The 57,293-nt window shown below is 71.8% G+C and carries 52 protein-coding genes (1 of these 52 running past the window's edge); 34 read left to right on the top strand and 18 right to left on the bottom strand.

Translation table 11 applies throughout. The annotated features are described in order from the left end of the window. Window positions 1-492, bottom strand: the beginning of a protein-coding gene (locus LR269_RS00260; RefSeq protein ID WP_231428715.1) for an MFS transporter. Its footprint begins 870 nt before the window's first position; the window shows 492 of its 1,362 coding nt (coding positions 1-492); its start codon is at window positions 490-492; its stop codon lies off the left edge, out of view. Between the two features lie 102 nt (window positions 493-594). Here LR269_RS00260 and LR269_RS00255 point away from each other — a divergent pair, with 102 nt between their 5' ends. The 18 genes from LR269_RS00255 to LR269_RS00170 all read left to right on the top strand — a co-directional run bounded on the left by LR269_RS00255 (window position 595) and on the right by LR269_RS00170 (window position 19,087). Then, the gene (locus LR269_RS00255; protein WP_231428714.1) at window positions 595-996 is read left to right on the top strand and encodes a hypothetical protein; all 402 of its coding nucleotides are present in this window, start codon (window positions 595-597) and stop codon (window positions 994-996) included. A 264-nt stretch (window positions 997-1,260) separates the two neighbouring features. Then, the gene (locus LR269_RS00250; protein WP_231428713.1) at window positions 1,261-1,911 is read left to right on the top strand and encodes a hypothetical protein; all 651 of its coding nucleotides are present in this window, start codon (window positions 1,261-1,263) and stop codon (window positions 1,909-1,911) included. Between the two features lie 125 nt (window positions 1,912-2,036). Beyond that, window positions 2,037-3,938 carry a DEAD/DEAH box helicase gene (locus LR269_RS00245; protein ID WP_231428712.1) on the top strand — a complete coding sequence of 634 codons (1,902 nt, stop codon included), beginning with the start codon at window positions 2,037-2,039 and terminating at the stop codon, window positions 3,936-3,938. Between the two features lie 266 nt (window positions 3,939-4,204). After that, window positions 4,205-4,798 (top strand): FMN reductase, encoded by a 594-nt coding sequence (gene msuE / locus LR269_RS00240; RefSeq protein WP_231428711.1) that lies wholly within the window; start codon window positions 4,205-4,207, stop codon window positions 4,796-4,798. Between the two features lie 53 nt (window positions 4,799-4,851). Then, the gene (locus LR269_RS00235) at window positions 4,852-5,040 is read left to right on the top strand and encodes a hypothetical protein (protein WP_231428710.1); all 189 of its coding nucleotides are present in this window, start codon (window positions 4,852-4,854) and stop codon (window positions 5,038-5,040) included. After that, window positions 5,037-5,495, top strand: a complete 459-nt coding sequence (locus LR269_RS00230) for a hypothetical protein (RefSeq protein WP_231428709.1) — start codon at window positions 5,037-5,039, stop codon at window positions 5,493-5,495. The genes LR269_RS00235 and LR269_RS00230 overlap by 4 nt, the downstream gene beginning before the upstream one ends. A gap of 47 nt (window positions 5,496-5,542) precedes the next feature. Then, on the top strand, window positions 5,543-6,631 hold the full coding sequence (locus LR269_RS00225) for an acyl-CoA desaturase (protein ID WP_231428708.1): 1,089 nt from the start codon (window positions 5,543-5,545) through the stop codon (window positions 6,629-6,631). Window positions 6,632-6,834: 203 nt separating this feature from the next. Then, complete coding sequence (locus tag LR269_RS00220) at window positions 6,835-8,289, top strand: NtaA/DmoA family FMN-dependent monooxygenase (protein WP_231428707.1); 1,455 nt, start codon at window positions 6,835-6,837, stop codon at window positions 8,287-8,289. 69 nt (window positions 8,290-8,358) lie between these two features. Further along, window positions 8,359-9,993, top strand: coding sequence for a TIGR04028 family ABC transporter substrate-binding protein (locus LR269_RS00215; protein ID WP_231428706.1), 1,635 nt, complete (start codon window positions 8,359-8,361; stop codon window positions 9,991-9,993). A gap of 136 nt (window positions 9,994-10,129) precedes the next feature. Beyond that, window positions 10,130-11,068, top strand: coding sequence for an ABC transporter permease (locus tag LR269_RS00210; RefSeq protein WP_231428705.1), 939 nt, complete (start codon window positions 10,130-10,132; stop codon window positions 11,066-11,068). A 218-nt stretch (window positions 11,069-11,286) separates the two neighbouring features. Further along, entirely contained in the window at window positions 11,287-12,054 is a 768-nt protein-coding gene (locus LR269_RS00205; protein ID WP_374201052.1) for an ABC transporter permease, read from the top strand. Next, the gene (locus LR269_RS00200) at window positions 12,051-13,763 is read left to right on the top strand and encodes an ABC transporter ATP-binding protein (protein WP_231428703.1); all 1,713 of its coding nucleotides are present in this window, start codon (window positions 12,051-12,053) and stop codon (window positions 13,761-13,763) included. The genes LR269_RS00205 and LR269_RS00200 overlap by 4 nt, the downstream gene beginning before the upstream one ends. Continuing rightward, complete coding sequence (locus tag LR269_RS00195; protein ID WP_231428702.1) at window positions 13,760-14,773, top strand: putative FMN-dependent luciferase-like monooxygenase; 1,014 nt, start codon at window positions 13,760-13,762, stop codon at window positions 14,771-14,773. Before LR269_RS00200 ends, LR269_RS00195 begins: the two co-directional genes overlap by 4 nt. A gap of 192 nt (window positions 14,774-14,965) precedes the next feature. Next, on the top strand, window positions 14,966-15,565 hold the full coding sequence (locus tag LR269_RS00190) for a CMD domain protein (protein WP_231428701.1): 600 nt from the start codon (window positions 14,966-14,968) through the stop codon (window positions 15,563-15,565). After that, window positions 15,562-16,197, top strand: a complete 636-nt coding sequence (locus LR269_RS00185) for an alkylhydroperoxidase domain protein (protein WP_231428700.1) — start codon at window positions 15,562-15,564, stop codon at window positions 16,195-16,197. The genes LR269_RS00190 and LR269_RS00185 overlap by 4 nt, the downstream gene beginning before the upstream one ends. A 107-nt stretch (window positions 16,198-16,304) precedes the next feature. Next, window positions 16,305-17,672: an aminotransferase class V-fold PLP-dependent enzyme gene (locus LR269_RS00180; protein WP_231428699.1), complete on the top strand. Its 1,368-nt coding sequence runs from the start codon at window positions 16,305-16,307 to the stop codon at window positions 17,670-17,672. Window positions 17,673-17,739: 67 nt separating this feature from the next. Further along, window positions 17,740-18,549 (top strand): hypothetical protein, encoded by an 810-nt coding sequence (locus LR269_RS00175; protein WP_231428698.1) that lies wholly within the window; start codon window positions 17,740-17,742, stop codon window positions 18,547-18,549. A gap of 43 nt (window positions 18,550-18,592) precedes the next feature. After that, window positions 18,593-19,087: an FBP domain-containing protein gene (locus LR269_RS00170; protein WP_231428697.1), complete on the top strand. Its 495-nt coding sequence runs from the start codon at window positions 18,593-18,595 to the stop codon at window positions 19,085-19,087. A 112-nt stretch (window positions 19,088-19,199) separates the two neighbouring features. Here the strand turns inward: LR269_RS00170 and LR269_RS00165 are convergent, their stop codons facing one another. Beyond that, entirely contained in the window at window positions 19,200-19,487 is a 288-nt protein-coding gene (locus tag LR269_RS00165) for a MerR family transcriptional regulator (protein ID WP_231428696.1), read from the bottom strand. A gap of 78 nt (window positions 19,488-19,565) precedes the next feature. Next, the gene (locus LR269_RS00160; protein WP_231428695.1) at window positions 19,566-19,754 is read right to left on the bottom strand and encodes a hypothetical protein; all 189 of its coding nucleotides are present in this window, start codon (window positions 19,752-19,754) and stop codon (window positions 19,566-19,568) included. Between the two features lie 154 nt (window positions 19,755-19,908). Between LR269_RS00160 and LR269_RS00155 the strand changes: the two genes are divergently transcribed. Continuing rightward, on the top strand, window positions 19,909-20,337 hold the full coding sequence (locus LR269_RS00155; protein ID WP_231428694.1) for an Hsp20/alpha crystallin family protein: 429 nt from the start codon (window positions 19,909-19,911) through the stop codon (window positions 20,335-20,337). A gap of 82 nt (window positions 20,338-20,419) precedes the next feature. After that, a complete protein-coding gene (locus LR269_RS00150) occupies window positions 20,420-20,611 on the top strand; it encodes a DUF2795 domain-containing protein (RefSeq protein WP_231428693.1) in 192 nt (63 codons plus the stop codon). 52 nt (window positions 20,612-20,663) lie between these two features. Here the strand turns inward: LR269_RS00150 and LR269_RS00145 are convergent, their stop codons facing one another. The 3 genes from LR269_RS00145 to LR269_RS00135 all read right to left on the bottom strand — a co-directional run bounded on the left by LR269_RS00145 (window position 20,664) and on the right by LR269_RS00135 (window position 22,249). Then, entirely contained in the window at window positions 20,664-21,425 is a 762-nt protein-coding gene (locus LR269_RS00145; protein ID WP_231428692.1) for an SGNH/GDSL hydrolase family protein, read from the bottom strand. A gap of 81 nt (window positions 21,426-21,506) precedes the next feature. Then, window positions 21,507-21,695, bottom strand: coding sequence for a DUF1918 domain-containing protein (locus LR269_RS00140; protein WP_231428691.1), 189 nt, complete (start codon window positions 21,693-21,695; stop codon window positions 21,507-21,509). Between the two features lie 104 nt (window positions 21,696-21,799). Next, complete coding sequence (locus LR269_RS00135) at window positions 21,800-22,249, bottom strand: SgcJ/EcaC family oxidoreductase (RefSeq protein ID WP_231428690.1); 450 nt, start codon at window positions 22,247-22,249, stop codon at window positions 21,800-21,802. A 60-nt stretch (window positions 22,250-22,309) separates the two neighbouring features. Here LR269_RS00135 and LR269_RS00130 point away from each other — a divergent pair, with 60 nt between their 5' ends. Together LR269_RS00130 and LR269_RS00125 are read left to right on the top strand one after the other, a co-directional pair. After that, window positions 22,310-22,993, top strand: a complete 684-nt coding sequence (locus tag LR269_RS00130) for a PadR family transcriptional regulator (protein WP_231428689.1) — start codon at window positions 22,310-22,312, stop codon at window positions 22,991-22,993. A gap of 87 nt (window positions 22,994-23,080) precedes the next feature. Beyond that, window positions 23,081-24,514, top strand: a complete 1,434-nt coding sequence (locus LR269_RS00125; RefSeq protein WP_231428688.1) for a GH1 family beta-glucosidase — start codon at window positions 23,081-23,083, stop codon at window positions 24,512-24,514. 61 nt (window positions 24,515-24,575) lie between these two features. On the opposite strand, the gene LR269_RS00120 is transcribed toward LR269_RS00125, so the two are convergent. The 11 genes from LR269_RS00120 to LR269_RS00070 form a co-directional block, all read right to left on the bottom strand. After that, window positions 24,576-28,916 (bottom strand): alpha-L-fucosidase, encoded by a 4,341-nt coding sequence (locus tag LR269_RS00120; RefSeq protein WP_231428687.1) that lies wholly within the window; start codon window positions 28,914-28,916, stop codon window positions 24,576-24,578. A gap of 290 nt (window positions 28,917-29,206) precedes the next feature. Next, the gene (locus LR269_RS00115; protein ID WP_231428686.1) at window positions 29,207-30,766 is read right to left on the bottom strand and encodes a PucR family transcriptional regulator ligand-binding domain-containing protein; all 1,560 of its coding nucleotides are present in this window, start codon (window positions 30,764-30,766) and stop codon (window positions 29,207-29,209) included. A gap of 232 nt (window positions 30,767-30,998) precedes the next feature. After that, window positions 30,999-32,315 (bottom strand): kynureninase, encoded by a 1,317-nt coding sequence (gene kynU / locus LR269_RS00110; protein WP_231428685.1) that lies wholly within the window; start codon window positions 32,313-32,315, stop codon window positions 30,999-31,001. Between the two features lie 55 nt (window positions 32,316-32,370). Beyond that, window positions 32,371-33,363: an amidohydrolase family protein gene (locus LR269_RS00105; protein ID WP_231428684.1), complete on the bottom strand. Its 993-nt coding sequence runs from the start codon at window positions 33,361-33,363 to the stop codon at window positions 32,371-32,373. A gap of 5 nt (window positions 33,364-33,368) precedes the next feature. Continuing rightward, window positions 33,369-33,893: a 3-hydroxyanthranilate 3,4-dioxygenase gene (locus LR269_RS00100; RefSeq protein WP_231428683.1), complete on the bottom strand. Its 525-nt coding sequence runs from the start codon at window positions 33,891-33,893 to the stop codon at window positions 33,369-33,371. After that, window positions 33,890-34,354, bottom strand: coding sequence for a RidA family protein (locus LR269_RS00095; protein ID WP_231428682.1), 465 nt, complete (start codon window positions 34,352-34,354; stop codon window positions 33,890-33,892). Before LR269_RS00095 ends, LR269_RS00100 begins: the two co-directional genes overlap by 4 nt. Beyond that, window positions 34,351-35,142: a 2-keto-4-pentenoate hydratase gene (locus LR269_RS00090; RefSeq protein ID WP_231428681.1), complete on the bottom strand. Its 792-nt coding sequence runs from the start codon at window positions 35,140-35,142 to the stop codon at window positions 34,351-34,353. Before LR269_RS00090 ends, LR269_RS00095 begins: the two co-directional genes overlap by 4 nt. After that, entirely contained in the window at window positions 35,139-36,206 is a 1,068-nt protein-coding gene (gene dmpG, locus LR269_RS00085) for a 4-hydroxy-2-oxovalerate aldolase (protein WP_231428680.1), read from the bottom strand. The genes LR269_RS00090 and dmpG overlap by 4 nt, the downstream gene beginning before the upstream one ends. Further along, on the bottom strand, window positions 36,203-37,159 hold the full coding sequence (locus tag LR269_RS00080) for an acetaldehyde dehydrogenase (acetylating) (protein WP_231428679.1): 957 nt from the start codon (window positions 37,157-37,159) through the stop codon (window positions 36,203-36,205). The genes dmpG and LR269_RS00080 overlap by 4 nt, the downstream gene beginning before the upstream one ends. After that, on the bottom strand, window positions 37,156-38,043 hold the full coding sequence (locus LR269_RS18925; protein ID WP_308191566.1) for a fumarylacetoacetate hydrolase family protein: 888 nt from the start codon (window positions 38,041-38,043) through the stop codon (window positions 37,156-37,158). The genes LR269_RS00080 and LR269_RS18925 overlap by 4 nt, the downstream gene beginning before the upstream one ends. Beyond that, window positions 38,040-39,548, bottom strand: a complete 1,509-nt coding sequence (locus tag LR269_RS00070) for a 2-hydroxymuconic semialdehyde dehydrogenase (protein ID WP_231428678.1) — start codon at window positions 39,546-39,548, stop codon at window positions 38,040-38,042. The genes LR269_RS18925 and LR269_RS00070 overlap by 4 nt, the downstream gene beginning before the upstream one ends. Before the next feature lie 83 nt (window positions 39,549-39,631). Here LR269_RS00070 and LR269_RS00065 point away from each other — a divergent pair, with 83 nt between their 5' ends. From LR269_RS00065 to LR269_RS00010, 12 genes are all read left to right on the top strand, one after another. Next, on the top strand, window positions 39,632-40,582 hold the full coding sequence (locus LR269_RS00065; RefSeq protein ID WP_231428677.1) for a LysR substrate-binding domain-containing protein: 951 nt from the start codon (window positions 39,632-39,634) through the stop codon (window positions 40,580-40,582). Window positions 40,583-40,722: 140 nt separating this feature from the next. Then, entirely contained in the window at window positions 40,723-42,348 is a 1,626-nt protein-coding gene (locus LR269_RS00060; RefSeq protein WP_231428676.1) for an LVIVD repeat-containing protein, read from the top strand. A 50-nt stretch (window positions 42,349-42,398) separates the two neighbouring features. Next, window positions 42,399-43,937, top strand: coding sequence for a DHA2 family efflux MFS transporter permease subunit (locus LR269_RS00055; RefSeq protein WP_231428675.1), 1,539 nt, complete (start codon window positions 42,399-42,401; stop codon window positions 43,935-43,937). 76 nt (window positions 43,938-44,013) lie between these two features. Beyond that, window positions 44,014-45,156: an ABC transporter ATP-binding protein gene (locus LR269_RS00050; protein ID WP_231428674.1), complete on the top strand. Its 1,143-nt coding sequence runs from the start codon at window positions 44,014-44,016 to the stop codon at window positions 45,154-45,156. Between the two features lie 58 nt (window positions 45,157-45,214). After that, entirely contained in the window at window positions 45,215-46,381 is a 1,167-nt protein-coding gene (locus LR269_RS00045; protein WP_231428673.1) for a hypothetical protein, read from the top strand. Window positions 46,382-46,385: 4 nt separating this feature from the next. Next, window positions 46,386-48,284 (top strand): iron ABC transporter permease, encoded by a 1,899-nt coding sequence (locus LR269_RS00040; RefSeq protein WP_231428672.1) that lies wholly within the window; start codon window positions 46,386-46,388, stop codon window positions 48,282-48,284. A gap of 314 nt (window positions 48,285-48,598) precedes the next feature. Then, window positions 48,599-49,957, top strand: a complete 1,359-nt coding sequence (gabT, locus tag LR269_RS00035) for a 4-aminobutyrate--2-oxoglutarate transaminase (RefSeq protein ID WP_231428671.1) — start codon at window positions 48,599-48,601, stop codon at window positions 49,955-49,957. Then, window positions 49,954-51,255: a Glu/Leu/Phe/Val dehydrogenase gene (locus LR269_RS00030; RefSeq protein WP_231428670.1), complete on the top strand. Its 1,302-nt coding sequence runs from the start codon at window positions 49,954-49,956 to the stop codon at window positions 51,253-51,255. Before gabT ends, LR269_RS00030 begins: the two co-directional genes overlap by 4 nt. Before the next feature lie 47 nt (window positions 51,256-51,302). Beyond that, entirely contained in the window at window positions 51,303-52,772 is a 1,470-nt protein-coding gene (locus tag LR269_RS00025) for an NAD-dependent succinate-semialdehyde dehydrogenase (RefSeq protein WP_231428669.1), read from the top strand. A gap of 189 nt (window positions 52,773-52,961) precedes the next feature. After that, the gene (locus LR269_RS00020; protein ID WP_231428668.1) at window positions 52,962-54,323 is read left to right on the top strand and encodes an NAD(P)/FAD-dependent oxidoreductase; all 1,362 of its coding nucleotides are present in this window, start codon (window positions 52,962-52,964) and stop codon (window positions 54,321-54,323) included. A gap of 69 nt (window positions 54,324-54,392) precedes the next feature. Then, window positions 54,393-55,268 (top strand): universal stress protein, encoded by an 876-nt coding sequence (locus tag LR269_RS00015; protein WP_231428667.1) that lies wholly within the window; start codon window positions 54,393-54,395, stop codon window positions 55,266-55,268. Between the two features lie 127 nt (window positions 55,269-55,395). Then, window positions 55,396-56,916, top strand: a complete 1,521-nt coding sequence (locus tag LR269_RS00010) for an APC family permease (protein WP_231432182.1) — start codon at window positions 55,396-55,398, stop codon at window positions 56,914-56,916. A gap of 85 nt (window positions 56,917-57,001) precedes the next feature. Here LR269_RS00010 and LR269_RS00005 read toward each other — a convergent pair. Next, the coding region (locus LR269_RS00005) for an amidohydrolase family protein (RefSeq protein ID WP_231428666.1) at window positions 57,002-57,293 on the bottom strand (292 nt) is incomplete at its 5' end.

Raw genomic sequence — 57,293 nt, 5'->3', positions numbered from 1 at the left:
GACCCGGCCGCGGTTCGCCGGCACCGTCGAGTCGGTCACCCACGCGGCGAAGGCCGCGTCGTTCGCACCCGAGCCGATGAAGCTCATGATGCAGTCGAGCGCGACGATGGCCACGACGGCGGCGATCACCGCCGGTGCGGCCTCGGCCGCGGCATCCGGTGCGCCGACGAGGCCGAAGGCGGCGGTGACGGCGCCCCAGGCGACGTACCCGGCCGCGATGAGTTCCCGGCGGCGACCGAGCCGGTCGGACCATGCGCCGACCACGAGGGTCGCGACCGTGGCGGCGACGGCGCTCGCCGCCACCATCACGGCGAGCACGGCGGGGTCGGTCGAGATCGTGTCGTAGACGAACACGTTGAGGTACATGTTCTCGATCACCCACGCGAGCTGGCCGACGAGACCCACGAGGATGACGGCGGCCCAGGTGCGGGCGCCGAGCGGATGGGAGGCGCGTGCGGTGCGTGCCGTGGGGGTGTCGGTTCGAGTCGTCATCGTCCTCGGTCGGGTCAGGGTTTCAACGTTGAAACCACGATGCACAGTAGCAGGTGCGCCGCGCCGCTGCCGCCGTCGCGCGCCGGCCGATAGGGTGGCGGCATGACCAGCCCCGAACCAGCTCCCGGTACGCCCGCGCCCGGCTACGGTTCCGCCGGCCACGCGCCCGCTCAGCGCAAGCCGCCGGCCGACTCGCGACGGAGCGAACCCGTCGGCGTCGTGGCGCTCGTGTTCGGCGTCTTCATCGTCGTGCTCGACTTCGTCATGATCTTCGTGACCGCTTCGATCATCCGCTCGGCCGACTTCGCCGCGTACTCGACGGTCTCGCTCGTGTCGGCGGCCGTCATGGTCGTGCTCGCGCTCGCCGCGATCTCGGTGGGCGTCGTCGCCTTCGTGCGGGGCGGCGCCACGCGCGTGTACGGCGCGATCGGCGCGACGATCGGCGCGATGGCGCTCATCCAGCAGTTCGGATCGCTCATCTACGGACTCATCGTCGGCGCCTGAGTCGGGTTGCAAGCCAGCGGCCTCGCCGAGCCTCGCCGAGCCTCGCTCGACCCTGTGCGCCTGCGCACCGCGCGCTTCTGGAGGAACTTCGGGTGCCCGTGCGGCGTGTCGCCGGCATCGGCTCGGCGTGTCGGCCGGTTCTTCCGACATTCGGTTCGGTCATCCACGCCCGCTCGGGATGCGGCGGCGGCGGTCACCGCCTATCCTCGATGGGAACGTCCCCCGTTCGCGGGTCGCGCTCCCGATCCCGCATCGCGGAGCCCGGTGATCGACCCGACGGCGACCGACCCGAGCACCTCCCGAGGCATCGTGACCGACGAGTACCCCCACGACGACGAGCCGCTGCGGCGTCCGCGTGGCCGACGAGCCGCGCCGAAGCCCGCGCGCGGTGCCGTGCTGCTCGCGCCGCTGACGGTGATCGCCGCCTGGTCCGGCGCCCTGCCCGGCCGAGTCCCGCAGCTCGGCCGAGCGGTCACGTGGGCTCGTTCCCGCCTCGCACCCGTCGGTCGTGCGCTCGCCCCGGCCGTGCTCTGGGCGCGCGGGCACCGTCCGGCGGTCGTCATCGCCGGCGCAGGACTCGTCGCCGTGGCCATGCTCGGCGGCGCCGTCGCCGTCATCGGGTCGACCGCCGGGCAGGTCGACGAGGCCGGCCCCGCCGTCGAGTCGCCGCGTCCGACGCCGGGCACGACGACGCCGACGCGCGCGTACCCGCCGATCCTGCCGAGCGCGACCCCGCCCGCCGACGAGATGCCGACGACCGAGCCCGACGATGGTGCCGCCGACGATCCCGGCACCGAGCCGACCGTCGAGCCCGAGCCTGCGCCCGAGACGGCCGAGCCCACGCCCGAACCGACCCCCGAGCCCGAAGACGACCACCCGGGCCGAGGCCAGGGCCCGAAGAAGCCGAAGGGCTGAGGCGGGGTCTCGCTACGCGTCGCGCTGCTCGACCACCCGGCGGGTCTCGATCCGCGCGGCGCCGGCCGTGAGGCATCCCGAGCCCGACTCAGGTATCGCGCAGGGGGCGGGCGGTACCCTGAAGGGTGACTACAGGCGACGCCCCCGTCGAGGCCGCGGCTCCGGAGGAGCCCGCCACGACCACCTTCGCGGACCTCGGGCTCGGCGACGCCGTGCTCCGCGCACTCGACGACGTCGGGTACGAGACGCCCTCGGCGATCCAGGCGGCGACGATTCCGACGCTGCTCGCCGGGCGCGATGTCGTGGGCCTCGCGCAGACCGGCACCGGCAAGACGGCGGCCTTCGCGCTGCCCGTCCTCGACCGGCTCGACGTCGACCAGAAGACGCCGCAGGCGCTCGTGCTCGCGCCGACGCGCGAGCTCGCCCTGCAGGTCTGCGAGGCGTTCGAGAAGTACGCGGCGCACCTGCGCGGCGTGCACATCCTGCCCGTCTACGGCGGCCAGGGCTACGGCGTGCAGCTCTCGGCGCTGCGCCGCGGCGTGCACATCGTCGTCGGCACGCCCGGACGCATCATGGACCATCTCGACAAGGGCACCCTCGACCTCTCGGAGCTCAAGTACCTCGTGCTCGACGAGGCCGACGAGATGCTCAAGATGGGCTTCGCCGAAGACGTCGAGACGATCCTCGCCGACACCCCCGACGACAAGCAGGTCGCGCTGTTCTCGGCGACCATGCCGGCTGCGATCCGCCGCATGTCGAAGCAGTACCTGCACGACCCCGAAGAGATCACCGTCAAGACGAAGACGCAGACGTCGGCGAACATCGCCCAGCGCTACCTGCTCGTCGCGCACGCGCAGAAGATCGACGCGCTCACCCGCATCCTCGAGGTCGAGAACTTCGAGGGCATGATCATCTTCGTCCGCACGAAGAACGCCACCGAGGAGGTCGCCGAGAAGCTGCGTGCCCGCGGCTACTCGGCCGCCGCCATCAACGGCGATGTCGCGCAGGCCCAGCGCGAGCGCACCGTCGACCAGTTGAAGAGCGGAAAGCTCGACATCCTGGTGGCGACGGATGTCGCGGCGCGAGGCCTCGACGTCGAGCGCATCTCGCACGTGGTCAACTACGACATCCCGACCGACCCCGAGCCGTACGTGCACCGCATCGGCCGCACCGGTCGCGCGGGGCGCTCGGGCGACGCGATCAGCTTCGTCACGCCGCGTGAGCGTGGCCTGCTCAACCGCATCGAGAAGACGACGAAGCAGCCGCTGACCCAGATGCAGCTGCCGACCGTGGAGGACATCAACGTCACCCGCCTCGCGCGCTTCGACGACCGCATCACGGCGGCGCTCGGCGAGACCGACCGCATCGCCGGATTCCGCGACATCATCGCGCACTACGTGCGCCACAACGACGTGCCCGAGACCGACGTGGCCGCCGCGCTCGCCGTGGTCGCGCAGGGCGAGTCGCCCCTGCTGCTCGAGCCCGAGCCCGAGCGGCCCGCGCGGTTCGACCGCGATCGGGATCGCGGGTCGCGCGACTCGCGCGGCGACCGCTTCGACCGCGGTGACCGCGGAGGCGACCGGTACGAGCGCGACGGCTCCGACCGTCGTCGCGGCGGCGGCGCGTCGTTGCAGAACTACCGCATCTCGGTCGGACGCCGCCAGCACGTCGAGCCGCGCCAGATCGTCGGCGCGCTCGCGAACGAGGGAGGCCTCCGTCGCGAGGACTTCGGTCGCATCCAGATCCGCGGCGACTTCTCGCTCGTCGAGCTGCCCGCCGACCTGCCCCGGGACGTGTTCGACCGGCTCGCCGGCACGCGGATCTCGGGCGAGCTCATCGACCTGCGCCCCGACCGCGGCGGATCGTCGCGGGGCGGGTCGGGCGGCGGGTACGACGGCGACCGCGGTGGACGCGGCTACGACCGCGACCGGGGATCGCGCGGCGGCTACGACCGCGAGGGCGGGCGTGCGCCCGAGGGCGACGACCGCCCGGCGAGGAAGCCGCGGCACGGTTCGTCGCGCGACTGAGCGACGAGGCATCCGCTCGCGTTCGACAGGATGAGCCGGCACCGCCGTGGCGGCGGGTGCCCGACCGCTCATCCTGTTGACGCGCGCGAACGAAGCGCCCCGCCGCAGCCGGTGACCTCCGAGAGGAACTGAGGAACTCGAGCGTCTCGTCGATCGTCGAGGCGCGGATGACCTCGTGTGACCGGCCGTTCCGCCGGATGACGGCGGGTTCCGTCGTGTGACCCGGTCGGTCGCGGCATCCGGGGCGGCTGCCTAGCGTCGGGAGCATGTCGCACCGTGTCTCACTCGTCGCCGTCTCGGGCAGCCTGCACGCCCCCTCGAAGACCACCGTGCTGGTGCGCGAGATCCTCGAGGAGTTCGCGGTCGCCCTCGCCGCGCAACCCGGGGTCGAGGTCGAGACCGAGCTCATCGAGCTCGGCGCGATCGGGCGCGAGTTCAGCGGCGCGCTGCGGCGCGACGAGCTGAGCCCCGTCGCCGAGGCGGCGATCCGGCGCATCGAGTCGGCGACCCTGCTCATCGTCGCGAGCCCCGTCTACCGGGCGAGCTTCACGGGGCTGTTCAAGCACGTGTTCGACTTCGTCGGGCAGTACGTGCTCATCGACAAGCCCGTGCTGCTCGCCGCGACCGGCGGCAGCGACCGTCATGCGCTCATCATCGAACACCAGTTCCGGCCGTTGTTCGCCTTCTTCCAGGCGCTCACGCTGCCGATCGGGGTGTACGCGAGCGACGTCGACTTCGTCGACTACCGCCTCGAGTCGGCGCAGCTGCGCGACCGCATCTCGCAGGCCGTGCAGCGCGGCGTGCCGGTCGTGCGCGGCACGCTCCCCGACCGGGTGTCGGAGTACGTCGCGACGTGGTGAGGCCTCGCGTCGAACCTGTGTACGTACACATGTTCGAGGCGTAACGTCCGATCATGAACGCAATACGAGGAGCAATCCGCCCGCCCCCGGCCGACGACATGCGAGTCACCGCGCAAGCCGCAGAACACCGCCGGACCGCAGCCTTCTGGTCGCACTTCGAGGCGAACGTCTCGAACCCGAACCGCTGGGTCGACAGCGCGGCCGCCTACTGGCGACCGGCCGCCGAGGTGATCGCATCATGATCACCGCCGACATGGATGTCTCGACGCTCGGGCCGTTCGCGCTCGATCACATCCTGGCGAGCGAACTGCCCGCCACGCTCGGCACCGCCGAGGCCCCCGAACGGTACGTCGTGACCGCCGTCTTCTCGAGGCGTCCCGACCCGCTCGAACTCGAACTGCTCGCCGCGGCGAGCGTCACCGACCAACTGGCTGCAGCCGGCTACAAGGGCATCACGCTCATGACCGCCGACCGCCGGTTGCTCATCGGCAACACGAACCTGCACGAACTCGAGGCCGGGCTCGCGCAGCGCATCGGGGAGATCCTCGCCGACATCGGGACCCAGGTCGCGACGCTCCGCAAGTCTCGCGATCTCGAGCGCGTGAAGCTCGCCGAGGAGGAGTCCGATCGCGCCGCCGCGGTCGTGAAGCTGGCGAACCGCATCAGCTTCGACCCTCACAGCTCGACGTACCGATGACCTGATTCGCGCCGCCCGTCGGGCGGCGCGGGCTGGGAGCAGACCTCATGGACGAGGCATCCGCTACTCAGGTGAAGGCGGCCGCGCCGGTCGCCCGCCCCAATCCCAACAGCGACTTCACCGACCTCGCGAGGCTCGTGAAGTCCGCCGGGCTCATGCGCCGGCGCTACGGCTACTACTGGACGAAGCTCATCGCCGTGCCGATGGCGGTCGCCGCGGCGATCGCCGTCTTCATCTGGATCGGCGACAGCTGGTGGCAGATGTTCACGGCCGCCGTCTTCGCGTTCCTGTTCACCCAGACCGCGTTCCTCGGCCACGACGCCGCCCACCGCCAGATCTTCCGATCGGGCAAGTGGAACGACTGGACGAGCCTCGTGCTCGGCGGCATCGTCGGCATGAGCTACGGCTGGTGGCAGCACAAGCACACGCGGCACCACGCGAACCCGAACCAGCTCGGCGCGGACCCCGACATCGAACTGCCCGTCGTCGCGTTCACGCCCGAGCAGGCGGCCCGCGAGCGCGCGGCGTTCTTCCGCTGGGTCATCGCGCATCAGGGGGTGTTCTTCTTCCCGATCCTGCTGCTCGAGGGGCTCTCGCTGCACGCCTCGAGCGTGCACCGGGTGCTCGCCCGCGAGCACCTCGCGCACCGACCCGTCGAGATCGCGTTCCTCGCCGTGCGCATCATCGGCTACCTCGCGCTCGTCCTGCTCGTGCTCTCGCCCGACAAGGCGGCCGTGTTCCTCGCGATCCAGCTCGGCCTGTTCGGCTTCTACATGGGCATGTCGTTCGCTCCGAACCACAAGGGCATGCCGCTCGTTCCCAAGGGCATGAAGCTCGACTTCCTGCGCCGGCAGGCGCTCATGAGTCGCAACATCCGCGGCAACCGGGTGCTCGACTTCGCGATGGGCGGGCTCAACTACCAGATCGAGCACCACCTCTTCCCGTCGATGCCGCGCCCGCACCTGCGGCGGGCGGCCCCGCTGATCGCCGCCTACCTGCGCGAGCACGACGTCCCGTACACGCAGACGACGCTGTGGCGGTCGTACGCGATCGTCTTCCACTACATCAACCGGGTGGGGCTCGGTGAGCGCGATCCGTTCGAGTGCCCGCTCGTGGCGCAGCGGGCGAGCATCTGAGGCGCGGGCGGCCTGGACGCGCTCGCTGCGCTCGCTGCGCTCGCTGCGCTCGCTGCGCTCGCTGCGCTCGCTGCTCGACCATCCGGGGCCCGTCGTCATGTGACGTTCGGGTGACCTCGTGTGACACCCGGTTCCCCCGTGTGACAGGCGGGCTCGCGGCCCGCTGCCGCCCTCCCTAGCGTCGGAGCCCGGGAGGTCGACACATGACACGACTCATCATCGGCGCAATGGTCCGGGCGATCGGGGCCTACCCGTCGGGCTGGCGGTATCCGGGGGCGCACCGGGATCCGAGGGGGGATGCCGCGGTGCTGCGCCGCGCGGCCGAGGTCGCCGAACGGGCGCGCCTCGACTACCTGTTCTTCGGCGACTGGCTCGCGACGGGGCACGACCTCGAGTTCCGCGACCCCTACCTCGTCGCCCGCATCGACCCGCTCTCGGCGATCACGTACCTCGCGGGCGTCACCGAGCGCATCGGGCTCATCGCGACCGCGAACACGAGCTACTCCGACCCGTACACGCTCGCCCGTGCGACCGCCTCGGTCGACCTGCTGAGCGGAGGCCGCGCCGGGCTCAACCTCGTCACGGGAGCCGAGCCGCGCGCGGCCGGCAACCACGGCCGCGACTTCCACGCGGCGAACGAGACCCGCTACGACCGCGCGGTCGAGTTCGAGCACGTGCTGCGCCGGCTGTGGGACTCGTTCGAGGACGACGCGATCGTCGCGGATGCCGCGGCGGGGGTCTTCATCGATCCGTCGAAGCTGCACGCCACCGACTTCAACGGCCAGCACCTCGACGTCACGGGTCCGCTCAACGTCGCGCGCCCGGTGCAGGGCCACCTGCCGATCGTGCACGCGGGCACCTCGCCGCGCTCGCGCCTGTTCGCCGCGCAGAACGCCGACCTCGCACTCGTCGCCGTCGGCGACCTCGAGCACGCGGTGCAAGTGCGCGAGGAGCTGCGAGCGCTCGCCTTCGAGTCGGGCCGCGACGATCGCACGCTCAAGGTCATCGCACCCGTGCTGCCCATCGTCGGCGAGACGCGAGCGCACGCCCAGGCGATCGCCGACGAGCTGAGCGAGCTCGTGCAGATCGCCGAGGACTGGCCAGACGGCCCGCCGCCCGCGTTCCCCGCGAACCGATCGCTCGCGCAGCTGTCGACCCTGCTCGGCGTCGACGTGTCGGGGCTGTCGCCCGACCGCGCGGTCACGCCGGCGCTCGTGGCCGAGTTCAGCGCGCCCGGTCAGGAGCTCGTCGAGATCGTGGCCGAGCGCACCGGTCGCAGCCCCGCGGGCGAACGCCCGCCGACGCTCAGGCACCTCGTCGTCGCCGCCTCGGTGAACGCCTCGATGATCGTGGGCACGGCCGACGACATCGCCACGGAGTTCGAGGCGTGGGGTGATGCCGGCGCCGTCGACGGCTTCAACGTGCTCTCCGCGATCCAGCCCGCGCAGTTCGACGCGTTCGCCCTCGAGGTCGTGCCGGAGCTGCAGCGGCGGGGCGTCTTCCCGACCGAGTACGAGGGCGAGACCCTGCGCGAGCACCTCGGCCTGGCCCGCCCCGACAACGTCCACGTGACGCGGCATGACGCCCCGTTGCCGCCGGTTTCCCGCGGTGACGGCGGGCGTCGTGGGGCGGTTGAGACGCCGGCGAGGCATCCGTAGCTTCGACGATCACACCCCGCACCACTGGGTGACCTGATCGCACTTCCGAATCGAAGGAACTCCACGCACATGTCCACGAAGCACACGCGACTCATCGCCGCCGGCGCCGCCGCGCTCGCCGCAGTCGGGCTCCTCGCCGGCTGCGCCGGGCAGGGCGCCGCAGGCTCGGCCGGCGCCGCCGGCGAGCCGGTCGAGGGCGGCACGCTCACGTACCTCGAGCACCAGCCGTACACGACGCTCTACCCGCCGCAGGCCGGTTTCTACCCGAACGGCGGGCTCGTCAACAACCTCACCGCCCGCCTCACCTGGCAGGACCCGGAGACGCTCGAGATCCAGCCGTGGGTCGCGACCGACTGGGCCGTCAACGCGGATGCCACGGAGTACACGTTCGACCTTCGCGACGACGTGACCTTCTCCGACGGCACCCCGCTCGACGCGGCCGCGGTGGCCGAGAACTTCGACACGTACGGGCTCGGCGACGAGGAGCTCGGACTCACCGTCTCCGAGGCGATCAACAACTACGCCTCGAGCGAGGTCGTCGACGACGACACCGTGACGTTCCGGTTCTCGGCGCCGGCGCCGGGCTTCCTGCAGGCGACCTCGACGATCAACTCGGGCCTCGTCTCGCCCGACACCCTCGACCGCAAGCTCGAGGACTGGGGCGCCGGCTCGGCGACCGAGATCATCGGCTCGGGTCCGTTCACGATCACCGAGGAGGAGATCGGCACCTCGCTGCACCTCGCGGCGCGTGAGGACTACGACTGGGCCCCGGCCTCGTTCGAGCATCAGGGCCGGGCCTACCTCGACGGCATCGACCTCGTCGTCACGCCCGAGGACAGCGTGCGCATCGGCTCGCTGCTCGCCGGGCAGGCCGACGTCATCCGCTACGTGCAGGCGTTCGACGAGCAGCAGGTCGCCGACGCCGGCTTCGAGATCGTCGCCGCCCCCACCCGGGGCGTCAACAACTCGCTCGGGCTGCGGTTCACCAATCCGCTGCTGAGCGATCTGCGCGTGCGCCAGGCGCTCGTGCACGGCGTCGACGCCCAAGAGGTCGTCGACACGATCTTCACCGCGAACTACCCGGTCGCGACGAGCGAGCTCGCGGCGACGGCCGCCGGGTACACCGACGAGTCGGCGAAGCTCGCCTACGATCCCGAGCAGTCCGAGCAGCTGCTCGACGAGGCCGGCTGGAAGGTCGGCGACGACGGCATCCGCGAGAAGGGCGGCGAGCGGCTCTCGCTCACCGTCTACGAGGCGAAGCCCCAGCCGCTCTCGAAGCAGACGCTCGAGCTCGTGAGCCAGCAGCTCGCGAAGATCGGCGTCGAGCTCAACGTCAAGGCCGCCGACGCGGGCAGCTACGCCGAGGACATCCTCGACCCGCTGAAGACCCCGGTCTACCACTCGATGGTCGGACGCGCCGACAACGACGTGATCAAGAGCCAGTACCACACGCAGAACCGCAACACGCTGCTGTCGGACGACGCGAAGCTCGACGAGCTGCTCGAGTCCGTGGCCTCCGAGCCCGACCCCGCGAAGCGCGACGAGGCCTCGGCCGCCGTGCAGGACTACCTGACCGAGCAGGCCTACGTGATCCCGCTGTTCGAGGAGCCGCAGGTCTACGGCGCTGCGCCGTACGTGCACGGCTTCACGACCGAGGCCGTGGCCCGTCCGCAGTTCTACGACACCTGGGTCGAGAAGCAGTAGCCGCTCGGTCGGTCGAGCAGGTCGAGGAGGGAGCGTCGGCGACCGTTTCGAAACCCGGGCCCGCACGTCGCGGGTTTCGAGACGCCGCTCCGCTCCTCCTCGACCCGCAACCGCAACCCCTCGAAAGGAGAGAACGATGCCCTACCTCGCACGCCGCACCGGACAGGCGCTCATCGTGCTCGCGATCGCGTTCACCGCGACGTTCGTGCTGCTGCAGGCGCTGCCCGGTGACGCGATCCTCATCAAGTTCGAGAGTCCCGAGCTCGGGCTCTCGCCCGAGCAGATCGCCGACATCCGGGCGAGCTACGGCGCCGACGTGCCCGCGTGGCAGCAGTTCCTGCACACGATCTCGGGGTTCGTCGTCGGCGACTTCGGGTACTCGGTGCAGTACGGCACGCCCGTGCACGAGCTCATCGGCACCGCGCTGCCCGAGACGCTCGTGCTCGCGGGCCTCGGGTTCGTCGTCGCGGTGGTCCTCGCGGTCGCGCTCGCGTTCCTCTCGACGCTCGCCCCGTTCGGCTGGCTGCGCCAGGGGCTGCGAGCGTTGCCCGGCGTCTTCGTCTCGGTGCCCGTGTTCTGGCTCGGCATCGTGCTCATCCAGGTCTTCTCGTTCCAGTTGCGGCTCGTGCCGGTGATCGGGGCCGACCCCGTGCAGGGACTCATCCTCCCGGTGCTCACGCTCGCGGTGCCGATCTCGGCGCCGCTCGCGCAGATCCTCGCCCGATCGATCGACGAGGTGCAGCTCTCGCCGTTCGTCGCCGTCGTCCGGGCGAAGGGCGCGAGCCCCGCGCGGGTGCTCTGGCGCGACGTCGCCCGCAACGCGACCCTGCCCGCGATCACGATCGCGGGCGTGCTCATCGGCGAACTCATCGGCGGCGCGGTCGTCACCGAGACCGTGTTCGGCCGCGCCGGCATCGGCCGGCTCACCGAACAGGCGGTCGCCAATCAGGATGTCGCGGTGCTGCAGGCGATCGTCGTGCTGGCCGCCCTCGTGTTCGTCGTCGTCAACCTCGCGGTCGACCTGGTGTACCCGGTGCTCGATCCGCGACTCAAGCGGAAGGCGGTGGCGGCATGAGCGTCGACGTGCGCGAGTCGGTCGAGGCCGGCGGCAGAGGTGGGAGCGTGGCGAGCGCGCCGAGCCCCGTCACGACCGGGCCCCGGTCGGAGGTTCTCGAGGCGCGGCCTCCGTCGCCGGACGCTCCTCGACCGGCGGCAGCGGGGCCTCCTCCGTCGGGCGCTCCCCGAGCGGCCGACGTGCGGCGCCGGCTCCGGGGCATCCGGCCTGGGCTCGTGGTGGCGTGGACCGTGATCGCCGTCGTGATCGCGTGGGCGATCGTGCCATGGCTGTTCACCGGGCAGGACCCGCTCGCGGGCGTGCCCGCCGAGAAGCTGCAGGCGCCGAGCGGCGCCCACCTGTTCGGCACCGACGCCATCGGCCGCGACCTCTTCACGCGGGTCGTGCACGGCGCGGTGCACTCGCTCTCGGGCGCCTTCGTCGCCGTCACCGTCGGCCTCGTCGGCGGCACCCTGCTCGGCGTGCTCGCGGGCTCGCTCGGCGGCGCGGTCGACGCGGTCGTCATGCGTCTCGTCGACGTGCTGCTCGCGATCCCCGGGCTGCTGCTCGCGCTCAGCATCATCATCCTGCTCGGCTTCGGCACCGTGAACGCCGCGATCGCCGTCGGCGTCGGCTCGGTCGCCGCGTTCGCCCGGCTGTCGCGCTCGGAAGTGGTGCGAGTGCGCCAGGCCGACTACGTCGAGGCGGCGTTCGGCTCGGGCGCCCGACTGCACGCGGTGCTCTTCCGCCATGTGCTGCCGAATTCGCTGACCGCCGTCGTCGGCCTCGCAGCGCTGCAGTTCGGCACCGCGATCCTCGCGATCTCGACGCTCGGCTTCCTCGGCTACGGCGCGCCGCCGCCGACGCCCGAGTGGGGCCTGCTCATCGCGGAGGGGCGCAACTACGTCGCGACCTCGTGGTGGCTCACCGTGCTGCCCGGCCTCGTCGTCGTCGCGGTCGTGCTCAGCGCCAACCGCATCAGCCACGCCCTCGGGAGGACCCGATGACCGCCACCGCCCCGCTGCTCTCGATCGAGCACCTCGACGTCGGCTACCGCACCCGCGACGGCGTGCGACCCGTCGTGCACGACGTGTCGTTGGACGTGCAGCCGGGCGAGGTCGTCGCCCTCGTCGGCGAATCGGGCTCGGGCAAGACGACGACCTCGAGCGCCGTGCTCGGCCTGCTGCCCGAGGGAGGCCGCGCCCTCGGCGGTGCGATCCGGCTGTCGGGTACCGACATCGCAGGCTGGAGCGACCGCCGCCTCGAGTCGGTGCGCGGCGCGCGCATCGGCTACATCCCGCAGGACCCGGTTTCGTCGCTCAACCCCGTGCGGCCGATCGGCGTGCAGCTCGCAGAGACGTTCCGCATCCACGGGCGGGGCGACCGTCGTAGCATCCGCGGGCGCGTGCTCGAGCTGCTCGAACGCGTCGGCCTCGACGACCCGGCGCTGCGGGCGAAGCAGTACCCGCACGAGCTGTCGGGCGGCATGCGGCAGCGGGTGCTCATCGCCAACGCGGTCGCGCTCTCGCCCGAGCTCGTGATCGCCGACGAGCCGACGAGCGCGCTCGACGTGACCGTGCAGCGGCGCATCCTCGACCTCATCGACGAGCTGCGCCGCGAGCACGGCACGGCGGTGCTGCTCGTGACGCACGACCTCGGCGTCGCCGCCGAGCGCGCCGAACGCATCGTGGTCATGCAGCACGGTCGCATCGTCGAGCAGGGCGCGACCGAAGCCGTGCTCGATGCGCCCGGCGAGTCGTACACGCGCCGGCTGCTCGCCGACGCGCCGGGGCTCGCCGAGCACGCGTTCCGGCACCCGAGGCCGCCGCTCTTCCTCCGCGACCCGGGCGTCGCCGCCGCCGAGAACCCGTTCGTCCTCGAGGCATCCGGTCTCGTGAAGGAGTTCTCGCTCGGGCGCCGGCGGCCGGCGTTCCGCGCCGTCGACGACGTGTCGTTCCAGGTGCTGCGCGGCACGACGCACGCGATCGTGGGGGAGTCCGGCTCGGGCAAGACCACGACGGCCCGCATCATCGCCCGGTTCGCGGCGCCCGACGCGGGCGCGGTGTCGCTCGGCGGCGCCGACGCGACGGCGCTCGCCGGGTCCGCGAAGCGGGAGTTCCGCCGCCGAGTGCAACTCGTCTACCAGAACCCGTTCGCGTCGCTCGACCCGCGCCAGACGGTCGCCGAGATCATCTCGGAGCCGCTGCGCAACTTCGGCGTCGGCGATCGCGCCACCCGCGCCGCGACCGCGCGCCGGCTCATCGACCGCGTCGCCCTTCCGGCCGACGTCGCCGGACGTCGCCCGGCCGAGCTGTCGGGCGGGCAACGGCAGCGCGTCGCGATCGCCCGTGCGCTCGCGCCCGAGCCCGAACTCGTCATCCTCGACGAGGCCGTCTCGGCGCTCGACGTCACCGTGCAGGCCCGCATCCTGGAGCTGCTCGAGCAGCTGCAGGACGAGCTCGGGCTCAGCTACCTCTTCATCTCGCACGACCTCGCGGTCGTCGCCCGCATCAGCCACTCGGTGTCGGTGATGCGCCGCGGGCGCATCGTCGAGCAGGGCGCCACCGAGCAGGTCTTCCGAGCGCCGCAGCACGCCTACACCCGGGAGCTGCTCGACGCGGTGCCCCGACGCGCGGCGGTCGCTGCCGTCGCGACGCCCGCTCCATCCGCTCCCGCCGTCCCTCCCGCCGTCCCGACCGGAAAGGCCCTCGCATGACCCGCATCGGATTCTTCACCAGGCTCCTCGACGACGCCGGCGCGGCCGAGCGCTACCGCATCGCGACCGAGCAGGTCGTCGCCGCGGAGCGGCACGGCTTCGACTCGGCATGGGTGGCGCAGCACCACTTCCACGCCGCGGAGGGCGGGCTGCCGTCGCCGTTCGTCTTCCTCGCCCACGTCGCGGCGCAGACCTCGCGCATCCGGCTCGGCACGGGGGTCGTGACGCTGCCGCTCGAAGACCCCGTGCGGGTCGCCGAAGACGCGGTCGTGCTCGACCTCCTGTCGGGCGGCCGCGCCGAGCTGGGGCTCGGGTCGGGTTCGACGCCCGCGTCGTTCCTCGCCTTCGGCGAGCGCTCGGAGGATCGCGGCCGGGTCTTCGGCGAGAAGATCGATGCGCTCGTCGCGGCCCTCGCCGGCGGCGCGCTCGGCGACGACGCGAACCGTCTGCAACCGCCGGGTCGCGACCTGCTCGGCCGGGTCTGGCAGGCCACGTTCTCGGCGTTCGGCGGCACCCGAGCCGGGCGCGCGGGGCACGGCCTCATGCTCTCCCGCACCCAGCCCCGGTCTGCGGATGCCCCGGGTGCGAGCCTCTCGCAGGTGCAGCAGCCCGTGATCGACGCGTACCTCGAGGCGCTGCCGCACGGGGTGCCGCCGCGCATCCTCGCGTCGCGCACGCTCTTCGTCGCCGACTCGCGCGACGAGGCGAGGCGCCACGCCGAGATCGGCTTGCGTCGCGCCGCCGTGGGCTTCACCCGCATGGGCCAGCCGCCCCTCGGCGACACCCTCGACGACCTCATCGCCGCGTACGACACCCACGTCGGCACGGTCGACGAGGTGATCGAGTCGCTCTCGCGCGACACGGTCGCCGCGCAGGCGACCGAGGTCGCGTTCCAGGTGCACTCGGTCGACCCACCGCACGAGCTCGTGCTGCGCTCGATCGAGCTCATCGCCCGCGAGGTCGCGCCCGCGCTCGGCTGGGGCGCACGCTCGCACGCCCTCGCCGGTTGAACGCACCCACTCGCGCGGGCGAGGAACGGGCCGGCCGGCCGTTCGCCATTCGGCCCCGCGCCTCACTCGGGAGAGGGCGACCACATGACCGAACCCGCTGAGGAGCGGGATCCTTCCGTCGGCAGCGAACGACCAGGTCGGCAACGACCGACCAAGACCGGCAACGAACGACTACGACAGAAAGGCACCGACATGACCGACCTCATCGACCGGCTCGCGGGGGTGACGCCCGGCAGCGCCGTCGACGCGCTGCGCCGGCACCGCCCCGCGACCCGCGACAACGCCCAGGCGAGCTACGACGCCCTCTTCACCGCGATCGACGAGACGCACGCGAGTCTCGCCGAACGCGCCGCGGTCGCCCAGTTCGTCTCGATCCTGCACGACGACGAGGTCGCGGCCGCGCACTACGCCGCACTCGCCCGCGACGCGGGCGGCGACGCCCTCGTCGACGCGACGACCGACCTCGCCGCCTCGGTGCGCACGACCGGTCCGTACGGCGCGTACCCGGCAGGCCCGCTCACCGCCGAGGACCGCGACGGCCTGCGCCTCGGGGTCGCGGCCGACGACCCCGCCCGCACGGTGCTCGGCACCCGGCTCACCGCGGCGCTCGAGCACGCGCACCTGCTCGTGTTCCGCCCGCGGGAGTCGTCGCCCGGGGCGCTCGGCGCGCTCGCCGCGGCCGGCTGGTCGACCGACGGCATCGTCACCCTCTCCCAGCTCGTGTCGTTCCTCGCGTTCCAGTTGCGCGTCGCGGCCGGGCTCCGCCTGCTCGACACGGAGGACGCAGCATGACCGACCAGACCATCACCGACCAGGCCGTCGACGACGCGGTCGTCGCCCACCCCGAGGCATCCACCCCTGATCGCTTCACCCAGGACGAGCTCGGCTGGACGCCGTGGCTCGAACCGGCCGACGAGGCGGGTCTCACCGAACGCCAGTACGAGGGGCTCGTCGACCGCGCCCGTGCGAAGAGCGACTACTTCAGGCTGCTCGCGCGCGACCCCGACATCCTGAGGGCGCGCACCCTCACCGACAAGGACATCTTCTACAACGCGAAGGACGGCCTGCCGCGCGCCGAGCGCGAGCTCGCCGCCGCCGCGACGAGCCGGTTCAACGGCTGCATCTTCTGCGCCTCGGTGCACGCGCGCTTCGCGACGCACCATTCCAAGCGCCACGACGACGTGCAGCGGCTGCTCGACGAGGGCACGGGCGGCGAGCAGGATGCCGCATGGCGGGCCGTCATCGACGCCGCGGTCGCGCTCGCGGCCACGCCGCCGCGGCTCGAGCGGCGCCATCTCGACGCGCTCCGCGAGGTCGGCCTCGATGAGCAGGCCGTCTCCGACGTCATCCATTCCGCGGCGTTCTTCAACTGGGCGAATCGGCTCATGCTCTCGCTCGGCGAGCCCACCCCGCCCGCGGCCTGAGCCGATTGTGTCCGAATGTTGCGCGGCGTGACGGTGCGCGACGGCAAGGGTTGAGGCGGTCACGGGCGGCTCGTAGCCTCGACCCACCACGCACCGAGGAGACTTCCGTGATCGCCACCGAACAGGCCGCCGTCCGCCCCGCGCGCACGTCGGAGGCGGCGAGCATGACGGCCGGTGCGGTGCCCTCGCTCCCCGACGGATCCGCACCGCTCGCCCCGCTCGCCGACGCCGGGCTCGAGGTGCCGGTGCTCGGCGGCCGCACCGTCTGCCACGTCAACCTCGATGTGGCCGCTTCGGCGCCGGCGTTCACCGTCGTCGCCGAGCAGGTCGCCCGGGTGCTGCCGTACTACGCGAGCGTGCACCGCGGCACCGGGTACCCGTCGCAGCAGACCACGGCGCTCGTCGAGGGCGCCCGTGCGACCGTCGCCCGCCATGTCGGCGCCCGCGATGACGACCTCGTCGTGTTCACCCGCAACACGACCGACGCGCTCAACCTGCTCGCGGCCGCGGTGCCGGGCGACACCGTCGTGCTCGACCTCGAGCACCACGCGAACCTGCTGCCCTGGCGCGACGGCGCCCGCCGCGTCGTCGTCGCACGGCCGACGATCGCCGAGACCATCGATGCGCTCGACGCCGAGCTCGCCCGATGTCCCGCGGCGCTCCTCACCGTCACGGGCGCGTCCAACGTCACCGGCGAGGTGCTGCCGATCGACCGGCTCGCGCGGATCGCCCACGCGCACGGCGCCCGCATCGCCGTCGACGCCGCGCAACTGCTGCCGCACCGTCGGGTCTCGCTCGAGGCATCGGGCATCGACTACCTCGCCTTCTCGGGTCACAAGGCCTACGCGCCGTTCGGGGCCGGTGCGCTCGTGGGCCGCGCCGATTGGCTCGACGCGGCGCCCGCCCACCTCGCCGGCGGCGGCGCCGTCGAGCACGTTCGCCTCGACCGCGTCGAATGGAAGCACGGCGCCGCCCGCCACGAGGCCGGCACGCCGAACGTCGTCGGCATCGTCGCGATCGCCCGCGCGCTCACCGAGTTCGAGCACCTCGGCGAACCCGCCCGCGAAGCGCACGAGCGGGCGCTGACCGAGCGGCTGCACGCGGGGCTCGCGTCGCAGCGCGGCATCCGGGTCGTGCGCGGGTTCAGCGACGCGGATGACCGCCTCGGCATCGCGACGATCGAGCTCGAGCAGGGTTCGGTCGGGTTGCTGGCCGCCGCGCTCGGGGCCGAGCACGGCATCTCGGTGCGCGCCGGCCGGTTCTGCGCCCACCCCTTCTTCGACCGAGTCGGCAGCCGCTCGAACGGCTTGCGCGCGAGCCTCGGCGCGGGCTCCACGACCGACGACGTCGACCGCTTCCTCGCCGCCCTCGCGAAGCTCGTCGCCGACGGACCGGCGCACGCGTACGACCGCGGTCCCGAGGGCTGGCACCCGCTCGTCGACGACCGCCCCCGGGCCGCGTTCGACTTCGCCTGAGACGCCCGCCGAACGGGGGCTGGCCGCGACGATCGCCGCGGACTAGCGTCGGGAGCGGAGGCTCCCAGTGACGGGCGACGATGCTGAACTCGAGGCGCGTGCCGACGCGCTGCGGCGCGTCGTCTACGGAACCCCCGACGGTTACGAGACGGATGCCGCGATCGAGCTCGAACGCGTCGAGGCCGAACTCGCCCGGCGGTCGGAGCAGCGCCGGGCCGCGGCATCCCGCACGGCGGCACCCGCCCCTGATGCCGGATCCGGGGAATCCGGCGATGCGCCGGGCGCGGATGCCCCCGTCGCCGCGCGGCGCGACGAATCTCCGAACCCGCCAGCGGCGGCGGCGTTGCGTCCTCGCCGGTGGCCCGGCGTGCTCGCGATCGCAGGAGTGCTCGGCGTGTTCGCGGCGGTCGGAGCCGTCGCGCTCGACGCGGCGCTCGCGCCGCCGCGCGGACTCGCGGTGTTCGATCGGCCGCAGCAGCCGGAGGACGAGAGCCTCGTCGTGGCCCTCGGCGCCCAGGCCGACACCGTGCGCAAGCTCGACGAGCTGTTCGGCCGCGGGTTCTGGGTGTACCTCAACGGCGCCGACCAGGTCTGCCTCTCGGTGATTCCGATCGGCGGCACGAACCTCGTCGAGCGCGGCGAGTGCGCCTCGCGCGAGCGGTTCGCCGAGCACGGCATCGTCGTGCAGTACGCGGCGACCGAGCTCGGCGCCCGCCGACCGCGCGGATCGGGTGAGCGCGACGTGATCGTCGTCTCCTGGCTGCCCGACGCCGAGGGCGTCGAGTGGGAGCTCGTGATGATCGACCCGCCCGGGAACGATCGGATGACCTACGGTGAGTGGTCGTCGGGTCGCGAGGATGAGGCGTTCGTCGACTGAATGCGCCGTTCGTAGACTGGGGGAGTCGCACGAGGGGAGACCGATGCAGCCACTGGTCGAGTCCGACGTCAAGTCCGCGCTCGGCAACGCCAGCCAGGCGGAGATCGCCCAGCTGTCGCTGCCGGTCAAGTTCTTCGTCACCGAGTGGGCGCACCTCGACGCGTTCGCCTGGCGCGACCCGCGCATCGCCGAGCGGGGCTACCTCGTCACCGAGCTCGACGGTTCGCCCGCCGGCGTCGTGCTGCGCGCGTCGGAACGCACCGGCTCCCGGCACCGCGCCGCCGTGTGCAACCTCTGCCACACCCACCAGCCCGGCGACCAGGTCGCGCTGTTCTCCGCCCGGCGCGCGGGCGAGGCGGGCGAACGCGGCGACAGCATCGGCACGTACATCTGCAGCGACCTCGCCTGCCAGGAGACGGTGCGGCTCGGCCGGCCCGCCGCGCCGTCGGAGGTACTGCCGAGCGCCCACGAGCTCGAGCGCATCGAGGGGCTCGCGCGACGCACCCGCGCGTTCGTGGCCGACGTGCTCGGGGCGTAGGCGCGGCTTCTGAAGCAGCATCCGCACCGGGCATTGTCATCGGCACGACCGACGGATGCCCCCGATCGAGCGCGGCGTCGCCGTCGCCTCGTCACGCTGATGGGCGGGATCGTCAGCGCCGGGGGCGTCGCCCGAGCCGACGGCGCAACTCGTCGTTCTCCTGCTCGAGGGCGAGGACGCGACCGATGCCCGCGAGGTTGATGCCGTCGCCCTGGAGCCGCACGACCTGGCGCACGAGCGCGAGGTCGTCTTCGCTGTACCGGCGGGTGCCGCCCTCGGTGCGGGCGGGTGTCAGCAGCCCCTTCTCCTCGTAGAGGCGGAGGGTGGCCGGCTGCAACTCGACGAGTTGAGCCGCCACCGCGATGCTGTACAGCGGCATGCCGCCCGCCCGATCGTTCATCTTCGGAAGTCTGCTCGGGGACTTGAAACAAGTCAAGCAGTTGGTGTATTAAATCTATTGCAAACACTGTAGGTAATCTCAATCAGCGATGACGGGTAACCCATCGGTCGGCCCGTCGAGGTCGGGGGTGGCCGGGTTGATGCAGATGTCGGCGACGTCGACGGCCGGGTTCGTCGAGCTGGTGCTCGCCGACCAGGCGTGGGTCGACGTCGAGTTCGAGGCGATCGTCGCGCGACTGCGCACGTCGTCGACGACGACGGCGCTCACGGCCGGCCGATCGCCCGCTCGTGCCGCTCGCGGCCGGGCGCTGACCTCGACGCAGCCGCCGACACGCCCGGCGCACGTCGGCGGGAGGGCTCGCGATCCCCCGCGCGACGGGCGCGCAGACGAGAGATCCCACCATCGACGAAAGGAGTTCACCGTGGCCATGTCATTCGATCCCTTCAGCCAACTCGACCGGATCGCGCAGACGATCTTCGACACCAGTCGCCAGCCGAGGATGATGCCGGTCGACCTCTTCCGAGAGGGCGACCGCTACCTCCTCAATGCCGACCTCCCGGGCATCGATCCCGGGTCGATCGACATCGACGTCGATGGGCACCTGCTGACGATCCGCGCCCAGCGGTCGGCTGCCGCGGGTGAGAACAGCAGGTGGATGCTGCAGGAGCGCCCGTTCGGCAGCTACATGCGGCAGTTCACGATCGGCGACGACGTCGATCCCGACGGCATCAGCGCCAGCTACGACAACGGCGTGCTCAGCGTTCTTATCCCGATCGCCGAGCGTGCCAAGCCGCGCAAGGTCGCGATCGAGTCGGCCGGTGAGGTCGGGCGCAAGTCGGTGACCGCCTGATCCCCACGGCGACGCGGGCGCCCGGCCGATGCCGCAGCGCCCGCGTCGCCTCCCACGAAGAACCTGAGCGACGAGAGAGGTGATGAGCGTGCTGGTGCACGAGGTGCGAGTGCAGTCCCATCTGGACGGGCTGCAGTTCCCGGTGACGACCTCGGTGCTGGTCGACCACATCAGGAGGTCGGGCGCCCCCGACCACGTGGTCGAAGTGCTCGAGCGGACCGGTGAGCGGATCTTCGAGGATCGCCTCGCGGTCTCGGAGGCGCTGGAGCCCTGAGCCGCGCGCCGCCGAACGCGACGCCCACTCGGCCGCCGGCGCCCGCCCGCACTCAGCCCGGCTCGACCGCCTCGAGCGTCGCGCGTTTCGCGACCCGGCCGTCGCCCGACGAGCGGCCGGTGAGCCGGCGCCCGATCCAGGGCAGCACGAACTCGCGGTAGTACGCGGCGGTGTTGCGGCTTCGCGGCCCGGGCGGGGCGGCTGCGACCTCTTCGACGCCCCACTCGGGCGGCACGGGCACGTCGAGCGCGGTGAGCACGTTCGAGGCGACGCGCGCGTGACCGAGGGCGTTGAGGTGCAGCTTGTCGGGCGACCAGTAGCGGATGTCGCGGAGCCCGCGGTCGTTGAAGTTGTCGACGAAGGTCACGCCCTCGAGCGTGCCGAGGTCGACGAGCGCGGCCGTGAGCCGGGCGCCGCGGGCGTCGAAGACCTTGCCCATCGGCAGGTGCTCGGTCGGGTTCGCCCCGCTCAGCATGAGCACGTGGATGCCGGCGTCGCGAATGCGGTGGATCGCGTCGCGGAAGCGAGTCGCCGTCACCTGCTCGTCCATGCGGGGGCGCAGCATGTCGTTGCCGCCGCCGTTGAAGCTCAGGAGCTCGGGCTTCAGCGCGATCGCGGCGCCGAGCTGCTCGTCGATGATGGGGCCGAGCTTGCGCCCGCGGATCGCGAGGTTCGCGTAGCCGATCGGCTCGCGCGCGTGCTGTGCGAGGCCGAGCGCCACGAAGTCGGCCCAGCCGCGCACGCTGCCGTCGGGCAACTCGTCGCCGACGCCCTCCGTGAAGCTGTCGCCGATCGCCGCATAGGAGTGGTACATGCCTTCCACGCTAGCGCGGCGCGAGCGCGAGCCATCCCGTCGGCCGAACCGTGACCGGCGCTGGAATGCCGCGGCACAGGTTCACTCGGCGGCGGGTTCGAGCTCGCAGTCGGCGCCCGGGTAGAGCAGCGTCTCGTGTCCGTCGTCGAAGCGCACGAGGTACGGCGGACCGCCGTCCTCGCCGCGGACCTCGAGGATCTCGCCGTGCCGGCCGGGCTGGCCGACCTGCTTTCCGTGGATGAAGAGGCGTTCGCCCACCGTGGCCTGCATTGCAACCCCCTCCGACGGTTACAGCGTACGCCGGGGGTGGGGGCGCGGAGAAGTGGTGCGTCGCGCGGGCGCGGCCGGGCCGGTGCCGATCGCGGACCTCCCGCTCAGCGATCGCGCGGCGCCGCGAGCCGGTTCATCGTGATGAAGAGCCGGTTCTTCCTGGTGTTCTGGAACGCGGCGCACCGCCAGGCGTCGGCCTCGCGCACCATGACGAAGGTCTGCATCTTGTCGAGGCGGATTCGTGCGCGCTTGCCGATGCCGCCCTCGGTCACCGCGATCGCGACGTCGGGGCCGACGAGGCGCAGGTCCAGCACGCGCATGGCCATGCGCGAACCCCGCTGCCACTGCTCGAAGACGGGGACGTGGTCGCGTCGGATGGCTTCGCGGCCGAGGCTCGCCAGGCCGGCGAAGATCACGTAGCTCGCGTCGTCGGTGAACTCGGCGGCGTACGCGCTCGCGTCGCCCGAGTCCCATGCGGAGCGGATGCGCTCGAGTGCGTCGAGCACGGCGGTGCGGTCGGCGTCGGAGTCGATGGGTGTCTGCGTCTCGTTCATGCCGACAGCATCGCATGCATTCTGCATTAGTGCAACATGCACTAATGCAGAATGCGCTGAATGGATTACGCTGGGGCGGTGACGAGCCGCGACCGACTGCAGCGATCAGACCGCGACCTTCCCGCCCTCGCGGTGCTCGCGCTCCTGAGCCAGGGGCCCCGGCACACGTACGACATGCACCGGTTCATCGTCGACACGCGCAAGGACTTCATCGGCGGACTGCCCCGCAGCCTCTATCACGCGGTCGCGAAGCTCGAGGCAGCCGGACTCGTCGTCGAGGCGGGCACCGAGCAGCCCACCGGGCGTCCGGAGCGCGTCCGGTACGCCATCACCGAGCCCGGGCGCGCCGAGCTGCGCCGGCGGGTCGCCCTGCTGCTCGCGTCGCCCGACCCCGACGCCGTGCTCGCGTACGCGGCGCTCTCGTTCATGGGCGTGCTCGGTCGCGACGAGGCGATCGCCGCGCTGCGGGCACGGGTCGCGGCGATCGACCTGGCGCTCGCCCGGATCGCGGCGGATCTCGCCGAAGCACGGGGCGTGCCGCGCATCCTGCTCATCGAGACCGAGTTCGAGCGGGCGCGCCTTTCGTCCGAGCGCGACTGGATGGCCGCGCTCGCCGGCGAGTTCGAGTCGGGCGAACTCGACTGGCCCGATGTCGCGACCATGCCGCTGCCGGGGGAATCGGCGGCGGACGCGTCGGCGTCGGAATCCCCGGTGGGGCTTCCCCGTCGAGGGCGGGATCGCTAGGCTCGTCCGAAGTGGGTCATCTGACCCACAAGGCGGGGATGCCTCGGGCGCTCGCCTCGCGACGACGCAGAGACGGCGGAACCCGACATGAACGCACCCCTGGACGACCGGGCGGCGGCCGCGCCGCCGACCTTCCCGCGCGGCTTCCGGTGGGGCGCGGCGACGGCGGCCTTCCAGATCGAGGGGTCGACGACGGCCGACGGGCGCGGACCGAGCATCTGGGACACCTTCACCGCCGAGCCGGGGCGGGTCATCGACGGGTCGAACGCGCTCGTCGCGGCCGACAGCTATCGGCGCTACCGCGACGACATCGCCCTGCTCGCCGAGCTCGGCGCGACCGACTACCGGTTCTCCATCTCGTGGCCGCGCGTGCAGCCCGGCGGCACGGGACCTGCGAACGCCGCGGGGCTCGACCACTACGAACGGTTCGTCGACGCGCTCGCCGAGGCCGGCATCGCCCCGCTCGCGACGCTCTACCACTGGGACCTGCCGCAGCCGCTCGAGGACGCCGGGGGATGGCTCGTGCGCGACACCGCCTCGCGGTACGCCGACTACGTCGGCCTCGTGCTCGACCGGCTCGGCGACCGGGTCGGCCGGTGGATCACGCTCAACGAGCCGGCGATGACGACGCTTGAGGGCTACGCGCTCGGGACCCAGGCGCCTGGACGGCAGCTCATGCTCGGCGCGCTGCCGACCGTGCACCACCAGCTGCTCGGCCACGGGCTCGCGGTCGCGGCGATCCGTGCCGGCGCGGCGTCGGGTTCGGGTTCGCGGTCGGGCTCGGTCGAAGTGGGCATCACGAACAACCACACGCTCGTCGTGCCCGCCTCGTCGGATCCGGCCGATCTCATGGCCGCGGGCGCGTTCGACCTGGTCTACAACCGCATCTTCGTCGACCCAGTGCTCACGGGCGCCTACCCCGACCTGTCCGCGTTCGGGCTCGACGCGTTTCCGGGGCTCGAAGACGGCGACCTCGAGACGATCTCGGCGCCGCTCGACTTCTACGGCGTCAACTCGTACAACCCGACGTACGTCGCCGCGCCCGCCGAGGGCTCGGAGTTCGCCGCGGCCGGGCTGCCGTTCGAACCGGTCGTGCCGCCCGAGGGCACACCGGTCACCGGATTCGACTGGCCCGTCGTGCCGGCGGCGTTCGGCGAGCTGCTCGTCGGCCTGCAGCGCGACTACGGCGACGCGCTGCCGCCCGTCGTGATCACCGAGAACGGTGCGTCGTACCCCGACGAGGTCGTGCCTGCGGCCGACGGCGCCGGAGACGACGGCCGGGCCGTGCACGACGACGAGCGCATCGCCTACCTCGACGGGCACCTCCGCGCCGTCGCCGACGCGATCGAGCACGGCGTCGACGTGCGCGGCTACTTCGTGTGGTCGCTCATGGACAACTTCGAGTGGGCGCAGGGCTACACGCAGCGGTTCGGACTCGTGCACGTCGACTTCGAGACGGGGGAGCGCACCCGCAAGGACTCGTTCGCCTGGTATCGCGACCTGATCGCGGCGCAGCGCTGACGCGGCCGGGGCCGGGGCCGGGGACGCTCGACGCGTCCCCGGCCCCGGCCCACGGGCGGCCTCAGCCGCCCGCCGGTGTCCCGAGCACCTCGACCTCGGCGAGCGAGAGCGGCAGGGTGGCGGACTCGAGCTGGATGCGCACGTAGCGCCCGGTCGCCCCGTCGGGCAGGTCGATGACCGACGGTCGACCGGCCTGTTCGGCGACGCGGATCGCCGTGTCGGCCTCTGCCCGCGCATCGGCGAGCGTGCTCGCCGTGAACGGCACGTCAGAAGTCATGACCCAGTAGTTCGAGAGACGTTCGCCGCAGCAGTCCGTGCGGTTGTAGATCTCCACGCGGTCGAGTTCGGCGCTCTCGCCGAGGTCGACCTGCCACCAGGCTTCCTTCGACGGCTCCGAGGTGTGGGTCACCGAGTTGCCGGAGAAGGCGCCGTTGCGGTCGCCGTCGACCGCGCGCGCGGGCACGCCGTCCCACGCGATGCTCGACTGCGTCGCCGGCTTGCCCTTCGCGAGGTTGGGCAGTGCGATCTTCACGGTCGCGGCGGCCGATGTCGACACACCGTCCGTCGTGGTCGTCACGACGATGCGGCCGCTCGCGGCATCGGCGCCCGCCGGCACCGAGATCGTGATCGGCACAACGTAGGACTCGCCCGGGCCGAGTGCGGGCACCGAGGCGCCGCCCGCCTGCACGGTCCATCCCTTCGGTCCGGCGATCTCGAGCTCCGCCTTCGCTGACGCCTTCGACGAGGGGTTGGCGATGACGGCCGACCCGACGACCGTCTTTCCGCGCTGCACCGCCTCGGGCACCCGGACGGTCGTGCGCAGGAGGCTGTCGGCGCCCGGGTTCGAGATCTCGAAGGTGAACGCGTGGGTCGACGTCGTGGCGTCGGCACCGTCGGCGGGCATCTCGACCTCGACCTCACCGGCCGAGTTGCGCGCCCAGTCGAGCGCCGTCCCGTCGGAGCCGAGCAGCTTCACCGAGGTGTCGTCCCCGAACGGCAGGTCGCCGCCGAGCGTGAGGTGCTCGCCCGGCCAGTCGAGGGCCGTCGCGTAGAGCGATCCGTCGCGCTGGGTGTACCGAACCGGGACGTCGGACGCGGGCTCGTCGGCCCGGTTCCAATAGGTCGTGCCGTAGATCGCCTCGCCGTTGACGTCGAGCCATGCGCCGATGTCGCGCAGTCGCTCGGCCTGCAGCTCGGGGATGGTGCCGTCGGCCTTCGGTCCGACATCGAGCAGCAGATTGCCGTTCTTGCTCACGATGTCGACGAGCGACTCCACGAGCTGGTCGCTCGTGAGGTAGTCCTCGATCGGCTCGTTCTGGTTGTAGCCGTACGAGTGCGCGATGCCGCGGCTCGACTCCCACTTGTTCGTGTCGATGTCGGGCTTGACCGTGTACTCGGGCGTCTGGAAGTCGAGCTCCGTCGAGTCGAGCGATCCGGAGTCGATCTTGCACCGGTTCGCGACGGCGACCTCGTGCGGCTCCTCGCCGTTCTTCGCCCGGTTGTAGTACTCGGCGATGACGCCCGCCGTCTTCCAGTACGAGGCGGGCTTCTCCCACTGCCCGTCGCACCACAGGATGTCGGGGTCGTACTTGTCGATGAGCTCGCGCATCTGCGGAAGCATGTAGTCGTCGACGTAGTCCACCCCCGTCGGGGCGCCCGTGTACGGCACCTCGGCACCGGTGTACGGATTGCGGGCCGGCTTGCCCGTGTAGGCCGGGTTGTACCACTCGTAGAGCGAGTAGTAGAAGCCCGCCTTGAGCTCGCCGTCGTCGCGGGCGGCCGAGAACAGTTCACCGGCGAGATCGCGCTTCGGGCCGAGGTCGACCGTGTCGCGTCCGCTCACATCGCTGTCCCAGAGGGCGGTGCCGTCATGGTGCTTCGAGGTGAGCACGAAGTACTTCGCACCCGCGTCCTTGAAGAGGTCGACCCAGGCCTCGGGGTCGAACTCCTCGGCCTTCCACTCGTCGATGAACCGGTCGTACGGGTAGTCGGCGCCGTACGTCGCCCGGTGATACTGGTTCGTCGCCGAGCCGTTCGAGTTCATGTAGTTCCAGTACCACTCGGCGTACGAGCCGCGCGGCCCCCAGGCGGGCACCGAGTACGGGCCCCAGTGGACGAAGATGCCGAACTTGTCGTCGTCGAACCATTCGGGGCTCTCGTGCGAGTTGAGCGAGGCGGTCGACGCGGTGTAGTCCCACGCCGGTACGTCGTACCCGTCGAACCAGCCGGCGACCTGGTCGCCGTCGAGCGCCTCGTCCCACGTGGTCAGCTCGTCGAGGTCGCCGCGCAGGCTCGCCGACGGGGTGCCGACCGAGCGCAGGGGCAGCGGGATCGACGCGGCGATCCGACCCACGCGTGCGCCGTCGGCGTAGAGCGTCGTCTCGCCCTCCGTCGCGACCCAGGTCAGCTGCACCCACCGCCCGGCCGGAAGGGTGAACTCGAACGAGTGGTCGGCGACGCCGTACTCGGTGAATCCGACCTTGCCGGTGCCGGTCTGGCGCAGCTTGAGCGCGCCCGCCTTCGAGGTCAGCAGCACCTGCTCGCCCGCGTCGGACGAGAGCTTGACCCACGTCGAGACCGTCCACGGCTCGGCGACGTCGACCCCGCCGAACCCGACGCCGTCGCGGTTGTGGTCGAACCGGAACGTCTCGCCCTTCACCCCGCCGTCGACGAGGGTCGGGTTGTTGATGATGTAGGTCGAGCCCGGCAGGTCGCCCGCCGCGTCCTCGGCGAAGATCGTGTTTCCCGGGCTGCCGGCCCACGTCCAGCCCGAGGGGTACTCGGCCTCGTCGAACGTCCAGCGGTGCGACGGCTCGCCGTCGTCGACCCGCTTCGGCCGATCGGGCGTCGTGAGGCCGGCCGGAGCGGCGAGGGCGTCGAAGCGCGCGGTGAACGCAGCGAGGTCGTCGGGCGTCGCCGAGCCGTTCCACGAGCGGTCGGCGAGCACCGCCCGGGGCAGCGCGCTCAGCTGCTCCCAGTACGCGTCCTCCGACCAGAAGTTGTAGTCGGCCCAGTGCGGCATGCCCGAGCCGAGCAGGTCCGCCTCCGTGTTCGGCGCCCACTCGTCGTACATCCAGGCGACGTCGGGGTAGAGGTTGTGGTAGTTGTTCGGCGTCAGGTAGAAGGGACCGATCGCGATCTCGTCGTGCCCCGGGATGGCCGGGCCTGCGCCCGTGCCCTCCCAGGTGAGGTCGACCACCGAGGCGTTGAGATCCTGCTTCGGCGTCGACATGTGCTCGACGCCGTTGTAGATCGCGGTGCGCGCCCCGTTCTCGGTGATGACCGCGTCGAGGGTGTTGATGTATCTCGTGAGCAGGTCGCCGAGGGTGTCGATCTCGGGATCGTCGGCGATCGCCTGCGCCACACGGGGGCAGTTCGCGAGCTGGCCGGGCAGCTCGTCGGCGCCGATCGAGAAGAGCGGGGCGTCGAACCACGACGAGAACTCGTCGACGATCTCGGCGGTCTTCGCGACCGCGTCCTCGCGGGTCATGTCGATGATCCAGTCGGGGGTGAGGTGCGAGTGGGTGTGCGCCTGCGTGCAGGCGCCATCGCCCGAGCCGAAGCCGATGCCGAACGCGTCGCTGATGACCGTCGCATGCCCGGGCACGTCGATGCCGCCCATGAGCTGCACGTGCTGCTCGGCGGCGAGGGCCTTGAGCCGGTCGATGTCCTCCCGGCTGTACGAGTGCTCGGGGTCGGCGAGCCCGGGGAACTTCTCGCTGTACAGGCGGAAGCCCTCCGAGTCGGACAGGTGGAGGAAGAGCGTGTTGAGCCTGAGCTGCCCCATGCGGCGCAGCAGGTTCTCGAGGGACTCCATCGACCAGTACTTGCGGCCGGCGTCGAGCTGGATCATGCGCACGGCCTGCGTCGGCACATCGGTCGACGTCGCCCGCGGCACGTCGCGGTGGTCGTCGTCGGCTTCGAGCAGCTGCACGAGGGTGCGCGTGCCGTAGAAGAGGCCGTTCGTCGTCGACGCCTCGATGACGATCGGGCCGTCGCTCGACCAGCGATAGCCCTCGGCGCCGAGCGCCTCGTCGTCGACGAGCCGCAGCACGATGTCGCCCTCGGCGGCCTTGCCGACCTCGCCCGTGGTCTTGAGCGGCAGCCCCGTGAGGTCTCGCAGCTCGGCCGCGACGCGCTTCGCGAGATCCTGGGTGACCTCGGCGACCGGGCCGGGGAAGGCGGCCTCGCCCCCGGGCAGCAGTGCGAGGTCGCGCGACGGCCCGTCGACGAGCAGCCGTGAGGCGCGGGTGAGGCCGACGGTCCCGTCACCCGCGGTCCAGTCGGTCGGGCGGGGGATGACAGCGTCGATGCCGGTCGGCCCCGCCGACGCCGGAGTGATCGTTCGAACATCAGGAGCCGCGTTCGCCGGTGCGGCGACGATCGCCGCCGCGCCGATCATTGCTCCGATGATTGAGGTGGAAATCAGCGTCTTCACTGGCCAGATTCGCATCATTGCGGGCTCCTTCGTAGGGAAAGATAGGATGACCGTAGCGATTCTCTGCGTCAGCGGCAAGGGTTGACCTGACGATTTCTGAATGTGAAGACTGCTCTTCGAGCAGGATGCGTCAGTGGCTCGGGGTGGACGGAGTGCCCGCGCGCAATGGCGCCGGAGCGGCATCGCAGCCGGGCCCGGTGACCTGCCGCCCGGCCGCGGGGACCTCCCGAGCGGGGTGCGCGCCGAGCGCCGCGCTACTCGACCGCGAGCAGTGCCGCCCACAGGTCGGCGCGCGCGTGGAAGCCCGAGAGGTCGCGCCCGAGCAGCCGCTCGGCGAGGGCGATGCGGCTGCGCACCGTGTGCCGGTGCACGCCGAGCTCCTGCGCGGTGGCGTCGAACTGGCCGCCGTGCTCGAGCCAGGTCCGCGTGGTCTCGACGAGCGTCGTGCCGTTCGCGGCATCGTGCTCGGTGAGCGGGGCCAGCGTCGCGAGCGCGACGGCGCGTGCGTCGGTGCGCGCGAGGAAGGCGAGCACGCCCTGCCGGCTGATCTCGTCGAAGTTGACGACGCCGGCGCCGCTCTCGCGCGCCCGGTCGAGGGCGCGCAGCGCCTGCTCGTGCGCCTGCGGAACGCCCGCGTCGGCGACCGGGTCGGAGACGCCGACCGGAAGCTCGAACTCGGTCGCGAGCTCCTCGGCCAGCGGGGCGTCGCCCTCCTCGACGATGAGCACGAACCGTTCGTCGTCCCGCCCGAAGAACAGTCGCCCGCCGCGCTCCTCGACGCGCAGTTCGAGCAGTTCGGTCAGTCGGTCGACCTGGGCCGGGGCATCCGTGACCATGACGCGCACGGGTGCCTCGGGAAGCGGCCCCCACATCTCGGCCGACACGCGCTCGGCGAGCGCCGTGTCGCCGTCGAGGATGCCGCGGAGCAGCCCCGATCGCAGGTGACCGCGGGCGCGGTCGAGGTCGCGGTTCTGCTCGAGCGCGAGCCCGGCGAGGGCGATCACCGCGTTCACGACCTCCCGGCCGGCGGCGTCGAGCTCGGCGGAGTCGCCGATCGCGAGCACTCCGCGCAGGGCCCCGCCGCCGCCGAGGGTCTGGAGGGTCATGCGCTGCGGAGCCCCGGTCGACTCGCCGGCGACGAGGGTGCGGCTCGCGCGCTGGCCGCGCCGGATCATCGAGCGGGCCTCGCCCACGACCTCGCCGAGCGCGGGCTGCGGCAGTCCGTCGGCCGGCGCCTCGCGGTCGAGCGTGCCGGTCGCGTCGATGAGCCCGACCCAGGTGCCGAGCCGGTTCGAGAGCTCGGCGAGGGTGGCCGAGAGGCCGTCGGGCCGGAGGGCGGCGAGCGAGATCGCGCGCTGCGCCGCGAGCGCCCACGCCTGACGGGCGTACGCGTCTTCGGCGATGAGGTCGGCGACCGTGCGGGCGATGGCGATGAACGGCACCCGGTACGGCACCTCGAAGAGCGGGAGGCCCTGCGCGGTGCAGGCGGCCACGAGCGCCTCGGGCGTGCCGGCGCGGATGACCTCGGTGCCGAAGCCGAGCGCCGCGATGCCGGTCGCGCGCAGGCGGGCGACGTACGCGTCGGCGAACCCGGCTTCGCCCGCATCGTCGCCGACGACGCCCTCGGCGAACTGGGTGCCGGTCGTGAGTAGCACGTGCCCGGCGTCGAGGAACGGCGTCGGGTCGGCGAGGTCGGAGCTGTGCGCCCACACGACGGGCGCGTCGAGTGCGCCGGCCGACAGCGACTCGATGGGCGTGAGGAGGCCGAGGCCCAGCTCGGGGCGGGCGAGCAGTGTCTGCACGGTGGGCTTCATGCGGGGGTGCCTCGGTGTCTCGACTCGGCCCCGGCCGGCCTACTCGACCGTCGGGGTTGCCCGGCCGACGCTGGTGTACACGCCGGCGAACATCATGCCCTGAGTGTACACATCGGCGCCGAGGCATCCAGCTGTGTTGCGCGACCGCACTCGAGCGTGCATTCGTCGCCGGTTCTCGGGCGGCGAGTGCACGTTCGGGGAGGCGCGCCGCCGCCGAGCGCCGGAGCGCCCCTCAGGTGACGGCGCCGCGGCGTGCGAAGCGCGGCTCGCGCCAGGTCTCGGTCGCGAGCACGTCCTCGAGCACCGCGACCGCGTCCCAGACATCGGTGTGCGAGACGTAGAGCGGGGCGAAGCCGAAACGCATGAGGTCGGGCGCGCGGAAGTCGCCGATGACGCCGCGCCCGATGATCGCCTGCATGACCGCGTAGCCGTCGGCCGTCTCGGGCAGCCCGTCGCGCACGCCGTCGTCGCCGCCGAACCGCAGCGCGACCTGGCTGCCGCGGCGCGCGGACTGACGGGGCGAGACCACCTCGACGTCCCACCGCGCGAGCCGGGTGTCGACGAGCGAGATGAACAGCTCGGTGAGGCGCAGGCTCTTCTCGCGCAGCGCTTCGAGATCGACGTCGGCCCACACGTCGAGGCTCGCCTCGAGCCCCGCGACCGAGAGCAGCTGCGGGGTGCCCACCCGGAACCGGGCGACCCCGTCGGCCGGCGCGTAGTCGAGGCCGAAGTCGAACGGCCTCGCGTGCCCGTGCCACCCGGTGAGCGCGGGGCGCGCCTCGGCATGGTGCCGCTCCGCGACCCAGATGAACGAGGGCGAGCCCGGTCCGCCGTTGAGGTACTTGTACGTGCACCCGATCGCGAAGTCGGCGCCGGCGCCGGCCAGGTCGACCGGCACGGCGCCGACCGAGTGGCAGAGGTCCCACACCATGAGCGCGCCGGCCTCGTGCACCCGCCGGGTGACGTCGGCCAGGTCGTACATGCGCCCCGTGCGGTAGTTCACGTGAGTGAGCACGACGACCGCGACGTCGTCGCCGAGAACGTCGTCGAGGTCGGCCTCGTCGTCGATGAGCCGTCGCTCGAGCGGCCCGCCGGCGTCGGCGCCCGCGAGCTCCTGGACGCCCTCGAGGATGTACAGGTCGGTCGGGAAGCTGCCGCGCTCCGACACGATCACCCGTCGGCCGGGTCGCAGCCTGGTCGCCGCGACCGCGACCTGGAACAGGCTCGACGACGTGGAGTCGCCGAGCACGACCTCGCCCTGGGCGGCACCGATGAGCGGGGCGATGCGGTCGCCCAGCGCGCGCGGCTTGTCGAACCAGCCGGCGTCGTTCCAGCTGCGGATCAGCCCGGTGCCCCACTCCTCGCGGATGACCCGCTCGACATGCGCGGGCGTCGCCCTCGGCAGCGCTCCGAGCGAGTTGCCGTCGAGGTAGACGACGCCCGCGGGAAGGTCGAATCGCTCGCGGAACCCGGCGAGCGGGTCGGCCGCGTCGAGGGCGGCGCACGTCGCGCGGTCGATCGTGAGCTGGGGGGATGTCGCGAGGCTCATGTGCGGTTCTCCGGATCGTGGGTCGAGGCGAGGCCAAAGGGGTGGCCGAGGGGCGCTACCGCCCCAGGAACCGCAGCGCGTTTCCGCGGCGGATCGCCTCGCACTGGGCGGGGCTGAGGAACTCGGCGCGGTCGACGACCGATCCGACGGGGCGTTCACCGAGCGGGTACGGGTAGTCGCTGCCGACCATGACCTGCTCGGCGCCGAGCGTGTCGACGAGCAGCCGCAGCGCAGGCGGGTCGAACACGACGGAGTCGACGCTGAACCGGTCGAGGTAGTCCGAGGGCGGCCGCTCGCTGACGCCGATGAGATCGCGCCGCTGGTGCCAGGCGTTCTCGAAGCGGCCGAGCCAGAACGCGAACGACCCGCCGCCGTGCGCGAACGCGATGCGGAGCGACGCGGGCACCCGGTCGAAGACGCCGCCGAGGATCATCGAGATGATCGACAGGTGGGTCTCGGCGGGCATGCCCGCGAGCCAGCGCGCCATCCAGCGGTCGAGGCGGGGCGAGTTCGCCATGTCCCACGGGTGCACGAACACGGGGATGCCCTCGGCCGCACAGTGCTGCAGGAAGGTGACGACGCCCTCGTCGTCGAGGTCGCGATCGCCGACGTGGTTGCCGATCTCGACGCCGGCGTGGCCCGAGGCGATCGCGCGCGACGCCTCGGCGCACGCGGCGTCGGTGCTCTGCAACGGCACCTGTGCGAACGGCACGAGCCGGTCGGGCGCCTGCTCGCACAGCTCGAGCGCGAGGTCGTTGAAGATGCGTGCGACCTTCGCGCCCTCGTCGGCCGCCGCCGTGTACGAGAAGAAGAGCGGGGTCGGCGAGACGACCTGCAGTTCGACGCCGTCGGCGTCCATGTCGGCGAGGCGCGCCTCGGCGTTCCAGCAGCGGTCGTCGATGCGCCGGAACTCGCTCGAGCCGAGCATGATCATCGCCTCGCGCTCGGAGTCCACCCGCAGCGTCGGCCAGACGCCGGGCCCGACCTCGGCGGCGAGGTCGGGCCAGGCGTGCGGCACGAAGTGCGTGTGGACGTCGATCGTGCCCAACGGGTTCAGCCCTTGCCGGGGTGGACGGTGCCGCACTTCGGGCACGTCCGACCCTCTTCGCTCTCGTAGAACTCGCGGAAGACGGGCGGCAGGTCCTCGACGATGTCGCGCACCTGCAGCTCGACCTCGTGCACCTTCTCGTTGCAGTTCGGGCAGAACCAGGCGAACTTCTCGAGGGTGCCCTCCTCGCGGATGCGCTCGATGACGATGCCGATCGAGCCGGCCTCGGGGCGCTGGGGCGAGTGGTACACGTTGCCGGGCAGCAGCCACATCTCGCCCTCGCGGATGTCGATGCGCTGCGGGCCGTCCTCGGTCTGGATGTTGACGTGCATGTTGCCCCGGTACTGGTAGAACCACTCCTCGTACGGGTCGAAGTGGAAGTCGGTGCGCTGGTTCGGGCCGCCGACGACCTGCACGATGAAGTCGTTCATCGGGATGAACGCCTGCTTGTTGTTCACCGGGGGCTGGAGCAGGTGCTCGTGCTCCTTGATCCACGCGGCGAAATCGATGACGGGTGGGATGGTGCTCATTGGTTCTCCTCCTCGAGAGTTGTGGCGCTGGGGTCGTGGGATGCGTCGGGGCGTCGCGCGATCGCCTGGATCTCGATGCGCAGGTGCGGGTGCGGCAGCTGGTGCACGGCGACGGTCGTGCGGGCGGGCCCGCGCTCGTCGAAGTACTCGGCCCAGACCGCGTTGTAGCCGGCGAAGTCGTTCATGTCGACGAGGTAGCTCGTCGCCTGCACGAGGTCGTCGAGCGTGCAGCCCGCCTCGGACAGGATCTCGCGGATGTTCTCGATGACGGCGCGCGTCTGCACGGCGATGTCGAGCCGCGTCGCGCCGAACTCGTCGGCCTCCGCGCCCGCGATCGTGTTGTCGGGGCGCCTGCTCGAGGTGCCCGACACGAACACGAGGTCGCCCGAGACCCGGGCGTGCGGGAACCGGCCGCGCGGCGTCGCCTTGCCGGTGACGAGGATGCCTCGGGCGTCGGTCATCGCGCACCCCCGTCGCCGTTCGCGCGCACCGAGACCTCGCCGAGCCCGGCGACGTGCGCCGTGACGACGCCGCGGGCCGGCAGCGGCACCGCGACGGTCGCCGCCCCCGCGAGCAGCACCATGCCGGCGCGCAGCGCGAAGCCGTGCCGGCGGGCGAGACGGAGCGCGGCGTCGAGCGCCCGCACCGGGTCGCCGAGGATCGCGGCGGTCGAGCCGGCCTGCGACAGCCGGCCGTCGATCTCGAGTCGGACGGCCCGGTTGTCGAGCGGCCAGACCGCCTCGGGCGACCGCCACGGTCCGATCGCGAACGCCGCGGCCGAGGCGTTGTCGGCCACGACGTCGTCGAGGCTGAACGTGAAGTCGCGGTAGCGCGAGTCGATGACCTCGAGCGCGGGCGCGACCCCGGCGACGGCGCCGACCGCGTCGGACGCGGCGAGCGCGGGGTCGTCGAGGTCGTCGCCGAGCAGGTAGGCGACCTCGGGTTCGATGCGGGGGTGGATCGCCGTCGAGACGTCGAACACCCCGCCGTTCTCGAGTCGCATGGCGTCGGTGACGGTGCCGATGATGACGTCGTCGACGCCCATCTGCTGCGCCTTGGCGCGCGAGGTGAAGCCGAGCTTCAAGCCCGCGATGCGTTCGCCGCGGGCGACCCGGCGGGCGAGGAGGGCGTGCTGGGTCGCGTAGGCGGCGTCGAGGCCGATCGCCGCGTCGGCGGCGAGCTGGGTCGTCGGCGATGCGGTGCGCTGGGCGCGGTCGAGGGCCGCCGCGAAGGCCGAGGCGGCGGTCACGCCGCACCTCCGGCGGCCGCGGACCGCGCCTCGACGAGGTCGAGCGCGACGTCGACGATCATGTCCTCCTGGCCGCCGACCATGCGGCGGCTGCCGAGTTCGACGAGGATGTCGCGGGCGTCGAGCCCGTGCCGCTCGGCGGCCCGCTCGGCATGCAGGAGGAAGCTCGAGTACACGCCCGCGTAGCCGAGCGTGAGGGTCTCGCGGTCGACCCGGACGGGCCGGCGCTGGAGGGGACGGACGAGTTCCTCCGCGGCATCCTGCAGGGCGAACAGGTCGCAGCCGTGCTCGAAGCCGACGAGGTCGGCGACGGCGACGAACGCCTCGATGGGGCAGTTGCCGGCGCCCGCGCCCTGCCCCGCGAGCGAGGCGTCGACGCGGAAGGCGCCGTGCTCGACGGCGGTCACGCTGTTCGCGACGCTGAGCGAGAGGTTCTCGTGCGCGTGGATGCCGATCTGGGTCTCGGGGGCGAGCACCTCGCGGTACGCGTCGACCCGGTCGGCGACATCCCGCATCGTGAGCCGCCCGCCCGAGTCGGTGACGTAGACGCAGTGGGCGCCGTACGACTCCATGAGCCGGGCCTGCTCGGCGAGGCCGCGCGGGTCGTTCATGTGGCTCATCATGAGGAAGCCCGAGACGTCCATGCCGTGCTCGCGCGCCCAGCCGATGTGCTGCGCGGCGACGTCGGCCTCGGTGCAGTGGGTGGCGACGCGCACGCTCGCGACGCCGAGGTCGCGGGCACGGGCGAGGTCGTCGATCGTGCCGATGCCGGGCAGGATCAGCGTCGTGAGCTTCGCACGCTCGAGCACCGAGGCGGCCGCCTCGATCCACTGCCAGTCGGTGTGCGCGCCCTGGCCGTAGGCGACGCTCGAACCGCCGAGGCCGTCGCCGTGGGCGACCTCGATCGCGTCGACGCCCGCGGCCTCGAGGGCGCGCGAGATGTCGCGGACCTGGTCGAGCGTGTAGCGGTGGGCCATGGCGTGCATGCCGTCGCGCAGGGTGACGTCCTGCACGTAGGCCTTCGGGCCGTCGGGGGATGTCGCGTCGGGGGTGATCTCGGTCATGCGCTCGCTCCCTGCGGTTCGGCGGTCGCGCGTTCGGCGACGAGGCGCTCGGCGGTGCGCAGCGCCGCCGAGGTCATGATGTCGAGGTTGCCCGCGTACTCGGGAAGGTAGTGGCCGGCGCCGGCGACCTCGAGCAGGAGGGTCACGCGCGTACCGCGGAACGGCCGGTCGAGCGCGGGCACGCAGGGCTCGTCGACCGGGTCGAACTGCACCCGCTGCTTGAGCCGGTAGCCGCCGACGTAGCCCTGCACGTCGGCGACCATCGCGTCGACCGAGGCGCGCACGGCGGCCTCGTCGAGCGGGGCCCCGTCGTCGTGCTCGACGAGGCAGTAGACCGTGTCGCGCATGATGAGCGGCGGCTCGGCCGGGTTCAGCACGATGATCGCCTTGCCGCGCTCGGCGCCGCCGATGACCTCGAGCGCGCGTGCCGTGGTCTGCGTGAACTCGTCGATGTTCGCGCGCGTGCCGGGGCCCGCCGAGCGCGATGAGATCGAGGCGACGATCTCGGCGTAGGCGACGGGCGCGACGCGCGAGACCGCCGCCACCATCGGCACCGTCGCCTGGCCGCCGCACGTCACCATGTTGACGTTCGTCGCGCCGAGGTGCTCGCCGAGGTTCACGACGGGCACGACGTAGGGGCCGATCGCGGCGGGGGTGAGGTCGACCATGACGCGGCCGGCGTCGCGGACCAGCGCGTCGTTCCGGGCGTGCGCGCCCGCACTCGTCGCGTCGAAGACGAGCTCGACGTCCTCGAACTCGGGCATGGCGACGAGGCCGTCGACGCCCTCGTGCGTCGTCGCGACGCCCAGCCGGCGCGCGCGGGCGAGCCCGTCGGAGTCGGGGTCGATGCCGGCCATCGCGACGACCCGCAGGGTCGACGAGAGGCGCTTGACCTTGATGAGCAGGTCGGTGCCGATGTTGCCGGATCCGATGATGGCGACGCCGGTCGTCATGCCGCGGCTCCTTCCGTGGTCGTGAAGTCGGCCCGCACCTCGCCGAGGCCGTCGAGCCGGGCGTGGAACACGCCCTCGGCGGCGGCGACCATCGGGCCGAGGGCGCCCGAGAGGATGACCTCGCCCGCACGGAGCGGCCGGCCGTGCCGCGCGACGGCACGGGCGAGCCACGCGACGGCGATCACCGGGTTGCCGAGGCACGCGGCACCCGACCCGGTCGACACGGGTTCGCCGCCGTGGTCGAGCCGCATGCCCACCCCCGCGAGGTCGAGCCCGTCGAGGCGGTGCGGGGTGGTGCCGAGCACGACCGCCCCGCTCGAGGCGTTGTCGGCGATCGTGTCGGTGATGCGGATGTCCCAGCCCGCGATGCGGGAGTCGACGACCTCGATCGCGGGCAGCACGAACTCGGTCGCGCGGATCACGTCGGCGACGTGCGCCGTGGGGGAGTCGAGGTCGCGGCCGAGCACGAACGCGACCTCGGCCTCGGCGCGGGGCTGCAGGAAGCGGCCGAGGTCGATCGGCTCGCGGTCGGCGAAGACCATGTCGTCGAGCAGCACCCCGTAGTCGGGCGTGTAGACGCCGAACTGCGCCTGCACGGCGGGCGAGGTGAGCCCGATCTTGCGGCCGACGATGCGGCGGCCCTCGGCGAGGCGCCGCTCGACGCCGAGCGACTGCACGGCGTAGGCCGCGCGCTCGTCGGTCTCGCCGATGAGCTCGCGCACGGGGGCGCACGCCACGCCGGTGCGGGCGGCGGCGCGCAGCCGTTCGTCGGCGTCGCGCCACGAGGCATCCGCGTCCGGGGCCCCGATCGTCGAGGTCGTCGCGCCCGAGGCATCCGTCACCTCGTGCTCGCCAGACCAGGCCGGCGCGCTCTGCCCGCTCACAGCTGCACGCACACGTTCGTCGGCTCGGTGTAGAACTCGAGCGAGTGCCGGCCGCCCTCGCGGCCCACGCCGGAGAGCCCGACACCGCCGAACGGGCTGCGCAGGTCGCGCAGGTACCAGGTGTTCACCCACGACATGCCGACCCGCATCCGCTGGGCGACGCGGTGGCCGCGGGTGAGGTCGCTCGTCCACGTCACGGCGGCGAGCCCGTAGTCGGTGTCGTTCGCGAGGGCGATCGCCTCCTCCTCGGTGTCGAAGGGCACGATCGCGGCGACCGGTCCGAAGACCTCCTCGCGCATCGTGCGGTGGGAGTTGTCGAGGCCCGTCCAGAGGGTCGGCTCGATCCACGACCCGCCGTCGAGGTCGCCGCCGAGGGCGGGCACGCCGCCGCCCGCGAGCACCGTCGCGCCCTCCTCGCGGGCGAGCTCGAAGTATCCGAGCACCTTGTCGCGGTGCGCCTGCGAGATGAGCGGGCCGGTCGTCGTCGCCGGGTCCTCGGGGCGACCGAGCCGCAGGCGCGACGCCTGCTCGGCGAGCCCGGCCGCGACATCGGCGAAGATCGAGCGCTCGACGTAGATGCGCTCGGTGCAGAGGCAGACCTGGCCCGTGTTGAGGTAGGTCGAGCGGGCGAGTCCGGCGATCGCGGCATCGAGGTCGGCGTCGGCGAAGACGACGGCGGCGTTCTTGCCGCCGAGCTCGAACGAGACCGGCCGCACCCGCGGGGCGACCGCTCGCATGATCGCCGACCCGGTCGACGACTCGCCCGTGAACGTGACCCCGTCGATGCCGGGATGCCTCGTCAGCAGTTCGCCCGCCGAGCGGGTGCCGAATCCGTGCACGACGTTCACGACGCCGGCGGGCACGCCCGCCTCCACGAGGATCTCGGCGAGGAGCGTGGCCGACGAGGGCGTCTCCTCGGAGGGCTTCACGACGACGGTGTTGCCCGCGGTGAGGGCGGGGGCGAGCTTCCACGTCAGCAGCAGCAGCGGCAGGTTCCACGGCACGATCACCGCGACGACGCCGAGCGGCTTGCGCACGGCGTAGTTCAGCGCGCGGCGCCCGTCGGGCATCTCGGTGAGGTACGAGTCGAGGCCGGCCGACGAGACCGTGTCGGCCGCGGCGCGGAAGTTCGCCGACGCCCGGGCGACGTCGAGGTCGCGGGCGAGGGTCTCGGGCTTGCCGGTGTCGCCGACCTCGGCCGCGACGAGCTCGTCGGCCCGGCGGTCGATGACGTCGGCGACCCGGCGCAGCAGGCGGGTGCGGTCGGCGACCGTCATGCGGCCCCACGGGCCCTCGAGCGCGGCCCGCGCCGCGGCGACCGCACGGTCGACCTCGTCGGCGCCCGCCTCGTGCACGATCGCGACGAGCGAGCCGTCGACCGGGTTCGTCTTGTCGAAGCCGCGCACGCCGTCGACGGGTTCGCCCCCGATGAAGTTGCGGAGCCGGTTCGGGGCGGGCGGGGCGGCGGTCGCCGTCACCGCCGACGTCGTCGTCTGCGTTGGCATGGCTTCAGGCTAGGAAGGCGGAGGGATGCCGACAAATACTCTCTTGCTGCACTGCCATGCCCTTTCGGCTATAGTCCTGCGGCATGGCCACCGATCGACTCCTGGACGGCCGGCTCAAGATCCGGCATCTCGTGCTCGTCACCACCATCGCCGACGAGGGCACGCTCGTGCGCGCCGCCGAGGCGCTGCACATCACCCAGCCCGTCGTGACCCGCGGGCTCCGCGAGGCCGAGGAGATCCTCGGGGTGCCGTTGTTCGAGCGGTTGCCGCGGGGTGTGACGCCGACCGAGTACGGCCGTCCGTTCATCGAGCGCGCCAGGTCGGTGCTCGCCGAGCTCCGCGTCGCGGGCGAGGAGGTGCGGCTGCTGCAGTCGGGCCAGCTCGGCACCGTGACGGTCGGCACGCACCTCGCGGGCTCGAACCTGCTGCTGCCGAGGGCGATCGCCGGGCTCAAGCGGGAGCACCCGCGACTCACCGTCGTCGTGCGCGAGGGCACGCCCGACACCCTGCAGCAGCTGCTGCTCGCGGGCGACCTCGACCTCACCGTCGGCCGGCTCTCGTCGAGCGTGCCGGTCAGGCTCGAGCAGGAGCGGCTGCACCAGGAGCCGATCCGGCTCGTCGCGAGGGCGGGGCATCCCGTGCACCATCGTTCGACCGCGCTCGCCGACCTCGTCGCGTACCCGTGGATCTTCCCCGTCGCCCAGACGGCGCTGCGCGCCGAGCTCGAGGCCGTGTTCTTCCACGAGGGGCTGCCGCTGCCCGCCGACCGCGTCGAGTGCACCTCGATGCTGACGCTGCGGAACCTGCTCGTGACGACCGACGTCATCGCGGCGCTGCCGATGTTCGTCGCGGTCGACGACAAGGAGCTGCGCCTCCTGCCGACGGCGCTGAGCTCGATCCGGCGGTCCGTCGGGGTCACGATGCCGAAGGACCGCGCGCCGTCGGCCGCCGCGGCGGCGCTGCTCGCCCACCTGCGGGAGGAGGGTGCCCGGCTCGCCGAGTTCGAGCGCGAGCACGCGCACTCCGCGGGTTGATGAACGCTGGGCGATATGCCCGATTGGTCATGGCTCCGAGCCGTATTGATATTGGACAGCATCGCTGGATCGGATGACGCTGAATCTACGGCGCCCCCGCGTCGTCACGATCCCACTCACCTGCTGCCAATGGAGGCGACATGGCCGGCTCTCCCTACGTTCCCGACGCGAAGAAGTACCGCCCCGAGGACTTCGAGCGGGTGGCCGGCGAGCCGGCGGACCCCGACCCCGCGAGCTGGGGCATGCAGCCCGACGGCACCTTCCTGCCGCCGGCCTCGACCCCCTCGGTCCCGCGCGACGTGTTCGTCGACTGGCCCGGCCAGCTCGACTACCGCGACCCCGAGACCTACGCCCTCAACGCGCAGGCCGAGGCGTTCTACCCGATCGTCGTCAACACGAGCCACTCGTGGCAGTGCATCTACGACGTCGACGGCACCCGGTACATGCTGCACTACGGCGGCGGCAACCACTGGAAGCTCTACGACATCACCGACCCGCGCGACCTGAAGATCGTCGACGAGGAGCAGTGGGGCTGGACCGACCCCCGCCCGCAGTTCGGCGCGACCACCGTGCAGTGGAACGAGCAGCTCGGCAAGCACATCGCCATCCAGGCCAGCGAGACCCCGCGCTACTTCCTCAAGGGGCGCGTCGCCAACAAGTGGACCGACGACACCGTCGAGGGGCAGCTGCTGGAGTGGGAGGGCCTGCGCGGCTTCCGCACCTGGGAGATGAACGGGCCGAGCCCGCGCGACTGGACGCTGCTCACCGAGATCTCGACGGACCCGAACCATGGGCCGGACGAGATCCAGGAGGGCAACGGCGTACTCGACCTGCCCGTCTACTACGGCGACAAGTACCTCTTCGTCGCGACGGCCCCCGACAACACCTTCACGAACCAGCCGTACAGGACGACGCTGTGGGCCGCCGGCCACGCCGCCTACGACGTCTCCGACCCGGCGAACCCCGAGCTGCTCTCGCAGTGGTGGGTGCCCGGCACCCGCGCGGGTGAGGAGGACGACTCCGAGGTCCTCGCCGGCAACGACCGGTGGAACAACAAGACGAGCTGGTTCGGCTCGCGCATGGGCGTGTTCATGCCGCGCTCGGTCGAGTCGGGCTGGAAGTACGGCTACGCCGCCCAGGGCGGCCAGGGCTTCTTCGTGCTCGACGTCTCGGACCCGGCGAACATCCACCACGTCGGATGGTGCGAGCTGCCCACGAGCGTCGCCGGCACGGAGGGCGACAACGTCGACACGACGCAGGTCGAGGAGACCGGCTACGTCTACGTCTCGGGCTACCCGATGAACACCGACTGCTACGAGCCGGCGAAGGAGATCTACCAGGTCGACGTCAGCGACCCGACCAACCCGCGGGTCGTGCGCACCCTGCCCCGGCCGCTTCCGCCGGCCGAGGCCGCCTTCACCGACTGGGCGCAGCGCCGAGGGTCGTTCGGGCCGAAGCGCTCGGGCTACTTCACGAACACCGGCACCCCGCACGGCGGCGTGATCCCCTACGCGTTCTACGCGGCGGGGCTGCAGATCTTCGACGTCCGCGACCCCGAGGACCCGAAGGTCGGCGCCTACTTCGTGCCGCCGATGGGCCTCAAGGACGACGACGACCTCGCAGCGCCGGTGCACGGCATCTTCGTCGAGTGGGACCGCAACCTGATCTGGCTCTTCGCGAACCACGGCATCTACGCCGTGTCGACGCCCCTGCTGGGCGAGCCCGTCACCGGCCTGCCCGACGCGGGCGCCGCCGCCGCGAGCTAGTCGGCTCAGAGACATCCCCCTGTGAGAGCCGACCCGTGCGAAAGCCGACCATGAACCAGACCGCCAGGCCGTGGCCCGCCCTGTGGGCGCTCGTCATCGGGTTCTTCATGATCCTCGTCGACACGACGATCGTGTCGATCGCGAACCCGGCGATCCTCGAGGACCTCGACGCCGACCTGACCTCGGTGATCTGGGTGACGAGCGCGTACCTGCTCGCCTACGCCGTTCCGCTGCTGATCACGGGCCGCCTCGGCGACCGGTTCGGCCCCAAGCGGGTCTACCTCGTGGGGCTGGTCGTGTTCACGCTCGCCTCGCTGTGGTGCGGGCTCTCGGGCGAGATCGCGCTGCTGATCGCGGCGCGCGCCCTGCAGGGATTCGGCGCCGCCCTCATGACCCCGCAGACGATGGCCGTGATCACGCGCGTCTTCCCGCCCCGGCAGCGCGGCGCGGCGATGGGCCTCTGGGGCTCGGTCGCGGGGGTCGCGACGCTCGTCGGCCCGATCCTCGGCGGCGTGCTCGTCGACTCCCTCGGCTGGCAGTGGGTGTTCTTCGTCAACGTGCCGGTCGGCATCGTCGCCTTCGTCGCCGCGTGGCGACTCGTGCCCGACCTCGAGACGCGGGCGCACCGCTTCGACTGGCTGGGCGTCGTGCTGAGCGCCGTCGGCATGTTCCTCGTCGTCTTCGGCATCCAGGAGGGGCAGACGTACGACTGGGGCACGATCGCGGGCCCGGTCACCGTGTGGGGCATGATCGTCGCCGGCATCGTGGTGCTCGCCGGGTTCGTGGTCTGGCAGGCGTTCAACCGGGCCGAGCCGCTGCTGCCGCTCGGGCTCTTCCGCGACCGCAACTTCTCGCTCTCGAACGTCGCGATCTCGCTCGTCGGGCTCGCGATGACGGCCATGCCGCTGCCGCTCGCGTTCTACTTCCAGGTGGCGCGCGGGCTCACGCCGACGCAGGCGGCGCTCATGCTCATCCCGATGGCCGTGATCTCGGGCGTGCTCGCGCCGCTCGTCGGCCGGCTCAGCGATCGGGTGGACCCGAAGTGGGTGTCGCTCGCCGGGCTCTCGACATCGGCGCTCGCGCTGTCCTGGTACAGCGCCCTCATGGGCCCGGATGTCTCGCTCTGGCTGCTGCTCCTGCCGTCGGCCGTGCTCGGGCTCGGCATCTCGGGGGTCTTCGCCCCGCTCGCGTCGACGGCGACCCGCAACCTGCCGCGCGACCAGGCGGGTGCCGGGTCCGGCGTGTACACGATGACCCGCCAGGTCGGGTCGGTGCTCGGCTCGGCCGCGATCGCCGCGCTCATGAGCCTCACGCTCGCGGCGCAGCTGCCGGGCTTCGACGCCGACGCGGCCCGGGCGGGCGGGGGAGCGCTGCCGGCCGGGCTCGCGGGCGGGTTCTCGGCCGCGATGTCGCAGTCGCTGCTGCTCGCGGTCGCCGGGTTCGTGGTGTGCGCCGGGGTCGTGGCGTTCTTCGCGAAGCCGAAGGTCACCGTCGGATGGGGCGAGCGAACGTCGGCGTCGCAGTCGGCGACATCGGCGACCACGACATCCGGCAGCACCGCCGTCTCGACCTCGGGCGCCGAGCACTGATGGCCGTCGCAACGCCTCGCCGAGGCATCCGCACCGTTCTTCTGGATCCTGAATACGAAACCGAAGGAGGCCGTCAGTGACGACGCCGCACCCCACGACCGCAGCAGACGGAGGCGGACGCCTGATCGTCGACGGCCTCGAGAAGCACTACTCGCTCGACGGTGCCGACGTGCCCGTCGTCAAGGGCGTGACCTTCACGATCGAGCCCGGCACGTTCACGTCGCTGCTCGGCCCCTCGGGCTGCGGCAAGACGACCACGCTGCGGTGCGTCGCCGGGCTCGAGACGAGCAACGGCGGAACCATCTCGCTCGACGGCAGGGTGCTCTCGACCGCGTCGTCGCACGTCTCGCCCGACAAGCGCGACGTCGGCATGGTCTTCCAGAACTACGCGATCTGGCCGCACATGAGCGTCTTCGCCAACGCGGTGTTCCCGCTGCAGGTGTCGGGCAGCCGGCTGCCGAAGCAGGAGGCGAGGAAACGCGCGATGGAGGCGCTCGAGCTCGTGCAGCTCGACGGCTACGCGCACCGGCCCGCGACCGCCCTCTCGGGCGGGCAGCAGCAGCGCCTCGCGCTCGCCCGCGCGCTCGCCCACCGGCCCAAGCTGCTGCTGCTCGACGAGCCGCTCTCGAACCTCGACGCGAAGCTCCGCGACACCATGCGCAACGAGCTGCGCCGGCTGCAGCAGCAGCTCGGCATCACCGCGCTCTACGTCACGCACGACCAGTCGGAGGCGCTGTCGATGTCGGACCGGGTCGCGGTCATGAACGGGGGCCGCATCGTGCAGGAGGCGACGCCGCGCGAGCTCTACTACCAGCCGGCCGACCGCTTCGTCGCCGACTTCGTGGGACGGGTCAACATGATCCCCGCGGTCGTGCAGGGGCGCGACGCGAACGGCGACGCGATCGTCTCGGCGTTCGGCACGAAGCTCGTGACCCCCTGCCCGGCCGAGCTCGGCACGGGCAGCGAGGTCACCGTCACCTTCCGGCCCGAGAGCGTGCGCTGGCACGAGACCGCGCCCGACCGGCCGAACGTGCTGCCCGCCAGGGTCGTGCGCGTCGAGTTCCTCGGCGAGATCGTCGAGGTCGAAGTCGAGGTGCTCGACGGGCGGGCCGTCGCCGGCACGCTCGTCGCGCGCGGCGCGCCCCTCGACTCGCCCGCGAACGGGAGCTCGGTGTTCATCGAGCTCGCGCCCCCGGCGTGCCGCGTGCTCGCCGACTAGGAGTTCCACCCGATTCACCCCACCCACCGAGATCCACGTCAGAGAGGACATCCGGATCATGAGAACACCCACAGCACGAGGCGGACTCATCGCCCTCGCCGCGACCGGCATGCTGCTGCTCAGCTCGTGCAGCACGCCGTCGTCGACCCCCCAGGCCATCGAGCCCTCCGGCGACGCCGCGAAGGCCGGCGCGTGCGAGTCGGTCGAGGTCGGCCCCGTCACCCGCTGCGAGAACTTCTACGACGACATCTGGCCCGCGATCGACGAGCAGATGGACGCGCTCTACGAGCAGGCGAAGGAGACCGACGGGGGTCGCCTCGTCATCTGGGACTGGTACGAGCTCTCGCCCGAGGTCATCGCGGAGTTCAACAAGAAGTACCCCGACCTCACGATCGAGACGCAGGGCCTCACCTACAACCTGTCGTCGGCGATCATCTCGGCGAAGGCCACCGGCGCCCGCAACACCGACGTCATCTCGGGGTCGATCGTCTCGTCGGCCGCGATGACCGACGAAGGCTACTGGGCCGACGTGGACTGGACGAAGTTCGGCGTGCCCGAGGAGTTCCTGACGCTCGGCTCGACCGGCATGCTGCCCGACAGCATCAACGGCTCGCTCATGCAGGTCAACACCGACAAGGTCGAGGCGCCGCCCACGCTCGAGGGCCTGCTCGCCCCCGAGTACGAGGGCAAGGTCTCGGTCGCGAGCTACAACGCGAACGTGTTCTCGGGCGTCGGCATGGCCGACGGCGAAGACGCGATGGTCGACCTCATCGACGAGCTGAAGTCGTCGGGCACCCTGCAGGTGCTCGAAGACCAGGACTCGCCGCTCTCGAACGGCGACGTGCCGATCGCGCTCGGTCAGACCCTCTTCAACCCGAACCCGAGCCTCACGGTGCAGCCCTACGAGGACGGACCCGTCTTCGCGCAGTTCTCGGGCGTGAACGTCGACGCGAAGAACCAGGCCGGTGCGATGCTCTGGGTGCTCTGGAACGCGTACAACCCCGACTGGCTGCACCTGCGCATGACCGACGAGCAGTTCTCGACGATGCAGGTGCCCTACGCGGGCCTGCCGTCGACGGTCTTCGACGAGGCGACCGGCCTCATGAAGACGAACGCCGACGCACTGCTCGAGGGACTCGACGGCACGACGAACATCGAGTCGCCCGACAACCGCGACGAGTGGATCGCGATGATCAACGCCGCCGACGCGGCACTGAACGGGTAAGGACATGTCGACGGCAGGACGGACCACGGAGGTCGGGCGCACCCGGCCGACCGGAATGAAGATCGCGACGGTCATCGCGGGAGCGGTGATCTTCCTCCTCCTCGCGATCCCGCTGGCCGTGCAGGTGATCACGGCGTTCCGCGGTCCGTTCCTGCCGTTCGGCGTGTCGACGGCGAAGTGGTCGGCCGACAACTTCGTCACCCTGTGGGAGCTGCGCGAGGACTTCTGGGCCGTGCTCGGCTCGACCGCCGTCTTCGTCGGCGGCTCGACGATCATCTCGCTGCTGCTGGCCTTCGGCCTCGCCTGGGTGACGGTGCGCACCGACGTGCCGTTCCGGCGGGTGATCTCGGTGCTCGTCGTCGTGCCGTTCATCATCCCGCCCATCGTGAAGGCGCAGGCGTACCAGCTGATGCTCTCGCCCGAGTCGGGCGTGCTGAACCAGCTGCTGCGATTGCTGCCGGGCGACCTCGTCATCGACCCGTACTCGTTCGCGACGATGACCGTCGTGCAGTCGCTCACGAACGTGACGTTCCCGTTCCTCATGATCGTGCCGATCCTCACGTCGATGGACGGCTCGCTCGAGGAGTCGGCGCGGGTCTCGGGAGCGTCGTGGGGCCAGACCCTCAGGCGCGTCACCCTGCCGATGCTCTGGCCGGGCCTGCTCGGCGTCGCGGTGCTGACCGGAATCCTCGGCCTCGGCAGCCTCGAGATCCCGCTGCTGTTCGGCCAGGAGGCGGGCAAGAACATCTTCGCCCTCAAGCTCTGGAACCTCATCAGCGCGGGTGCCGGCGAGCTGCCGCAGTACGGACTCGCCGCGGCATGGGGCTGCGTGTTCCTCGTCATCACGACGATCGCCTTCGTGATCTACCTCCGCGCCACCCGCAGTGCCGAACGGCGCGCCTCGATCTCGGGCAAGGGCTTCCGGCCGACGATCATGAAGCTCGGCGCGTGGAAGGTCCCGGTGCTCGTCGCCGTCTTCGTCTTCGTGCTGCTCACCGCGATCCTGCCGATGTTCGCGCTGCTCTGGTCGGCGATCACGCCGTACCCGATCGCGTTCTCGTTCGAGGCGCTCGCGTCGCAGACGCAGTGGGGCGCCTTCGGCGAGGTGCTCGCCGACCCCGAGTTCTGGGCGTCGCTCGGCCGCACGCTCCTCATCGCGGGCGCGAGCGCCACGATCGCGTGCGTCGCCGCGACCGTGCTCGCCTACGGCATCGCGCGGGGCCGTCGCACCGGCTGGTCGAAGGGCATGGACCTCTTCGCCTCGTCGTCGGTCGCGATCCCGGCGGTCATCGCGGGCTTCGCGATGTTCCTCACCTTCCTCGTGATCAACCCGGTGATCCCGCTGGCCGGCACCATCGTGGCGCTCGTGATCGCCTATTCGTACCGGGTCTCGATCGCGTACCGCTCGGGCTACAGCGCGACCCTGCAGATCCGCAAGGAGCTCGAGGAGGCCGCGCTCGTGAGCGGCGCGAGCCCGCTCGAGGGCTTCCGCCGGGTGGTCGTGCCGCTGCTGCTGCCGACGGTCTTCGCGGTGTGGATCCAGATGTTCATCCTCGGCACCAACGAGTTCACGCTGCCGGCGTTCCTCGCGACGCCCGAGTCGCGCCCGCTCTCGGTCTACATGTACGCCATGATCAGCCCGCGGTCGGCGCAGCTCTACCAACCCGACCAGGGCGCGGCGATGGCGCTCATCTTCACGCTGCTCGTGTTCGCGATCGGCTACGGACTGCAGTGGGCGGTGTCGCTGCGGGCGATCGGGCGCGCCCGGCGTCGCCTGACGATCCCCGGCCTCGGCACGCGCGCCACCGCGGCGGTGCCGAACGACCCGCCGGCGCCCGCGACCCGCGCGGTCGCCGCGCAGGGCCTCGAGGAGCAGCGCGAGCTCGCCTCCGTCGCCGAGTAGCGAGGCGTTCGCCGCCCCAGTCGAGAGTGCCCTCCCCGCCCGTCAACGGGCTGCGAGGGCACGTTCGGCGAGGCCCCGGACGAGTGTGCAGGAGCTTTCGGGGGCGCGGCGGCGTGTCGGGGCTCGGCGCGCCGCACGGCGCCCGGAAGTTCCTGCATTCCGGATTCAGGCGGATGCCTCTGCGTGAGGTCGCTCACTTGTACGTCGTGGCGAAGAAGGTGCCCCTGACCGTACACCGCGGCCCTGAGGCATCCACGGCTCTCGACCTAGCATCGACGCATCACGCCACCGTCGTCACTTGCATCGGAGCAGACATGACCCTCGTCGACACCCCGGCCACCACGACCGGAGGCCCCGCCCTCACCCAGGAGCGCCGCCTCGTCACCGCCATCCCCGGACCCCGCTCGCAGGAGCTGATGAACCGCAAGGCCGCGGCCGTCGCCGCGGGCGTGGGCCACACCCTGCCGATCTCGGTCGTCGCCGCGGGCGGCGGCGTCGTCGTCGACGCCGACGGCAACTCGCTCATCGACCTCGGCTCGGGCATCGCCGTGACCGGCGTCGGCAACTCGGCCCCCCGCGTCGTCGAGGCCGTGAGCGCGCAGCTGGGCGCCTTCACGCACACCTGCTTCACCGTCTCGCCGTACGAGGGCTACGTCGCCGTCGCCGAGAAGCTCAACGAGCTCACCCCCGGCGACCACGAGAAGCGCTCGGCCCTCTTCAACTCGGGCGCCGAGGCCGTCGAGAACGCGATCAAGATCGCGCGCCACTACACGAAGAAGCAGGCCGTCGTCGCCTTCGACCACGCCTACCACGGCCGCACGAACCTCACCATGGGGCTCACCGCGAAGAACATCCCGTACAAGAACGGCTTCGGCCCGTTCGCCCCCGAGGTGTACCGCGCCCCGCTCAGCTACCCCTTCCGCGACGGCGGCCTCGACGGCCGAGAGGCCGCGGCCCGCGCGATCACCATGATCGAGAAGCAGATCGGCGCCGAGAACCTCGCCGCGATCATCATCGAGCCCATCCAGGGCGAGGGCGGCTTCATCGTGCCCGCCGCCGGGTTCCTCCCCGCGCTCGTCGAGTGGGCGACGGCGAACGACGTCGTCTTCATCGCCGACGAGGTGCAGACGGGCTTCGCCCGCACCGGCGCCTGGTTCGCGAGCGAGCACGAGGGCATCGTGCCCGACGTCATCGTCACCGCCAAGGGCATCGCGGGCGGCCTGCCGCTCTCGGCCGTCACCGGCCGCGCCGAGATCATGGACTCCGCCATGGCGGGCGGCCTCGGTGGCACCTACGCCGGCTCGCCCATCGCCTGCGCCGCCGCACTCGCGACGATCGAGACCTACGAGCAGGACGGCCTCGTCGAGCGCGCGAAGGAGATCGGCTCGGTGCTCATCGGCCGCCTCAACGCGCTGCGCACGGCCGACCCGCGCATCGGCGACGTCCGCGGCCGCGGCGCGATGGTCGCGATCGAGCTCGTCGACCCCGCCACCGGCGCCCCCGACGCCGCGCTCACGAACAAGGTCGCGAAGTTCGCGCACGAGCAGGGCGTCATCCTGCTCACGTGCGGCACCTACGGCAACGTGATCCGCTTCCTGCCGCCGCTCACCATCTCCGACGAGCTGCTCGTCGAGGGCCTGGGCGTCGTGGCCGAGGGGCTCAAGCAGGCATGAGCACCTTGATCGACAGCGCCGTCGCCCACCCCGTCTCGCACGAGGCATCCGCCCCCATCGCGACGCCCCTCACCGACGCGCGCTCGCAGCTGGCCGAGGCCATCGCGCTGCTCGGGTTCTCGGAAGGCACCCACCAGATGCTCGCGACCCCGCGTCGCGAGCTCACGGTGAGCGTGCCGCTGCGCCGCGACTCGGGCGAGACCGTGCTCTTCACGGGCTACCGCGTGCAGCACAACTTCAGCCGCGGCCCCGCCAAGGGCGGCCTGCGCTACGCGCCGAACGTCGACATCGACGAGGTGCGCGCGCTCGCCATGTGGATGACCTGGAAGTGCGCCCTGCTCGACGTGCCGTACGGCGGCGCGAAGGGCGGCATCGCGATCGACCCCCGCGAGCACTCCAAGGCCGAGCTCGAGCGCGTGACCCGTCGCTACACGAGCGAGATCCTGCCGATCATCGGCCCGGAGCGCGACATCCCCGCGCCCGACATCGGAACCGACGAGCAGACGATGGCCTGGATCATGGACACCTACTCCGTGAACAGCGGCTACACGGTGCCCGGCATCGTGACCGGCAAGCCCATCGCGCTCGGCGGTTCCCAGGGGCGTGCGAGCGCGACCAGCCGTGGTGTCACGCACATCGCGCTCGCCGCCCTCCGTCACGCCGGCATCACGCCGTCGCAGGCGACCGGCGCCGTGCAGGGCTTCGGCAAGGTCGGCGCCGACGCGGCGCGCTTCCTCGCCGAGGCGGGCGTCAAGGTGCAGGCCGTGAGCGACCAGTACGGCGCGGTCTTCAACGCGGCCGGCCTCGACATCGAGGCGCTCAGCGCCCACGTGCGCGAGACCGGTGCGGTCGTCGGCTTCGCCGGCGCAGAGGAGCTCGACGGCTCGGTGCTGCTGCAGCTCGAGGTCGACCTGCTCGTGCCCGCCGCGGTCGAGGGCGTGCTGCACGAGAACAACGCCGCCGACGTCCGGGCGAAGGTCATCGTCGAGGGCGCCAACGGCCCCACCACCCCGGCGGCCGACCGCATCATGCGTGAGCGCGGCATCCTCGTCGTCCCCGACATCCTCGCGAACGCGGGCGGTGTCATCGTCTCGTACTTCGAGTGGGTGCAGGCCAACCAGGCGTACTGGTGGCGCGTCGACGAGGTCGAGGCCAGACTGGAGGAGCGGATGCTCAGCGCGTGGCAGCACGTGCTCGGCTACGCGACCTCGCGGGGCCTGTCGCTTCGCACCGCCGCCACCGCCCTCGCGGTCGAGCGCGTCGCCGAAGCGCACAAGCTGCGCGGCCTCTACCCCTGATCGATGCGTCGCCCACGCCACGCAATCATCGAACGGAAAGCACACACATGACGAACGCAACGCTCGAAGCCTCGGTGCTCGACAAGGTCGAGGCCCGGCTCTTCATCGGCGGCCAGTGGGTCGAGGCCGAGGGCGGCAAGACCCTCGCGGTCGCCGACCCGGCCACCGGTGAGACCATCAAGGAGATCGCCGACGCCTCGGTCGCCGACGGCAAGAAGGCCCTCGACGCGGCCGTCGCCGCGCAGGACGCGTGGGCGGCGACCGCCCCCCGCGAGCGCGGCGAACTGCTGCGCCGCGCCTTCGACCTGCTCCAGGAGCGCAAGGAGGAGTTCGCGCTCCTCATGACGCTCGAGATGGGCAAGCCGCTCGCCGAGGCGCGCGGCGAGGTCGCCTACGGCGGCGAGTTCCTCCGCTGGTTCAGCGAGGAGGCCGTGCGCATCTCGGGCCGCTACGGCCTGAACCCCGAGGGCACCGGTCGCATGATCGTCTCGCAGCGCCCGGTCGGACCGTCGTTCTTCATCACGCCGTGGAACTTCCCGCTCGCGATGGCGACCCGCAAGATCGCGCCCGCGCTCGCGGCCGGCTGCACCGTCGTGATCAAGCCCCCGGCACTCACGCCGCTCACGACCATCGCGTTCGTGCAACTGCTCGAAGAGGTCGGCCTGCCGGCCGGCGTCGTCAACGTCATCGCGACGTCGACCTCGTCGAAGGTCTCGGGCCCGATCATCGCCGACCCGCGCCTGCGCAAGCTCTCCTTCACGGGGTCGACCGAGGTCGGCCGCAGCCTCATGAAGGAGGCCGCCCAGGGCATCCTCCGCACCTCGATGGAGCTCGGCGGCAACGCGCCGTTCGTCGTCTTCGAGGACGCCGACCTCGACAAGGCGGTCGACGGCGCGATGCTCGCGAAGTTCCGCAACATCGGCCAGGCCTGCACCGCGGCGAACCGCTTCATCGTGCACGAGTCGGTCGCCGCCGAGTTCTCGAAGCGCGTCGCCGAGCGCGTGGCCGCCTTCAAGGTCGGCCGCGGCACCGAGGACGGCGTGGGCATCGGCCCGCTCATCGACGACAAGGCGGTCGCCTCGACCGACGAGCTCGTCCAGGACGCGGTCGGCAAGGGCGCGAAGGTCCTCACCGGCGGCACCGTCATCGACGGTGCGGGCTCGTTCTACGCGCCCACCGTGCTCGGCGACGTGTCGGCCGACGCGCGACTGCTGCGCGAGGAGATCTTCGGTCCGGTGCTCGGCATCACCACGTTCTCGACCGAGGACGAGGCGGTGCACCTCGCCAACAACACCGAGTACGGCCTCGTCTCCTACGTGTTCACGCAGGACCTCGCACGCGGCCACCGCATGATCGACCGCCTGGCGACCGGCATGATGGGCCTCAACACGGGCCTCGTGTCGAACGCGGCCGCCCCCTTCGGCGGCATCAAGCAGTCGGGCATCGGCCGCGAGGGCGGCCTCGAGGGCATCCACGAGTACCTCGACACGAAGTACACGCTCATCCCGGTGGGCTGAGCGACGCGGGCGGATGCCGCGGCCTCGCGCTGCGGCATCCGCCTTCGTACTTTCCTCACTTTTCAGCGACGTGTGTGGGAAGGTGGGCGTAGCCGCGCCCGGAAACGGGCGTCTCCGCCCCTGCGTGCCCGCACCTCCTTCTGAACAGCGATCACAGCGCGAGTCTCGCGCGAGCAAGAAAGAAGCATCATGGAACGCATCGATACCGACGTGGTCATCGTGGGCGCCGGCGCGGCCGGCCTCACCGCCGCGAACAGGCTCAAGGACGCCGGCGAGTCGGTCGTCGTGCTCGAGGCCCGCGATCGCATCGGCGGCCGCCTCTGGACCGACGACATCGACGGCGCCATGCTCGAGATCGGCGGCCAGTGGGTCTCGCCCGACCAGGACGCCCTGATCGAGACGATCGAGGAACTCGGCCTCGAGACCTACTCGCGCTACCGCGAGGGTGAGAACGTCTACATCGCGGAGGACGGCGAGCGCCGCCTCTTCGAGGGCGAGATCTTCCCCGTGCCGGCGAAGACCGAGGGCGAGATCGTCGGCCTCATCGAGAAGCTCGACGAGCTCGTCGCCGAGATCGACCCCGACGCCCCGTGGGCGCACCCGCGCGCCAAGGAGCTCGACGAGGTCTCGTTCGCCGAGTGGCTCGGCACCCAGACCGACGACGAGGAGGCGAAGCTCAACATCGGCATGTTCATCGCCGGTGCGATGCTCACGAAGCCCGCGCACGCGTTCTCCGCGCTCCAGGCCCTCCTCATGGCCGCCTCGGCCGGCTCGTTCTCGCACCTCGTCGACGCCGACTTCATCCTCGACCAGCGCGTCGTGGGCGGCCTGCAGCAGGTGCCGATCGGCCTCGCCGCGAAGCTCGGCGACCGGGTTCGCCTGAACCAGGCCGTGCGCACGCTGCGCTGGAACCCCGAGCACCCCGACCAGGGCGTCGTCGCCGTGACCGACTCGCTCGAGGTGCACGCGAAGCGCGTCATCCTCGCCGTGCCGCCGATCCTCTACAGCCGCATCTCGTACGAGCCGCCGCTGCCCCGTCGCCAGCACCAGCTGCACCAGCACATCTCGATGGGCTTCGTCATCAAGGTGCACGCCGTCTACGACCGCCCGTTCTGGCGCGAGCAGGGCCTGTCGGGCACCGCGTTCAGCCCCTACGAGCTGTGCCACGAGGCGTACGACAACACGAACCACGGCGACCCACGCGGCACGCTCGTCGGCTTCGTCTCCGACGAGGAGGCCGACGCCGTGTTCAAGCTCGGCGCCGACGAGCGCAAGGCCGCGATCCTCGAGTCGCTGTCGCACTACTACGGCCCAGAGGCCCTGAACCCCGTCGTCTACTACGAGAGCGACTGGGGCAGCGAGGAGTGGACCCGCGGCGCCTACGCGGCGAGCTTCGACATGGGCGGTCTCGCCCGCTACGGCGCCGACCTCCGCAAGAACGTCGGGCCGATCCACTTCGCGTGCTCCGACCTGGCCGGCAAGGGCTACCAGCACGTCGACGGCGCGATCCGCATGGGCCGCCTCGTCGCCGAGCAGATCCTCGCGGCCTGAGCGCCGAGCCGTCCCGTGCTCCGGGGCCGCGAGGCCCCGGAGCGCAGCAACACTGAAGCGGAGACCCGCATGACCGAATCCCTGCGCATCGTCGTCGGCTACACCGCCGACGACTCGGGCGCCGACGCGCTCGCGCTCGGCGCACGCATCGCCGCGGCGACCGAGGCGTTCCTCGAGGTCGTCATGGTGCTGCCGATCGAGGCCCGCGGCGGCGTCGTGCCCCGCGACCCCGGCTACGAGCGCCACGTCAAGGAGCGGTCGCAGGGCTGGCTCGCCGAGGCGAGTGCGCGGCTCGGCGACGACATCGCCCAGTCGCTGCACATCCGCTACGCGGACTCGTTCGCCGAGGGCCTGCTCGCCGCGGCGCACGAGTTCGGCGCGGCGCTCATCGTCGTCGGGGCCGCGCGCGGGGGCCTCCTCGGCCGCTCGCGCATCGGCTCGGTCGCGAGCGCCCTGCTGCACTCCTCCGACGTGCCCGTCGCGCTCGCACCCTCGGGCTCGCGCGAGGTCGCGACCGCCCAGGGCATCACCCGCATCACCGCCGCGATCGGACTGCGCGCCGGGGCGAGCGCCGTGCTCGAGGCATCCGTTCGCCTGGGCCGTGCCGCGCACGCGCCGCTGCGCCTCGTGTCGCTCGTGCCGATCGACCTGCCCTCGGGCATGGACGAGGAGCTCGCCGACCTCACGTCGACCGCCCACGCCGAGGAGGTGCTGCTCGCCGCGAAGCGGGCGCTGCCCGCCGGCGTCGACGCGACCGTCTCGACCGCGACGGGCTCGAGCATCGAGGAGTCGGTGCGCGCGCTCGAGTGGCACGCCGGCGAGATCGTGCTCGTCGGATCGAGCCGGCTCGCGACCCCGAGCCGCCTCTTCCTCGGGTCGACCGGCTCGAAGATGCTCCGCGAACTGCCGGTGCCGATGATCGTCGTGCCGCGCCCCACCGACTGAGAGACCCCGTATGTCGCAACACCAACAGCACGAGCGCGCAGCGCAGGCGGCCACGCCCGCACACGCGAGCACCCACCCGCACGAGCACCATACCGAACCGCACGCGCCGCTCACGACCGCGAGCGCGATGGTCGACGGCACCGACCCGGGCCTCACGAAGAAGGGCCTGTCGGCCGGCTCGGTGGGCCTCATCGGCGCGATCGTCATCGGCATCTCGTGCATCGCCCCGGCGTACACGCTGACCGGCGCGCTCGGTCCGACCGTCGCGGAGGTCGGCACGCAGCTGCCCGCGATCTTCCTGCTCGGGTTCATCCCGATGCTGCTCGTCGCGTTCGGCTACCGCGAGCTCAACAGCGCGATGCCCGACTCGGGCACCTCGTTCACCTGGGCGACCCGGGCCTTCGGGCCGTGGCTCGGCTGGATGGGCGGCTGGGGCCTCATCGCCGCAACGGTGGTGGTGCTCTCGAACCTCGCGGGCATCGCGGTCGAGTTCTTCTACCTCGCGGTCTCGCAGGTGGTCGGCTTCTTCGGCGGGGACGCCGCGGCGGTCGCCGACCTCGTCGGCAACCCGTTCGTCAACGTCGCGACCTGCCTCGTGTTCATCCTCGGCGCCACGCTCATCTCGTACCGCGACATGCAGACGACGCAGAAGGTGCAGTACTGGCTCGTCGGCTTCCAGCTGCTCGTGATGATCGCCTTCGGCGTCGCCGCGTTCTGGCATGTCGCGAACGGCACCGCGTTCGATGCGACCCCGGTCGAGCTCAGCTGGTTCAACCCGTTCGAGGTCGGGTCGTTCTCGGCCGTCGTCGCGGGCCTCTCGGTCTCGCTGTTCGTGTTCTGGGGCTGGGACGTCACGCTCACGATGAACGAGGAGACGAAGGGCTCGCGAACGACGCCGGGCAAGGCGGCGACCCTCACGGTCTCGATCGTCGTCGCGATCTATCTGTTCGTCGCGATGGGCGCGCTCGCGTTCGCCGGTGTCGGCACCTCGGGCGTCGGCCTCGGCAACGAGGCGATCCAGGAGAACGCGTTCTTCTACCTCGCGGGGCCCGTCCTCGGACCGCTCGCGATCTTCATGTCGATCGCCGTGCTGTCGAGCTCGGCGGCCTCACTGCAGTCGACCTTCGTTTCGCCCGCGCGCACGCTGCTCGCGATGGGCCACTACGGCGCACTGCCGCAGAAGTTCGCGACCGTCAGCCCCCGCTTCTTCACACCCGGCTACGCGACCGTGGTCGCGGCGATCGTCGCGGCGGTGTTCTACACGATCATGCGGTTCGTCAGCGACGAGGTGCTGTGGGACACGATCCAGACGCTCGGCATGATGATCTGCTTCTACTACGGCATCACGGCGTTCGCGTGCGTGTGGTTCTTCCGCAGGACGCTCTTCGCGAGTGCGCGCAACGTGTTCTTCCGGCTGATCGCCCCGCTCGTCGGCGGCACGATCCTCGCGGTGCTCTTCTTCACGACGCTCATCGACAGCATGGACCCGGCCTACGGCTCGGGCTCGAACATCTTCGGCCTCGGCCTCGTGTTCGTGCTCGGCATGGTGATCCTGCTGTCGGGCGTCGTCGTCATGTTCTGGCAGCGCTGGAAGCGCCCGGCCTACTTCCGCGGCGAGACGCTCTCGCGCGCGGTCGCGGAGGACTGACTCGACTCGCCCTCGAGCCGGTTCCTCCGAGCGCACGACGAGGCCGCACCCTGCGACACCAGGGTGCGGCCTCGTTCTGTTCGCCCTACGCCTCGTAGGCGGTGCGGCCGGCGACGACGGTGCGGATGACTCGGGCGTCGAGCAGCGCGGGCGCGCCGGCCTCGAACGGGTCGAGGTCGAGCACGGCGAAGTCGGCGGCGAGCCCTGCGGCGAGCCGGCCGCGTTCGTCCTCCTCGCGGATCGACGCGGCGGCGTCGCGCGTCGCGTGGCCGAGGGCCTCGGCGAGCGGCAGCGCGAACTCGGGCGCGTACGCGGGCAGCGACGGGTCGAGCGCCGACTTGCGGGTCGTCGCGATGTAGAGGTTCGGCAGCGCGAGG

It is taken from the genome of Agromyces sp. S2-1-8 (genome assembly GCF_021129215.1).
GTDB lineage: Bacteria > Actinomycetota > Actinomycetes > Actinomycetales > Microbacteriaceae > Agromyces > Agromyces chromiiresistens.
Note: the sequence above shows the minus strand (reverse complement) of the source record. Positions and strands in the feature narration are given on the sequence as shown.

Bases quoted from the DNA above. Each gene is read 5' to 3' on its own strand.
- LR269_RS00255 (WP_231428714.1), top strand. From the start codon at position 595: ATGACCAGCCCCGAACCAGCTCCCGGTACGCCCGCGCCCGGCTACGGT.
- msuE (WP_231428711.1), top strand. From the start codon at position 4,205: ATGTCGCACCGTGTCTCACTCGTCGCCGTCTCGGGCAGCCTGCACGCC.
- LR269_RS00235 (WP_231428710.1), top strand. From the start codon at position 4,852: ATGAACGCAATACGAGGAGCAATCCGCCCGCCCCCGGCCGACGACATG.
- LR269_RS00230 (WP_231428709.1), top strand. From the start codon at position 5,037: ATGATCACCGCCGACATGGATGTCTCGACGCTCGGGCCGTTCGCGCTC.
- LR269_RS00225 (WP_231428708.1), top strand. From the start codon at position 5,543: ATGGACGAGGCATCCGCTACTCAGGTGAAGGCGGCCGCGCCGGTCGCC.
- LR269_RS00220 (WP_231428707.1), top strand. From the start codon at position 6,835: ATGACACGACTCATCATCGGCGCAATGGTCCGGGCGATCGGGGCCTAC.
- LR269_RS00215 (WP_231428706.1), top strand. From the start codon at position 8,359: ATGTCCACGAAGCACACGCGACTCATCGCCGCCGGCGCCGCCGCGCTC.
- LR269_RS00210 (WP_231428705.1), top strand. From the start codon at position 10,130: ATGCCCTACCTCGCACGCCGCACCGGACAGGCGCTCATCGTGCTCGCG.
- LR269_RS00200 (WP_231428703.1), top strand. From the start codon at position 12,051: ATGACCGCCACCGCCCCGCTGCTCTCGATCGAGCACCTCGACGTCGGC.
- LR269_RS00195 (WP_231428702.1), top strand. From the start codon at position 13,760: ATGACCCGCATCGGATTCTTCACCAGGCTCCTCGACGACGCCGGCGCG.
- LR269_RS00190 (WP_231428701.1), top strand. From the start codon at position 14,966: ATGACCGACCTCATCGACCGGCTCGCGGGGGTGACGCCCGGCAGCGCC.
- LR269_RS00185 (WP_231428700.1), top strand. From the start codon at position 15,562: ATGACCGACCAGACCATCACCGACCAGGCCGTCGACGACGCGGTCGTC.
- LR269_RS00170 (WP_231428697.1), top strand. From the start codon at position 18,593: ATGCAGCCACTGGTCGAGTCCGACGTCAAGTCCGCGCTCGGCAACGCC.
- LR269_RS00165 (WP_231428696.1), bottom strand. From the start codon at position 19,487: ATGAACGATCGGGCGGGCGGCATGCCGCTGTACAGCATCGCGGTGGCG.
- LR269_RS00150 (WP_231428693.1), top strand. From the start codon at position 20,420: ATGAGCGTGCTGGTGCACGAGGTGCGAGTGCAGTCCCATCTGGACGGG.
- LR269_RS00145 (WP_231428692.1), bottom strand. From the start codon at position 21,425: ATGTACCACTCCTATGCGGCGATCGGCGACAGCTTCACGGAGGGCGTC.
- LR269_RS00140 (WP_231428691.1), bottom strand. From the start codon at position 21,695: ATGCAGGCCACGGTGGGCGAACGCCTCTTCATCCACGGAAAGCAGGTC.
- LR269_RS00135 (WP_231428690.1), bottom strand. From the start codon at position 22,249: ATGAACGAGACGCAGACACCCATCGACTCCGACGCCGACCGCACCGCC.
- LR269_RS00130 (WP_231428689.1), top strand. From the start codon at position 22,310: ATGGATTACGCTGGGGCGGTGACGAGCCGCGACCGACTGCAGCGATCA.
- LR269_RS00125 (WP_231428688.1), top strand. From the start codon at position 23,081: ATGAACGCACCCCTGGACGACCGGGCGGCGGCCGCGCCGCCGACCTTC.
- LR269_RS00120 (WP_231428687.1), bottom strand. From the start codon at position 28,916: ATGATCGGCGCGGCGGCGATCGTCGCCGCACCGGCGAACGCGGCTCCT.
- LR269_RS00115 (WP_231428686.1), bottom strand. From the start codon at position 30,766: ATGAAGCCCACCGTGCAGACACTGCTCGCCCGCCCCGAGCTGGGCCTC.
- kynU (WP_231428685.1), bottom strand. From the start codon at position 32,315: ATGAGCCTCGCGACATCCCCCCAGCTCACGATCGACCGCGCGACGTGC.
- LR269_RS00100 (WP_231428683.1), bottom strand. From the start codon at position 33,893: ATGAGCACCATCCCACCCGTCATCGATTTCGCCGCGTGGATCAAGGAG.
- LR269_RS00095 (WP_231428682.1), bottom strand. From the start codon at position 34,354: ATGACCGACGCCCGAGGCATCCTCGTCACCGGCAAGGCGACGCCGCGC.
- dmpG (WP_231428680.1), bottom strand. From the start codon at position 36,206: ATGACCGAGATCACCCCCGACGCGACATCCCCCGACGGCCCGAAGGCC.
- LR269_RS00080 (WP_231428679.1), bottom strand. From the start codon at position 37,159: ATGACGACCGGCGTCGCCATCATCGGATCCGGCAACATCGGCACCGAC.
- LR269_RS00070 (WP_231428678.1), bottom strand. From the start codon at position 39,548: ATGCCAACGCAGACGACGACGTCGGCGGTGACGGCGACCGCCGCCCCG.
- LR269_RS00065 (WP_231428677.1), top strand. From the start codon at position 39,632: ATGGCCACCGATCGACTCCTGGACGGCCGGCTCAAGATCCGGCATCTC.
- LR269_RS00060 (WP_231428676.1), top strand. From the start codon at position 40,723: ATGGCCGGCTCTCCCTACGTTCCCGACGCGAAGAAGTACCGCCCCGAG.
- LR269_RS00055 (WP_231428675.1), top strand. From the start codon at position 42,399: ATGAACCAGACCGCCAGGCCGTGGCCCGCCCTGTGGGCGCTCGTCATC.
- LR269_RS00045 (WP_231428673.1), top strand. From the start codon at position 45,215: ATGAGAACACCCACAGCACGAGGCGGACTCATCGCCCTCGCCGCGACC.
- LR269_RS00040 (WP_231428672.1), top strand. From the start codon at position 46,386: ATGTCGACGGCAGGACGGACCACGGAGGTCGGGCGCACCCGGCCGACC.
- gabT (WP_231428671.1), top strand. From the start codon at position 48,599: ATGACCCTCGTCGACACCCCGGCCACCACGACCGGAGGCCCCGCCCTC.
- LR269_RS00030 (WP_231428670.1), top strand. From the start codon at position 49,954: ATGAGCACCTTGATCGACAGCGCCGTCGCCCACCCCGTCTCGCACGAG.
- LR269_RS00025 (WP_231428669.1), top strand. From the start codon at position 51,303: ATGACGAACGCAACGCTCGAAGCCTCGGTGCTCGACAAGGTCGAGGCC.
- LR269_RS00020 (WP_231428668.1), top strand. From the start codon at position 52,962: ATGGAACGCATCGATACCGACGTGGTCATCGTGGGCGCCGGCGCGGCC.
- LR269_RS00015 (WP_231428667.1), top strand. From the start codon at position 54,393: ATGACCGAATCCCTGCGCATCGTCGTCGGCTACACCGCCGACGACTCG.
- LR269_RS00010 (WP_231432182.1), top strand. From the start codon at position 55,396: ATGGTCGACGGCACCGACCCGGGCCTCACGAAGAAGGGCCTGTCGGCC.